The organism is Apibacter sp. B3919 (genome assembly GCF_026537405.1).
Taxonomy (GTDB): domain Bacteria; phylum Bacteroidota; class Bacteroidia; order Flavobacteriales; family Weeksellaceae; genus Apibacter.
This window is the reverse complement of the sequence record NZ_JAFNMG010000001.1, coordinates 284,075-341,745: the sequence shown is the minus strand read 5'-3', so window position 1 is coordinate 341,745 and position 57,671 is coordinate 284,075. Positions and strand designations below refer to the sequence as shown.

At 30.1% G+C, this 57,671-nt stretch carries 48 protein-coding genes (2 of these 48 running past the window's edge); 34 read left to right on the top strand and 14 right to left on the bottom strand.

The window, feature by feature from the left end; all coding sequences use genetic code 11:
• Positions 1-251, bottom strand: partial view of a tRNA (adenosine(37)-N6)-threonylcarbamoyltransferase complex transferase subunit TsaD gene (tsaD, locus tag J3U20_RS01630; protein ID WP_160542120.1) — the 5' portion only. Its footprint begins 766 nt before the window's first position; 251 of the gene's 1,017 nt are visible here — the first part of the coding sequence; it begins with the start codon at positions 249-251; the stop codon falls past the left edge of the window.
• 2 nt (positions 252-253) lie between these two features.
• Here tsaD and J3U20_RS01625 point away from each other — a divergent pair, with 2 nt between their 5' ends.
• Positions 254-4,729 (top strand): translocation/assembly module TamB domain-containing protein, encoded by a 4,476-nt coding sequence (locus J3U20_RS01625; protein WP_160542119.1) that lies wholly within the window; start codon positions 254-256, stop codon positions 4,727-4,729.
• Between the two features lie 46 nt (positions 4,730-4,775).
• Here J3U20_RS01625 and J3U20_RS01620 read toward each other — a convergent pair whose 3' ends face one another.
• A complete protein-coding gene (locus J3U20_RS01620; protein ID WP_185149849.1) occupies positions 4,776-5,093 on the bottom strand; it encodes a TM2 domain-containing protein in 318 nt (105 codons plus the stop codon).
• Between the two features lie 150 nt (positions 5,094-5,243).
• Between J3U20_RS01620 and lpdA the strand changes: the two genes are divergently transcribed.
• The 7 genes from lpdA (at position 5,244) to rimO (ending at position 14,664) form a co-directional block, all read left to right on the top strand.
• The gene (gene lpdA / locus J3U20_RS01615) at positions 5,244-6,632 is read left to right on the top strand and encodes a dihydrolipoyl dehydrogenase (protein ID WP_160542118.1); all 1,389 of its coding nucleotides are present in this window, start codon (positions 5,244-5,246) and stop codon (positions 6,630-6,632) included.
• 157 nt (positions 6,633-6,789) lie between these two features.
• A complete protein-coding gene (locus J3U20_RS01610) occupies positions 6,790-7,359 on the top strand; it encodes a Maf family nucleotide pyrophosphatase (RefSeq protein WP_160542117.1) in 570 nt (189 codons plus the stop codon).
• A gap of 128 nt (positions 7,360-7,487) precedes the next feature.
• Entirely contained in the window at positions 7,488-9,353 is a 1,866-nt protein-coding gene (locus tag J3U20_RS01605; protein WP_160542116.1) for a hypothetical protein, read from the top strand.
• A gap of 72 nt (positions 9,354-9,425) precedes the next feature.
• Positions 9,426-10,763: a peptidylprolyl isomerase gene (locus J3U20_RS01600; RefSeq protein ID WP_160542115.1), complete on the top strand. Its 1,338-nt coding sequence runs from the start codon at positions 9,426-9,428 to the stop codon at positions 10,761-10,763.
• Between the two features lie 288 nt (positions 10,764-11,051).
• Entirely contained in the window at positions 11,052-12,206 is a 1,155-nt protein-coding gene (locus J3U20_RS01595; protein ID WP_160542114.1) for a THUMP domain-containing class I SAM-dependent RNA methyltransferase, read from the top strand.
• Between the two features lie 109 nt (positions 12,207-12,315).
• Entirely contained in the window at positions 12,316-13,281 is a 966-nt protein-coding gene (locus tag J3U20_RS01590; RefSeq protein WP_160542113.1) for a hypothetical protein, read from the top strand.
• 81 nt (positions 13,282-13,362) lie between these two features.
• On the top strand, positions 13,363-14,664 hold the full coding sequence (gene rimO / locus J3U20_RS01585; RefSeq protein ID WP_160542112.1) for a 30S ribosomal protein S12 methylthiotransferase RimO: 1,302 nt from the start codon (positions 13,363-13,365) through the stop codon (positions 14,662-14,664).
• Positions 14,665-14,974: 310 nt separating this feature from the next.
• Here rimO and J3U20_RS01580 read toward each other — a convergent pair whose 3' ends face one another.
• A complete protein-coding gene (locus tag J3U20_RS01580) occupies positions 14,975-15,961 on the bottom strand; it encodes an aldo/keto reductase (protein WP_160542111.1) in 987 nt (328 codons plus the stop codon).
• A gap of 166 nt (positions 15,962-16,127) precedes the next feature.
• On the opposite strand from J3U20_RS01580, the gene J3U20_RS01575 reads away from it, so the two are divergent.
• Entirely contained in the window at positions 16,128-17,024 is an 897-nt protein-coding gene (locus tag J3U20_RS01575; RefSeq protein ID WP_160542110.1) for a helix-turn-helix domain-containing protein, read from the top strand.
• A gap of 235 nt (positions 17,025-17,259) precedes the next feature.
• On the opposite strand, the gene J3U20_RS01570 is transcribed toward J3U20_RS01575, so the two are convergent.
• Positions 17,260-17,736, bottom strand: a complete 477-nt coding sequence (locus J3U20_RS01570) for a septal ring lytic transglycosylase RlpA family protein (RefSeq protein ID WP_220264894.1) — start codon at positions 17,734-17,736, stop codon at positions 17,260-17,262.
• A gap of 281 nt (positions 17,737-18,017) precedes the next feature.
• On the opposite strand from J3U20_RS01570, the gene J3U20_RS01565 reads away from it, so the two are divergent.
• Both J3U20_RS01565 and alaS read left to right on the top strand, forming a co-directional pair.
• The gene (locus J3U20_RS01565; RefSeq protein WP_160542109.1) at positions 18,018-18,518 is read left to right on the top strand and encodes a hypothetical protein; all 501 of its coding nucleotides are present in this window, start codon (positions 18,018-18,020) and stop codon (positions 18,516-18,518) included.
• Between the two features lie 60 nt (positions 18,519-18,578).
• Positions 18,579-21,188 (top strand): alanine--tRNA ligase, encoded by a 2,610-nt coding sequence (gene alaS, locus J3U20_RS01560; RefSeq protein WP_160542108.1) that lies wholly within the window; start codon positions 18,579-18,581, stop codon positions 21,186-21,188.
• Between the two features lie 142 nt (positions 21,189-21,330).
• On the opposite strand, the gene J3U20_RS01555 is transcribed toward alaS, so the two are convergent.
• Positions 21,331-22,236 carry a TIGR01777 family oxidoreductase gene (locus J3U20_RS01555; RefSeq protein WP_160542107.1) on the bottom strand — a complete coding sequence of 302 codons (906 nt, stop codon included), beginning with the start codon at positions 22,234-22,236 and terminating at the stop codon, positions 21,331-21,333.
• 248 nt (positions 22,237-22,484) lie between these two features.
• Here J3U20_RS01555 and J3U20_RS01550 point away from each other — a divergent pair, with 248 nt between their 5' ends.
• Both J3U20_RS01550 and J3U20_RS01545 read left to right on the top strand, forming a co-directional pair.
• Positions 22,485-23,027, top strand: coding sequence for an RNA polymerase sigma factor (locus J3U20_RS01550; protein WP_160542106.1), 543 nt, complete (start codon positions 22,485-22,487; stop codon positions 23,025-23,027).
• A gap of 17 nt (positions 23,028-23,044) precedes the next feature.
• Entirely contained in the window at positions 23,045-23,668 is a 624-nt protein-coding gene (locus J3U20_RS01545) for a hypothetical protein (protein WP_160542105.1), read from the top strand.
• A gap of 29 nt (positions 23,669-23,697) precedes the next feature.
• Here J3U20_RS01545 and J3U20_RS01540 read toward each other — a convergent pair whose 3' ends face one another.
• Positions 23,698-24,396: an ABC transporter ATP-binding protein gene (locus J3U20_RS01540; protein WP_105297586.1), complete on the bottom strand. Its 699-nt coding sequence runs from the start codon at positions 24,394-24,396 to the stop codon at positions 23,698-23,700.
• A 93-nt stretch (positions 24,397-24,489) separates the two neighbouring features.
• Between J3U20_RS01540 and J3U20_RS01535 the strand changes: the two genes are divergently transcribed.
• The 9 genes from J3U20_RS01535 to J3U20_RS01495 all read left to right on the top strand — a co-directional run bounded on the left by J3U20_RS01535 (position 24,490) and on the right by J3U20_RS01495 (position 37,500).
• A complete protein-coding gene (locus J3U20_RS01535) occupies positions 24,490-25,317 on the top strand; it encodes a prephenate dehydratase (protein ID WP_160542104.1) in 828 nt (275 codons plus the stop codon).
• A 2-nt stretch (positions 25,318-25,319) separates the two neighbouring features.
• Positions 25,320-25,775: a CvpA family protein gene (locus J3U20_RS01530; RefSeq protein WP_160542103.1), complete on the top strand. Its 456-nt coding sequence runs from the start codon at positions 25,320-25,322 to the stop codon at positions 25,773-25,775.
• Positions 25,775-27,625 carry a DUF3413 domain-containing protein gene (locus tag J3U20_RS01525; RefSeq protein WP_160542102.1) on the top strand — a complete coding sequence of 617 codons (1,851 nt, stop codon included), beginning with the start codon at positions 25,775-25,777 and terminating at the stop codon, positions 27,623-27,625. The genes J3U20_RS01530 and J3U20_RS01525 overlap by 1 nt, the downstream gene beginning before the upstream one ends.
• Before the next feature lie 244 nt (positions 27,626-27,869).
• Complete coding sequence (gene prfA / locus J3U20_RS01520) at positions 27,870-28,949, top strand: peptide chain release factor 1 (protein WP_105297590.1); 1,080 nt, start codon at positions 27,870-27,872, stop codon at positions 28,947-28,949.
• A 330-nt stretch (positions 28,950-29,279) separates the two neighbouring features.
• On the top strand, positions 29,280-32,105 hold the full coding sequence (gene polA, locus J3U20_RS01515) for a DNA polymerase I (RefSeq protein ID WP_160542101.1): 2,826 nt from the start codon (positions 29,280-29,282) through the stop codon (positions 32,103-32,105).
• A gap of 57 nt (positions 32,106-32,162) precedes the next feature.
• Positions 32,163-32,951: a peptidoglycan editing factor PgeF gene (gene pgeF / locus J3U20_RS01510; RefSeq protein WP_160542100.1), complete on the top strand. Its 789-nt coding sequence runs from the start codon at positions 32,163-32,165 to the stop codon at positions 32,949-32,951.
• Between the two features lie 52 nt (positions 32,952-33,003).
• On the top strand, positions 33,004-33,708 hold the full coding sequence (locus J3U20_RS01505; RefSeq protein ID WP_160542099.1) for a hypothetical protein: 705 nt from the start codon (positions 33,004-33,006) through the stop codon (positions 33,706-33,708).
• A 299-nt stretch (positions 33,709-34,007) separates the two neighbouring features.
• Positions 34,008-35,609, top strand: a complete 1,602-nt coding sequence (locus tag J3U20_RS01500; RefSeq protein WP_160542098.1) for a BamA/TamA family outer membrane protein — start codon at positions 34,008-34,010, stop codon at positions 35,607-35,609.
• 49 nt (positions 35,610-35,658) lie between these two features.
• Positions 35,659-37,500 (top strand): ABC transporter ATP-binding protein, encoded by a 1,842-nt coding sequence (locus J3U20_RS01495; protein WP_160542097.1) that lies wholly within the window; start codon positions 35,659-35,661, stop codon positions 37,498-37,500.
• A 100-nt stretch (positions 37,501-37,600) separates the two neighbouring features.
• Here the strand turns inward: J3U20_RS01495 and J3U20_RS01490 are convergent, their stop codons facing one another.
• The gene (locus J3U20_RS01490) at positions 37,601-37,984 is read right to left on the bottom strand and encodes a Spy/CpxP family protein refolding chaperone (RefSeq protein ID WP_160542096.1); all 384 of its coding nucleotides are present in this window, start codon (positions 37,982-37,984) and stop codon (positions 37,601-37,603) included.
• A gap of 316 nt (positions 37,985-38,300) precedes the next feature.
• Here J3U20_RS01490 and J3U20_RS01485 point away from each other — a divergent pair, with 316 nt between their 5' ends.
• The 7 genes from J3U20_RS01485 (at position 38,301) to J3U20_RS01455 (ending at position 44,698) form a co-directional block, all read left to right on the top strand.
• On the top strand, positions 38,301-39,077 hold the full coding sequence (locus J3U20_RS01485; RefSeq protein WP_160542095.1) for a ParA family protein: 777 nt from the start codon (positions 38,301-38,303) through the stop codon (positions 39,075-39,077).
• A 3-nt stretch (positions 39,078-39,080) separates the two neighbouring features.
• Positions 39,081-39,965 (top strand): ParB/RepB/Spo0J family partition protein, encoded by an 885-nt coding sequence (locus tag J3U20_RS01480; RefSeq protein WP_105297598.1) that lies wholly within the window; start codon positions 39,081-39,083, stop codon positions 39,963-39,965.
• Positions 39,962-40,561, top strand: a complete 600-nt coding sequence (locus J3U20_RS01475; protein WP_105297599.1) for a DUF5683 domain-containing protein — start codon at positions 39,962-39,964, stop codon at positions 40,559-40,561. Before J3U20_RS01480 ends, J3U20_RS01475 begins: the two co-directional genes overlap by 4 nt.
• 36 nt (positions 40,562-40,597) lie before the next feature.
• Positions 40,598-41,299, top strand: a complete 702-nt coding sequence (dapB, locus tag J3U20_RS01470; RefSeq protein WP_160542094.1) for a 4-hydroxy-tetrahydrodipicolinate reductase — start codon at positions 40,598-40,600, stop codon at positions 41,297-41,299.
• A gap of 64 nt (positions 41,300-41,363) precedes the next feature.
• Positions 41,364-42,974, top strand: a complete 1,611-nt coding sequence (lepB, locus tag J3U20_RS01465) for a signal peptidase I (protein ID WP_160542093.1) — start codon at positions 41,364-41,366, stop codon at positions 42,972-42,974.
• A gap of 10 nt (positions 42,975-42,984) precedes the next feature.
• Positions 42,985-44,166, top strand: coding sequence for an aminopeptidase C (locus J3U20_RS01460; protein ID WP_160542092.1), 1,182 nt, complete (start codon positions 42,985-42,987; stop codon positions 44,164-44,166).
• Between the two features lie 4 nt (positions 44,167-44,170).
• On the top strand, positions 44,171-44,698 hold the full coding sequence (locus tag J3U20_RS01455) for a GNAT family N-acetyltransferase (protein WP_160542091.1): 528 nt from the start codon (positions 44,171-44,173) through the stop codon (positions 44,696-44,698).
• Positions 44,699-45,190: 492 nt separating this feature from the next.
• Here the strand turns inward: J3U20_RS01455 and J3U20_RS01450 are convergent, their stop codons facing one another.
• Entirely contained in the window at positions 45,191-45,850 is a 660-nt protein-coding gene (locus J3U20_RS01450) for a hypothetical protein (protein WP_160542090.1), read from the bottom strand.
• A gap of 373 nt (positions 45,851-46,223) precedes the next feature.
• Here J3U20_RS01450 and J3U20_RS01445 point away from each other — a divergent pair, with 373 nt between their 5' ends.
• Both J3U20_RS01445 and J3U20_RS01440 read left to right on the top strand, forming a co-directional pair.
• A complete protein-coding gene (locus tag J3U20_RS01445) occupies positions 46,224-47,270 on the top strand; it encodes an alpha/beta hydrolase (protein ID WP_160542089.1) in 1,047 nt (348 codons plus the stop codon).
• A gap of 146 nt (positions 47,271-47,416) precedes the next feature.
• Entirely contained in the window at positions 47,417-48,016 is a 600-nt protein-coding gene (locus J3U20_RS01440; protein WP_160542088.1) for a nitroreductase family protein, read from the top strand.
• 124 nt (positions 48,017-48,140) lie between these two features.
• On the opposite strand, the gene J3U20_RS01435 is transcribed toward J3U20_RS01440, so the two are convergent.
• Positions 48,141-48,653, bottom strand: coding sequence for a GNAT family N-acetyltransferase (locus tag J3U20_RS01435; protein ID WP_160542087.1), 513 nt, complete (start codon positions 48,651-48,653; stop codon positions 48,141-48,143).
• 177 nt (positions 48,654-48,830) lie between these two features.
• On the opposite strand from J3U20_RS01435, the gene J3U20_RS01430 reads away from it, so the two are divergent.
• Positions 48,831-49,169 carry a translation initiation factor gene (locus tag J3U20_RS01430; RefSeq protein ID WP_160542086.1) on the top strand — a complete coding sequence of 113 codons (339 nt, stop codon included), beginning with the start codon at positions 48,831-48,833 and terminating at the stop codon, positions 49,167-49,169.
• A 40-nt stretch (positions 49,170-49,209) separates the two neighbouring features.
• On the top strand, positions 49,210-50,097 hold the full coding sequence (locus tag J3U20_RS01425; RefSeq protein ID WP_160542085.1) for a nucleoside phosphorylase: 888 nt from the start codon (positions 49,210-49,212) through the stop codon (positions 50,095-50,097).
• 69 nt (positions 50,098-50,166) lie between these two features.
• Here J3U20_RS01425 and J3U20_RS01420 read toward each other — a convergent pair whose 3' ends face one another.
• On the bottom strand, positions 50,167-51,648 hold the full coding sequence (locus tag J3U20_RS01420; RefSeq protein WP_160542084.1) for an amino acid permease: 1,482 nt from the start codon (positions 51,646-51,648) through the stop codon (positions 50,167-50,169).
• 332 nt (positions 51,649-51,980) lie between these two features.
• Positions 51,981-52,427: a GNAT family N-acetyltransferase gene (locus J3U20_RS01415; protein ID WP_160542083.1), complete on the bottom strand. Its 447-nt coding sequence runs from the start codon at positions 52,425-52,427 to the stop codon at positions 51,981-51,983.
• A 280-nt stretch (positions 52,428-52,707) separates the two neighbouring features.
• Between J3U20_RS01415 and htpG the strand changes: the two genes are divergently transcribed.
• Positions 52,708-54,591: a molecular chaperone HtpG gene (htpG, locus tag J3U20_RS01410; RefSeq protein WP_160542082.1), complete on the top strand. Its 1,884-nt coding sequence runs from the start codon at positions 52,708-52,710 to the stop codon at positions 54,589-54,591.
• A 177-nt stretch (positions 54,592-54,768) separates the two neighbouring features.
• On the opposite strand, the gene J3U20_RS01405 is transcribed toward htpG, so the two are convergent.
• The 3 genes from J3U20_RS01405 to J3U20_RS01395 form a co-directional block, all read right to left on the bottom strand.
• Positions 54,769-55,473: a DUF4197 family protein gene (locus J3U20_RS01405; protein ID WP_160542081.1), complete on the bottom strand. Its 705-nt coding sequence runs from the start codon at positions 55,471-55,473 to the stop codon at positions 54,769-54,771.
• Between the two features lie 108 nt (positions 55,474-55,581).
• The gene (gene uvrC / locus J3U20_RS01400; RefSeq protein WP_160542080.1) at positions 55,582-57,369 is read right to left on the bottom strand and encodes an excinuclease ABC subunit UvrC; all 1,788 of its coding nucleotides are present in this window, start codon (positions 57,367-57,369) and stop codon (positions 55,582-55,584) included.
• Between the two features lie 204 nt (positions 57,370-57,573).
• Positions 57,574-57,671, bottom strand: partial view of a replication-associated recombination protein A gene (locus tag J3U20_RS01395; protein ID WP_185149850.1) — the end only. The gene runs 1,180 nt beyond the window's last position; 98 of the gene's 1,278 nt are visible here — the last part of the coding sequence; the start codon falls outside the window, past its right edge; its stop codon occupies positions 57,574-57,576.

The following is a 57,671-nucleotide window of genomic DNA, read 5'->3' as shown; positions in this document are numbered from 1 at the left end:
CCCGGACCACGGGTAAAAGATATCGCATCAATTGCTTTTTTATTTATATTTGCTAATTGAATTGCTTGATGTACAACGGGTATAATATTTTGTAAATGTGCACGAGAGGCTAATTCCGGAACTACACCGCCATAATTTTGGTGTATTTTTTGGGTAGATACTACATTAGATAGTATTTTTTTACCTTGTATTACAGCTGCTGATGTATCATCACATGACGATTCTATTCCTAAAATAATGGGTGTTTTCATTTATGACAAAGTTACTAATTAAAAAAATATTTTTTAAATCATCCAAGGCAATTCTCTATGCTTTTTGCATTTTATTTTTATTACTTCTATCTTTAATTATTGTTATAAATTTACCTTCTGTAAAAGATAAAATAGCAAAAGAGGCACTTTCTTATTTAAACAAAGAATTTAAAACTTCGATTTCTGCTCAAAGAATTGAAGTTGATTATTTTGGAAATCTTACTTTACATGATGTAATTATTAAAGATCATCATCAGAATAATTTACTAACCGTAAAAGAATTAAAAGGATATTTAAATACCTTATCTCTAATTGAAAATTTGGTAATTAAGCATGTTGATGATATCAAAATTGATCAATTGCGTTTACAAGATCCTGTCATCAAAGTAATTACTTATAAAAATGAAAATCATGATAATTTTTCTATTTTCATAGATAATTTTAACTCAGATAAACCTTCTCAAAAAAAAGATTTTAAATTAAACGGAAGGGTAGATATAATCAATGGTCGATTTTCAATTGTAAATCAAAATTTACCATTAGAAGATCAAGTCTGGTTAGATACTTCTGAATTAAATTTAAAAGCTTCCAGCGTTGATGTTTTTAATTCGGATGTAAGGGTTTTAGTTGAGCAATTTAATTTCAAAGCTAAAAGGCATAAGGAAAATTATACGGTTTACCAATTTTCATCCGATATTCATTATTCAGAAACAGAACTTTCTTTCAAAGACCTTCTTTTTGAATCAGATACCTCATTGTTATTAGGTTCTTTATTTTTTAATCACACCAAAGAAAATGGATTGAGCAACTTTTCTGATCAAGTAGCATGGAATATGGATGTTACCAAAGGAAGTAAAGTATCAGGTAAAGACATACGATATTTTGTAAAAAACTGGGATACTAATTCTATACTTAACATTTCTTCGAAAGTTAATGGTACACTTAATAATTTAACATTAACTAATCCAATCTTATCGGTTAACGGTACTTTTTATTCTTCCCCTAGCTTAGTGTTGAAAAATTTAGTTAGTAATGATCCTTCCCAATCTTTTAATATAGAAACCAAAGAAACGCATCTTCAATCTTCATATGCCTCTCTTAATTCATGGTTACCGAAATTTATTTCTAAGGAAATACCCAAAATTGTATCAGAATTTGGAACTATGAATTATATGGGTTCATTTTTAATTGATAAAAAAGACCTTAGTATAAATGGTAAAATGATTAGCTCTTTAGGTACAGTAATAGCGGATGCTCAATTAAAAGATTACGCTTCCCAAAAACCTAGATATAAAGGAAAATTAGAAACATACCAATTAAATTTAGCTTCTTTTATTAAAACAACAACACTAGGTCCCATATCCGCTAAAATTCAATTTGACGGCAGCGGATTTAATCTGGACCATATGGAAACTAAATTTGATGCAAAACTGAATAGCTTAGTTATTAATGGTAAAACGATTAATGATATTTCAGCTGTGGGTAACTTAAGAGATAAAATTTTTGAAGGTAAAATTATTTCCGATGATAAATACGCTAATTTTGACTTTAATGGTACAATAAATTTCGCTCAAAAATATATTAAAACCAACTTTGATGTAGATATCCAATCATTAAATTTAGGCTATTTTACTTCTCAAGCCGATAAAAATAAATCATTTAAAGGATTTGTTAAAGCAGATATTGAATTCAGCTCCATTGATGATTTAATTGGACAAATCAACATTAATTCAATTTCTCTAGAAGATAATGGTAAAACTACAAATTATAATGATATTCAAATTAAAACAAGTTTTGAAGAAGGAAATCGAAATTTAGATATTTTTTCTCCGAACATGATTACTGCCAATATTTATGGTAAATACAAATTAGAAGATATTCCTGATATGTTACAGAAAGGAATTGGGAACCTGGTAGCTAATTTTAAAACTAATAAACGATTTGACAATCAAGAGTTTTCATTTATTTTGGATATACAAAAGGATTTATTTGATTTATTAATGATGGATGTTAACTTATCCCCGGGAACGACTATTACAGGAAGGTATGTTGGCAATGGGAATAAGTTACAGGCACAAATGATTTCAGAATATATATATTATAAAAATATCAAACTAACCAATCCGAATATATTTTTAAATACAGAAGATACCTTACGACAATTTATGGGATCTTTATCTTCTCTAAATATAGACAATACGAATATTGAAAAAATCAATTTTTCCGGATATAATAAAAATGATTCCCTTTTTGTTTCCACGAATTTTTATCATGGAAAATATAAAGAAAAACAAACTAATTTTGATTTAAATTTATATCAAACTCAAAAAAATAATGATATTATTATTGGATTTAAACCTTCTAATATTAATTTGGCACAAGCAAAATGGAAACTGAATCCTAATTTTAAATCGGATGAAGCCATTGCGAAATATAATTTATTAACTAACAAATTAGTTTTACAAAAAATTGAATTAACATCTGAAAATTCTGAAATTTTATTGTCCGGAGAATATACCACCAAAAACGAATATACTTTTGATCTGAATTTAAAAGATGTTAAATTAGAAAAAATATTACCTCACAGCTTACTTAAAGATATGTCTTTTGAGGGTGTTGCCAATGGATCTGCCAAAGTACTTAAAAATTCAAGTGAACTTAAACCGCTTGTGGATCTTTATATTGATCAATTGAAATTTAATGGTCAAAATTTAGGGAATTTGGCCATGAGAGCAATTTACGATGCTAAAACCAACAGATATTTACTACAAAGTAAATTAGAAGACTCCGGACAAGATCGTTTTTTAGCTGACGGATATATAGCCAATCAAAATGGTAAGCCTTCTCAATTGAATATAGATTTACAAGCCAATCAAATGAACATTGCTCCTATAGGGACTTTTTTACAAAGTATATTCTCAAATTTCAGAGGAACTGCCACCGGAAATGTTCAAATTTCAGGAGATATAACTTCTCCTAAATATCAAGGATCCCTTACAATGTCTAAAGTTGGATTTAAAGTTAACTTTTTAGGGGTTGATTATCAACTTACTAAAGATCAAGATTTACAAATATCTGACGGTATATTTTTATTTGATAATATTGAGTTAATGGATACTCAAAGGAAAACTAAGGGAGTAGTTTTCGGACCTTTAATGACTAAAAATTTTTCCGAATGGGGAATGAACCTAGACTTTACTTCGGATAAACTTTTAGTGTTGAATACTACCATGAAAGAAAATGATCTTTTTTATGGAACTATTTATGCTTCAGGTAATTTTTCCATAACAGGAACTACGGATAAAGGTATTGATATTTCGGCAACTGCCATGGCTCTTGAGGGAAGCAGCCTCACAATAAACAGCAGTAGTACAACTAATGCTACCGACATTCAATTTATCAAATTCATTCCTGAACAACATAAAGAAGGTGATGAAAAAGAAACTAAACCACCTATGGGATTATCCATACGTGCAGATGTTACAGCAGACAATAAATCTGTAGTTAATCTAATTATTAGTCAAGAAACCGGAGATAAAATAGTGGTTCGGGGAGATGCAAAACATCTAAAATTTGATATGTCCAAAGCAGGAGTTATTTCTATGGACGGTACTTACACAATAACCGGTGATAGCAAATATTATTATAATATGTTTGTTAATAAGGATTTTACTATCGTTCCCGGAAGTACTATCCGATGGGAAAATCGTGGTCCTACCGAAGCCGATTTAAATATTCGCGCTTCCTATACCAGATTAGTAAGTAATATTGGCGATTATTTGGGTATATCTACAGTTCCCGCTTCTAATGTAACAGTTTCGGCATTATTAACCGGATATTTATCCAAACCAAGTTTAACTTTTGATATACAAGCAGATGCTTCTTCTTCGGTTCGTGATCAACTCAATACTAAACTAAATAATAATGAAGGGGAAAAATACAATCAAGTAGCCGGAATTGTTGTTTTTGGAAGCTTTTTATCCGATAAGATGGGAGGTAGCAGTTATGCTTCTTCTGCTTATGATGTAGTATTGAAACAATTAACTTCTGCAATAAATAATATAAGTGGAGTATTTTCTCTGGATGCTAATTTTAATGCCGGTTCAAGAGTCGACGATACAAGTGACCGGATCTCTTTAGACCCTACATTTAAAGTGAATCAAAGGTTATCCATAGTTGGATCAGTTAATATGCCTCTGGAACAAAAAAGTGCAGCCGACGTATGGACCTATGGGGCAAAAATTAATTATGACATATCAAAAAACAATGATAAATCGCTAATTATTAATGGTTTTTCAAAACCTTCCACTTTTGGATTGGAAACATCGGTATTATCCACTACAGGGGCAAATAATCAATCGTATGGCGGGGGAATAGTTTACAAAAAATCTTTTAATAAATTCAGTGATTTGTTTAGTAAAAAGAGAAAGAAAAAAGAAATTATAAAGGATAAAAAGGATTCCATTAGTACTCACTAATGGATTCCAAAATTAATTATAGCGTTATAAATTATTATAAATTTTATTAAAACCACCCTTTACGATTTAAAATATAAGTCTTATAAAATTCTTTATCAGATTTGGTAAGGTACAAAATTCCTTCAATTAATCCTATAATACCCATTACAATTGCGCCTCCACCACAAGTAAACCATGAAGTTAATAAAGTAATTAATAACATAATTAAGCCTTCTTTATTATACCCTAAGTAAAATTTATGAATACCAAAACTACCTAGTAGAATACCACAAATTCCGGATATTAATTTTTTACTATTAGCATCTTTAAGTTGATCTTGTGAAATTTCATATGAATTACTATAAGTTTGATTCGTTTCTTGCATATATTTTTATTTATATTAAATATTAATAAAACCGTAATCTTATAATATTTTTTAAATTATAAACAAATATTATGCATTTTTTGGGTTTATATATATAAATCTTCTTTTTGGAAAAAAAATAGTATTTTTGTCAACAAAATAATCTGTACCATGAATTATGATATTATAGTTATAGGTAGCGGGCCCGGTGGATATGTTGCTGCTATTAGAGCCGCTCAATTAGGTTTTAAAACAGCTGTAGTAGAGCGAGAAAATCTAGGAGGAATTTGTTTAAACTGGGGATGTATACCAACTAAAGCTCTTATTAAAAGTGCTCACGTATATGAAGAAATAAATCATGCTGAAGAATTTGGATTGAATAAAACCGAATCATCTTTTGATTTTTCTAATGTTATTAAACGCAGTAGGGGAGTAGCCGATAAAATGAATAAAGGGGTTGGCTTCCTTATGAAAAAAAATAAAATTGATGTAATTAACGGAAATGCCAAAGTTAAGCCCGGAAAAAAAATAGAGGTTACTGATAAAGATGGTAAAGTAACAGAATATTCAGCATCTCACATTATTATTGCTACCGGTGCAAGATCAAGAGTATTACCTAATTTACCTCAAGATGGTAAAAAAATAATCGGTTATAGAGAAGCCCTTACTCTTCCAACTATGCCTAAATCTATGATTGTAGTTGGTTCAGGAGCTATAGGTATTGAATTTGCATATTTCTATGCAACCATGGGAGCTAAAGTAACCGTAGTTGAATTTTTACCTAATATTGTCCCTGTCGAAGACGAAGAAGTTTCCAAACATGTTGAAAAATCTATTAAAAAACATGGTATAGAAGTTATGGTTAATTCTTCAGTTGAAAGAGTTGAAAATCAGGGAGACGGAGTTAAAGCTTTTGTTAAAACAGCGAACGGGGAAATAACTTTAGAAGCAGATATTATTTTATCTGCAGTAGGTATTACCGCAAATATTGAAAATATAGGATTAGAAGAGGTAGGAATATCTACAGATAAAGGAAGAATCCTTGTTGACAGTTTTTACAATACAAACATTCCGGGCTATTATGCCATTGGTGATGTTATTCCCGGCCCTGCTTTAGCCCACGTAGCTTCTGCAGAAGGAATTCTTTGTGTTGAAAAAATTAAAGGTATGAATGTTGAACCTATTGATTATGGAAACATTCCGGGATGTACTTATTGTTCTCCTGAAATCGCTTCTGTGGGAATGACAGAGAAAAAAGCCAAAGAAGCAGGTTATGATATTAAAGTGGGTAAATTTCCTTTTGTAGCATCCGGTAAAGCAACAGCTAACGGTGACACTGATGGTTTTATAAAAGTTATTTATGATGCAAAATACGGTGAGTTATTAGGTTGTCATATGGTTGGTAACGGAGTTACTGATATGATTGCGGAAGCTGTAGCTGTGAGAAGATTAGAAGCTACTTCACATGAAATTTTAACCACTGTGCATCCACATCCGACTATTTCAGAAGCATTTAAAGGTGCAACAGAGGCGGCATATGGAGAAGCAATCGATTTATAATATTGTTTAGTTATATAGTTCTGTTTAAATAGTGTGAATTCTTATTCTATTTAAATAAATATATAATGGATGCAAAATATAATTTTAAAATAAAAGACTATCTATTCATAAGATAGTCTTTTATTTTTTAACTTATTGATTATCGAATTACAACTATATGAATACATTTAAAATTATTTTAGCTTCTCAATCTCCACGAAGACAAGAACTTTTAAAAAGTTTAAATTATAAATTTGAGACCCTACATTTAAATATAGATGAAAGTTATTCTCCCTTATTAAAAGAAAATCAAATTACCGAATATTTAGCAGAGCAGAAATCTAAACACTATGGAGAAGTAGCTGATCAAACGGTTGTGATCACAGCGGATACCATTGTCTGGATGAAAGATCATGCATTGGAAAAACCTGAAAATTTCGAACAAGCAAAAAAAATGTTGTTTGAATTATCAGGAAATTCACATAAAGTGTTTACTTCTGTTGGATTTTCAACCAAAAATGATTTTAAGGTTTTTACGGATTGTACAGAAGTTCATTTTTTACCTATGAATGAAAAAGAAATTGAATTTTACCTATCTCATTTCAAACCCTATGATAAATCGGGTTCTTATGGTATTCAAGACTGGATAGGGTTGGCTAAAATCGATAAAATAAACGGTTCATTTTTTACTATTATGGGATTACCAACGCATATAGTCTATGAATATCTTGAAAATCTAACCTTTTAACCTATCTTATATATTGTATAAAAGCTGTAAAGTAATTACAATCAAAATATTCCATTATTTAAAGAGTTAAAAATATTTTCAGAGTACTAATTCTTTATATATTTTTGTATCATATAAAATAAGTAAAAGTGAAAAAATCCATAAGTGTTTGTTTATATTTTTTTACCTGTATTGTATTTTCACAATCGGTTTTAATGACCATAAATAATGAAAATATTTATACCAATAATTTTGAAAATAATTATCGAAAAAGTTTAGAACTGCTTGGAACGGACAAGACCATAGACAATTATATTGACTTTAACCTTCTTAAACAATATGCACTTGCAAACAACATAGAAAATTCAATAGGTTTTCAGACAGAATTAGCCAAAGGAGCTGAACAATTAAAAAACAGCTTATTTTATCCTTCTGAATTTCTTGAACCGTTACTGCGCGATTATTATAAAAAAATTCTGGTTGAAAAAAAATTTCAATTGTTGGTTTTTAAAAATGAATTTTTAACCAACAAAAATGAAACTGATAAAGGCAAATTTATAAATTCAATTATAGATAGCATCGGTAATGATCCCTTACGCTTTGAAAAAGCCGTATCAAAATATTCAATGCTTTCGGATTTTAAAAAACCTTCTTATTTAAATATATTCGCTTTAAATAAAAAAATGGTGGATGCTATATATAATGCACCGCTTAATCAGGTAACTACATTTATAGATGAAAATGATAATATATATCTTATTTTGGTTTCGAATGAAAGAAAATACTTAGGTGAAGTATCTTTAGGCCAAATATATATACCGGATACTTCTCGATTAGGTAAAATTGAGATCGATAAAGTTTATAAAGAACTTAAACAAGGAGAAAGCTTTTCTAAAATTAAAGATGAAATCTATAAAAATTATAATGTTTTAAATAAAAATAATATTCTTTCTAATGAGGAAGTATATACATATGTGGTTAATCAAATTAAATCCGAACCTAATAATACTTCGGATTATTCTCAACCCATTAAATTAGAAGATGGTTATGTAATTTGCGAATATTATTTTAATGATAATTATGATTCATATTCAATCGTTAGAAATAAAATATACAACAGCTTAAAAAAATCAGAAGAAATCAAACGGTTAAACGATTTATTAGTTTTGAAATTAAAAAAACAACCTTTTTATAAAGAAAATTTTATCCATCTAAGTAATTTTATTTCTTCTTTACCTCAAACTTATAATCAATTTACTGATTTTACTATTCCAAATAATGAGACAATTATTACTATTGGAGATTCCTATACACTTACCTTAAATGATATACTGGTAAATCTTAAAAAATATTTAAATTCTGAAAATTATTATGAAAGAAATCAATTAATTTTTGATAATTTAAATAAATGGGGGAAAGATAATATTTTGGAGTTTTACACGACACACTTTTTCGAATTCAACACAGCTAAAAAAAATTATGAGAATATTAAAGATCAACTTCTTATTAAATATGCACTTAATTTAATTGCTTACGAAGCTCAAAACGATAAAATCGGTCAAAAAAAATTTTTACATGATCAAGCTGCTCGATTGACCTGGAAGGAAAGAATTGAAGGTACTTTTTATTATTGTCTCAATTCTGATATAGAAACTAAAGTCCTTAATTGGTTAAAAAATAAAAAGTCAATAAACTTTATAAAAAAACAATTTGAAGATAAACGTGAAGAATTAATAATTGAGGAAGGTAAAAAGACTCGAGAATCTCTTAATTTGCCTGTAAATAGAAAATTAACTAAAGGATTATATGTCGTTGACAGTAAAAATAGAAGATTAATAATAAATATTAAAAAAATAATTAAAAATGATAAAATGAGTTTAGATGATCTTCAAAAATATTATTTAAATGAATTCATTGATTATAAAACGTCACAAACAATTAAATTATTGAAAGAGAAAGCTGTTGTCACAATGGATTCAAATCAAGTAAAAAGATTAAAAGATATTTATAAATGATAACGTTAAAAACTAATATAAACACTAATTACTCATAAAAGAATTTTAAATTTGCAGAATATAAAAATTAAAATGAATAGATTATTTATAGTTGTAACCTTTTTTATGGCTACCTTCATTTTTGCACAAGAAACAAAAATTGATGGAATTGTAGCTGTCGTGGGAAATGAAATTATTACAGAAACTGATGTTAAAGAAGGTGAAAATTACGCTCGATCTGAAGGACAAACCGTAACTGATAGATGCAGCTTTATAGAAAATATGATGAAAGAAAAAATTATTTTATATAAAGCAAAACAAGATACTCTTATAACTGTTAATAAAGATGAAGTAGCTAGAGAGGCTGAATCACGTATCGAAGGATATAGAAATTATTTTGGTTCAGATGTTAATATTCTAACCAATTTCAAATTTAAAACAATGGGTGAGCTAAGAAGTTTACTCGAAACAATGATTAAAAATCAAATGTATACTCAAAGGAAAATGGCTGACATAACAAAAAATGTAGACGTTTCTCCAGAATATTTAAAAGATTTTTACAAAGCTCATGAATCAGAATTTCCTACTTTAAATGAAGAAATCGAATATGGGCAAATCTATATGTACCCTAAATTAACTGAAAGTCATAAACAAGAATTGATTGATCAATTAAAATCTATAAAAAAACAAATTGAAGAAGGAGCCAGTTTTGCTGACATGGCTAAAAAATATTCACAAGATCCGGGTTCAGCTGCTAATGGTGGACAAATTTTAAATGTTAGAAGAGAACAAATGGTAAAAGAGTTCGATGCGGTTGCTTTTGGATTGGAAGAAGGACAAATATCCGAACCATTTGAAACTGAATATGGATTCCATATTGTTTATCTTGAAAAAAAGAAAGGACAAGTGATAGATTTAAGACATATATTATTAATGTCTGTTCCTAATCAAGAAGAAATTAAAACAGCTATAAAAAAACTGGAAGATATCAGGGAAGATATTAAATCAGAAAAAATAACGTTCAATCAAGCTGCTTTAAAATATTCTGACGATAAATATACTAAATACAATGGCGGTTTATTATCAAATTCTCAAACCGGTGATAACAGATTTGAAAAAATAAAACTACCTACCAAAGTGCTTTATAACCTTTCAGGACTTGGAAAAGGAGATTTATCCGAAGTATTTGAAGATAAAGAAAATAACCGAACGGTAGTGAAACTATTGAAGATAACCGATGTTATTCCGGCTCACAAAATGAATTTAGAAATTGACTATAACAGAATCAAAGGCTTTGCTCAGAAAACTAAAGAAAATGAAGTAATTGAAAAATGGGTAGAAGCACAAATTCCTTCAACCTTTATAACAGTTCAAGATGAATATAAAAAATGTAACTTTTCTATCGATTGGTTACAAAATAAAAATAGATAATTAGTAAACTATTAGTTAAAAAGCCCTGTAATACAGGGCTTTATTTTTTTCAATAAACTTCATTAGTATATGCGAATGTTTTTTATAATTTATCTGTAATCAATAACTATTGATTGAATAATTATTTCGGTTTAACTAATAATTGTACTCAATTATCAATTTCTAGAAAAAGTAATCCTATATTTGAAAAATATTTTAAGAATCTATAAAATCTTAAAAAAATATTTTAAATAAAATTTAATATATTCCTATTAACACATTTAACTTCATTTTAATTGAAATATTATAATGTTTGCTAATAACGATTCCTTTACGATGCAAGCCAAAACCTTTTATGGTTTAGAAGATGTGCTTGTACAAGAACTAAAACAATTAGGTGCTTCTCAAATTGTTAAAAAAAACAGAGCGGTTGAATTCCTTGGAGATTTGGGATTTTTATATAAAGCGAATTATTCGCTAAGAACAGCCCTGAAAATTTTGGTGCCCATACACCATTTTAAAGCTAAAAATGAAACTATTTTTGAAAAGGAAATAAATAAAATTCCTTGGGAAAATTATTTTTTCAATTCGCAATCTTTTGCAATTGATGCAACGGTATATTCCGATTATTTTAAACATTCCCAATACATTATGTTAAAAATGAAAGATGGAATCGTTGATCGTTTCAGAAAAAAATTTGGCAAAAGACCCGATATTGAAAGATTCCATCCGGATATAAAATTCCATCTACATATCAGTAACCAAGAAGTTACTATATCTTTAGACAGCAGTGGAGATCCTCTCTTTAAAAGAGGTTACAGAAAATCTCATTTTGAAGCTCCTATAAATGAAGTATTAGCTGCCGGATTATTGAATTTAGCAGGATGGGACGGAAAAGGAAATTTTCTTGACCCAATGTGCGGTTCGGGCACTTTGTTAGTTGAAGCCGCCATGATCGCTTTAAATATGCCTCCGCAATTGCATCGAAAACAATTTGGATTTATGAATTGGAAAAATTTCGATTTGGAGTTATTTAACAAAATAAAAGATACTCGAATTAACAGGATTAAAGATTTTTCAGGTAAAATAGTCGGATATGATATTTCTGATAAAGCCTTAGTTTCTGCAAAGAATAATATTGAAGCAGCAGATTTGTCAGAATTTATAGAATTAAAAAATCAGGATTTTTTTACTTCACAAAAAGAACTATTTCCCTTATTAGTTGTTTTTAATCCTCCTTACGATGAAAGACTATCCATTACTACAGATCATTTTTATAAAAATATCGGCGATACATTAAAAAATAATTATAAGAACACATTAGCTTGGTTCATTACTTCAGATTTGGAAGCCTATAAAAAAATCGGCTTACGTCCTTCAAGAAAAATTAAAATTTATAACGGTAAATTGGAATGTCGTTTTTTTCAATACGATATTTATGAAGGAAGTAAAAAAATAAGATAATAAGTTAAAAATTAGTGAAAATTGATGATTATAATATAATAATTTAGTACATACAGTTAAATTTGCTATATTTTAATAACTAACAACGGTTATATAATAACAGTAAATTATGAAAATCGCTTTAATATCTTTAGATTATTATAGATATGATAAATATATTATCTCTGCAATGAAAGAACTAGATATGGAAGCAATTCATATTGATATTTATGCAAACAGATATAGATATCCCAATCTATGGGTTCGATTTAAAAATTTAATTAATAAATCATTTTTTAATACTAATATCAAAAGAACCCATCTGGAAAAATTAATTAAAAATACCTTATCTAATAATAACGATAAATTTGATAAGATCGTTATTATTCATGCAGAATGGTTATCTCCTGAAACTTTAAAATTTTGTAAACATACAAGTAATGAAATGATTGCCTACCATTACGATGGTATTCAGCGTATGCCTTCTATTACAGATACTTTTAAATATTTTGATAAAATTTACAGTTATGATAGAAATGATGCTGAAAAATATAATTTAAAATTTATACCCAATTATATTTATGAGCAAATGGAAGATAGAAATCTTCATGAGCAAAAAATAGCTTTCAATATTTCATCATTAGATAATAGAACTCCCATATTAGAAAAAATTGCAAAAATTTTAGAAAATAAAAATTATCCCTATGAATTTCTGGTTGTAAATCGTAACCATTTTAATTTTTACACTCAAAAATTCAAAACCAAGATTAAATATTTAAATAAAATGGTTTCCAGAGATGAAGTTCTTGAAAAAATTAAAAGATCTAATCTTATGGTTGACATACAAAGGCCTGAACAAATAGGCTTGACATTTCGTGTATTTGAAGCTTTAGGACATCATAAAAAATTGATAACTACCAATAAAGACATTATCAATTACGATTTTTATAATCCTGCGAACATTTTAATTATAGACCCTGAAAATATTGAAATACCGGATGAATTTTTATATTCAAAATACGAGATAGTTCCGGATCATATACTTAATAAATACCATGTTAAAACATGGGTTAAACAAATTTTAGAATTAAATTGATCAAAATACTATTTGATTGTAATCAATCCTGTACATTTCATAAAAATATAAATAAATTTGCCTTATTAAAAATAACAGCGAATGCGAACAAAATCTGTTGGGAAAAAAAAAATTAACGTTATAACTTTAGGCTGTTCTAAAAATATTTACGATTCTGAAGTTCTCATCAATCAATTAAAAGCCAATAACAAAGAGGTTGTTCATGAACAAAACGGTGACATTGTAGTAATTAATACATGCGGATTTATAGATAATGCCAAAGAAGAAAGTATTAATACAATCTTAGAATGTGTCAAACAAAAAGAAGAAGGAACTATTGAAAAAATTTTTGTTACCGGATGCCTTTCGGAAAGATATAAACCCGATTTAGAAAAAGAAATTCCTAATGTCGATCAATATTTCGGTACTCGTGAATTGCCATTATTGTTGAAAGCTTTAGGTGCTGATTACAAACATGAATTAGTAGGAGAAAAATTAATTACCACTCCTAGACATTATGCCTATTTAAAAATTTCGGAAGGTTGCGATCGACCGTGTAGTTTTTGTGCAATTCCTTTAATCCGTGGAAAGCATATTTCAACTCCCATTGAAGAACTGGTAAAAGAAGCTCAATCGTTGGCTCGAGGTGGAACCAAAGAATTAATTTTAATTGCTCAAGATTTAACTTATTACGGTTTAGACTTATACAAAAAAAGAGCTCTCGCAGATTTATTAAAAGAGCTTATTAAAGTGGAAGGTATTGAGTGGATTCGTCTGCATTATGCTTTCCCTACAGGATTTCCTATGGACGTTCTGGAACTTATGAAAAACGAACCTAAAATTTGCAATTATATTGATATTCCTCTCCAACATATTTCAAGCGATATATTAAAATCCATGAAAAGAGGAACTACCAAAGAAAAAACTAACCGATTGTTGAATGATTTCCGTTCCAAAGTTCCCGACATGGCAATTAGGACAACCTTAATAGTAGGCTATCCGGGAGAAACTCAAGAACATTTTGAAGAATTAAAAAATTGGGTTATTGAACAACGATTTGATCGTTTAGGTTGTTTCTCTTATTCCCATGAGGAAAACACGTCCGCTTATTCATTAGAAGATTCTCTTTCTGAAGAAGAAAAAATGAATCGAGTAAACGAAATCATGGAAATTCAATCTCAAATTTCGTGGGAATTAAATCAAGAAAAGATCGGTAAAACCTATAAGTGTATTATAGATAGAAAAGAAGGAGATTATTATATTGCCCGTACAGAATACGATTCACCGGATGTGGACAATGAAGTTTTAATTTCAGCCCATGATGTATATTTATCCGTAGGAAGTTTTGTATCTGTTAAAATTAATCGTGCAGAAGATTTTGACCTTTATGGCGAATTAGTTTAGTAATCCTAATTTATTTAAAATTTTGCCGGCTATCAATAATCATTTTTATCCAGCGATACTTTTGATTAAAAAGTTCTTATTTACGCATTTGCTTTTACATATTGGTAAAAAATATAAAAATGGGACTGATATATAATTTATATCAGTCCCTTATATAAAGTTACAATTACTTAAATTATATGACAATCAACGGTTGTCACAAATAAGCAAAAAAAAATAATATAATTGATTGATTTTCGGCGTTTATTAACTCATATAAAATTGCTTAGCAATCTTAACTCATTAAAAACCCTATCCAACTATAATTCTTTTAATTCTTATCAATCATTTTATTAAGATTTTCCGGATATCGATCTCCAACAATATTAATTTTAGACAATCCTTCAGTGATTCGATTTAAAACTTCAGGACTTAATTTTAAAGAAGTAGCTTCTATGTTTTCTTTCAAACGATTTAATTTAGTAGTACCCGGTATGGGAACAATCCACGGCTTTTGAGCTAATAACCAAGAGATAGCAACTTGGGCAGGTGTTGCATTAAGTTCTGTACCGATAGATTTTATAAAATCAATTAATACAAAGTTTTTTTTCCTGTTTTCAGCCGACAAACGAGGAACTATATTCCTAAAATCATTTTTGTCAAACCGGGTATTTTCATTAATGGTTCCGGTTAAGAAACCTTTGCCAAGTGGACTAAATGTAACAAATCCTATCCCTAACTCTTCCAGTGTAGGAATAATCTCTTTTTCAGGATCTCTGTAAAATAAGGAATATTCACTTTGCAGAGCAGTAACCGGTTGAACGGCATGGGCTTTTCTTATCGTTTGAGGACCTGCTTCCGATAATCCCCAATGTTTAATTTTGCCTTCTTTCATTAAATCTTTTATTGTTCCTGCCACCTCTTCAATCGGTACATTTTTATCAACTCGGTGTTGATAATACAAATCAATATAATCGGTTTTTAATCTTTTAAGTGAGCCTTCCAGAGCTTTTCTGATACTTTCGGGTCTACTGTCGGGAGAATTGGCAGAATTTCCATCTTTAAATCCAAATTTGGAGGCTATTTTTATTTTACTTCTAAATTCTTTTACCGCTTCTCCTAAGAGTTCTTCATTCGTAAAGGGGCCATACACTTCAGCTGTATCAAAAAAAGTTATTCCGGAATCGTAAGCAGTTTGTATTACTTTTATTGCTTCTTTTTTTTCAGTGGACGGACCTAAACCAAAACTTAATCCCATACAACCCAAACCTAATTCGGAAACCTCAAGTCCATTTTTTCCTAATATTCTTGTTTTCATTTAAAAATATTTAATAGTAAATTTATATCAACAAAGATACTTTTATAAGATAGCTTTAATTTTATATAATTTACTGAAATTGTTATCAATTTTACTGATTATTAATTTCTTATACGAGTAAAAACATGATTTACGTAAATTTGAATGAATCTAATGATCATCTAAAATGGAAAAAATTATTTCTATAGATAGTGTTAAAACCTATAATACCATGCGAGGAGTTGAAACTACTCATCCATTAGTTAACGTACTTAATTTATCAAAAACTAAACCGATAACAGCTCAAACATTCAATTACGGTTTATATGCCATATTTTTAAAAGAATTAAAATGCGGTGAATTAAAATATGGAAGAAATACGTATGATTTCCAAGAAGGCTCTCTCGTTTTTATTTCACCCGGACAAATTATGAAAGTGGAGCCCAATGTAACCACCTATGCACCTAAAGGATGGGGATTATTGTTCCATCCCGACCTATTACTTGGAACTCAATTAGGTAAAGACATAAAAAAATATTCATTTTTTTCTTATGACAGTAACGAAGCATTACATCTATCCGACAAAGAAAAACAAATGATTTTAGAATGTTTTAAGAATATTCAATATGAAATTGAACAACCTATTGATAAACATAGCAATACACTGATCACTACCAATATTGAACTACTATTAAATTATAGTTCTCGTTTTTTTGATCGTCAATTTGATACACGAAAAGATATTAATAAAGGAATCTTAGAAAAATTTGAAAAACTACTTTATGAATATTTTTCTTCTGATAATTCAAAAAATTTGGGTTTACCTTCGGTAGCCTTTTGCGCCTCACAATTGAATTTATCATCCAACTATTTTGGAGATTTAGTAAAAAAAGAAACCGGAAAATCAGCTCAAGAATATATCCAAGAAAAAGTTATTTATTTAGCTAAAGAAAAAATTTTAGATCTGAATAAAAATATTTCTGAAATCGCTTATGAACTTGGATTTAAATATCCTCAACATTTTACCCGATTTTTTAAAAATCAATTGGGTATTACTCCTAATGAATATAGGAATATCAATTAAAAATTTTTTATAAGTATTGGATATTCAAATTTAAACAATTAACTACCTAATAACTTGTACGTAAATAAAGAAAATCAATTGATATCTTATCAAATAAAATATCTTTTAAAATACAATTTATTTACTCCATTTCATTTTAAAATAATTAAAATGAACAATTCCAAATTTATAATCATAAAAAAACTCCGGTTACAATAACCGGAGTTTATAATTAAAATTTTTTTAAGCAATGAAATTACAATATTTCATAATTAACTTTTATGACTCCTGCATTTAAACTTGTTAATTCTGCAAAAGCAGCTTTACTTAAATCAAATTCTCTTTTAGGTACAAATGGTCCACGATCAGTAATTCGTACAATAACTTCTTTACCATTTTTTGGATTTATAATTTTAACTTTCGTCCCAAATGGTAATGTTTTATGTGCAGCAGTAAAATCATTCATGTTATATCTTTCTCCGCTTGAAGTCAATCGACCGTGAAACTTTCCTCCATACCAAGAAACACGCCCGGAAAGAGTGGATTTTTCATTACTATCTACCTCTTCTTTGGAAACGTTACTTGTCAAACTGTCATTTTGGTAATTTACTTTAATAGTGTCACCGGATACATGAGAAAGGGAAGGAGCTTTTACCAATTCTTCACTGTGAAAAAATGTAAATGATAAAGACACTAATAAAATAATCATCAATGCTAAAGTTACTTTCTTCATATTTTAGTTTTACTCTTTTGTGCTGCAAAATTACAATCTCATTATCTAAAATATTCTTAAATACATTTCACATATGGTAAGCATACATATGAAAACTTCTATATTTATTTTAAATAAAGGGTTTCAATGAGATAGTTAAAAAAATGTTAAATTATATTGATTTTGTTAATTTTTTTTACTTTTAATTATAAATGAAATTCACTTTATTAAAAACAAATGTTTTATTGATAAATAAATATAAATTAATAGTATTATTTTTGACAACTAAACGTAATTATATAATGAAAAAAATTGTTTCTTATTTTCTTTTATGCCTCGTCTTACTATCGTGTACTTCAATTGAGAAAAAGAAAAATATAAAAAATGTAGAAGAATTTTATAAAATATATGCTCAAAGAAAAGACGTTAAACAACTTATGGGCTTTTATACGGACAACAATCCTAAATGGGTAGATGCCGTTTCGCAATCTTTATTGGAAGGCAAAAATATAATTTTGGATATGTATGAGAACAGTTGGAATGACAAAAATTTCAAAAAACATCAAGATTATCCCGAAAGCGTAACAATTAAAGAAATAGTTTCGAATGATAGCATCGTAGCAGTTAGTGGGCAATATAATCCCTATTATTATAAGGATAAATTAATACATTCCATGAAATTCACTTCATGGTTCTATTTTGATAAAGAGGGAAAGATAAAAAAACAAATCGAGTGGATGCAATACACCATGAATGATTTAAAGGATATCATAAATTTTAAACAAAACGCAGAAATAAATTAATTTTTTTAAACGAAATTTTAAAATTCTTATTTTTGTAGCTCCAAAAACCAAGTAGTAAAAATGACTTCTAAAGAAATACGAAAAACTTTTCTGGATTTTTTTAAATCTAAACAACATAGTATAGTTCCGTCTGCTCCGATTGTTTTAAAAGATGATCCTACACTCATGTTTTCCAATTCCGGAATGACACAGTTTAAGGATTATTTTTTAGGCTATAAAGAACCTAAAAATAAGCGTACGGCCGACACTCAAAAATGTTTACGGGTTTCAGGAAAACATAATGATTTGGATGATGTAGGTAAAGATACCTATCATCACACCATGTTTGAAATGCTTGGAAACTGGAGTTTTGGAGACTATTTTAAAAAAGAAGCTATTGAATGGGCTTGGGAATTGTTAACTGATGTATTTCAAATTTCAAAAGACAGGCTCTATGTTACCATATTTGAAGGAGATGCAGAAGAAGGCTTAGAAAAAGATAGGGAAGCCTACAACTTTTGGAAAGAACATATTTCAGAAGATCGAATACTTCTCGGTAACAAAAAAGACAACTTTTGGGAAATGGGCGAAACAGGACCTTGTGGACCTTGTTCGGAAATACACGTTGATATCCGTTCGGATGAAGAAAGAAAAAAAATTGATGGTAAAAATTTAGTTAATCATGACCATCCGCAAGTCATTGAAGTTTGGAACCTGGTTTTTATGGAATTTCTCCGTAAAGCAGACGGCAGTTTAGAAAAACTACCTAAAAAAAATGTAGATACAGGAATGGGATTTGAAAGACTTTGTATGGTATTACAAGGCAAAATTTCTAATTACGATACGGATGTATTTACTCCCTTAATAAAAAAAATAGAAGAAATATCCGAACTAAAATACGGTGAAAACACTAACGTAGATATAGCCATGCGAGTTTTGGCAGATCACGTAAGAGCCATCACATTCTCTATAGCCGACGGACAGTTACCTTCTAATTCCGGAGCAGGATATGTAATACGAAGAATTTTGAGACGGGCCATTGGTTATGCATACCGTGTATTGTATATCAAAGAACCTATTTTATATAAGCTGGTTCCGATTTTAAATACTCAAATGGGAGAGTTTTTCCCCGAAATTTCTAAACAAGAAAGTCTTATATCAGAAATTATAAAAGAAGAAGAAATTGGATTTTTAAGAACTTTAGATCAGGGATTGGTACGATTGGCTAATTTTATGGAAAACAATCCGAAATTAGAAATCATACCCGGAGATGTTGTTTTTGAATTATACGATACCTATGGTTTTCCTTCAGATTTATCTCGAATAATTGCAGAGGATCATGGAAAAACCATTGATGAAAATGGCTTTAATGAAGAAATGAGCAAACAAAAAGCTCGTTCCAAATCTGCTTCCACTTTTAAAAATTATGATTGGGTTATCTTACAAGAAGATGATGTAGAAGAATTTGTAGGTTATGATTTTTTAGAAACTCATGTTAAAATAACAAGATATCGTAAGGTAGAAAATAAAGAAGGAGAATTTTATCAATTAGTATTTCAAATTACCCCGTTTTATGCCGAAAGTGGAGGACAAGTAGGGGATATAGGGTATATTGAAAATTTAAATGAAAAAATTGAAATTTTAAATACTAAAAAGGAAAATAATTTAATTATTCATACGGTAAAAGAACTTCCGAAATACCCTGAATTTCCATTTAATGCAAAGGTAGACAGCAAAAGAAGAGAGGCTATAACCAAAAACCACTCGGCGACCCATCTTTTACATGAAGCATTGCGTGAAGTACTTGGTAAACATGTTGAACAAAAAGGTTCTTATGTAGGACCGGACTATTTACGTTTTGACTTTTCCCATTTCAGCAAAATGAGTCCGGAAGAAATACAAAAAGTTGAAATGTTGGTCAACACCAAAATTTATGAAAGAATCGAATTAGACGAAAATAGGGCAGTCCCATTTAAAAAAGCTATTGATATGGGAGCTATGGCTCTTTTTGGCGAAAAATATGGCGATTTAGTACGGGTAATTAAATTTGGAAATTCGGTTGAATTATGTGGAGGAACCCATGTAAAAAATACGCATGAAATCATATTTTTTAAAATTATGAGTGAATCTTCCAGTTCCGCAGGAGTACGAAGAATTGAAGCGATTACCGGCGAAACGGGAATAGCATTTCTAAAAGATCAATTCAGTCAATATGATCGTTTAAAAAGCTTTTTGAAGCAGCCGGATGATCCTATTAAGTCCATTGAGAAATTATATTCGGAAAATGATCAACTAAAAAAACAAGTTGAGCAACTCAACAAAGAAAAAGCAAATCATGAAAAAATACTTTGGAAAAATTCAATTACTCAAGTGAATGGAGTAAATTACCTTGGATTACAGACCGACTTAAGTAATGCTTCGGTAAAAGATTTAATTTTTCAACTAAAAAATGAATTTTCCAATTTGTTTATTATTATAGGTACTCATACAGATCAAAAACCTACACTTTCCATAGGAATTTCTGAAGATTTAATCAAAGCTAAAAATTTACATGCAGGAACGATCATAAAAGCTTTATCTAAAGAAATAAAAGGCGGCGGTGGAGGACAACCCTCTTTTGCCACAGCGGGAGGAAGCGATTTATCAGGATTGGAAATTGCTATTAAAAAGTCTTTAGACTATTTACAATAAATAAATAAATAAATAATAATAATTTGTGTTGTGCTCAATTATAAAAATTTATAATTGAGCACAAACTTTTTGTATGAAAAGATTGCGACTTCGTCTAAACTTTTTTACTACCACAAACATTATTCTTTAAGCTATAATAAAACTATAATAAAGAATCTAAAGCACTATCTAAATCGGGATACTTAAAAGTAAATCCGGCTGTGCGAATTTTCTCCGATGAAATTCTGCTTCCTTCCAATAAAAGTGTAGACACTTCACCAAATAACCAACGCAATATAAAACCGGGCACATTAGGTAAAAAAAGAGGTTTATTTAACTTTCGGGCAATAGCAACGGTTAAATCTTTGTTAGTTGTGTAGGAAGGAGCCACCGCATTGTAAGTACCCTGTAAACCTTCATTTACCAACATATATTTATATATAGAACATAAATCATCAATATGTATCCATGGAATATACTGTTTTCCAGAACCGAGACAGGCGCCTACATAATAATTTACCATTTTTTTAATTTTATATAAAACGCCTTTTTTATTTTTAGATAAGGATATACCTGTCCTTATTTTTACAACTCTGTCGGCTACGCCTTCCGATAAAAATTCATCAGCTGCTGATTCCCATTGAAAACATACCTCACTTAAAAAATCATTACCCTTAGAATCTGTTTCTTTATATATCTTGTCTGAAGTGGTATTGCCATAATAGCCGGAAGCCGAACCACTGATAAAGGTGAGTATTTTTTGATTCCTATTCTTTAGAGTTTTTAAAATAAGTTTGGCCGAATCTACACGGCTGGAAAGTATAACTTTTTTTCTTTCATCCGACCATCTTTCATCGGCAATACCTGCACCGGCTAGATGAATAATATGTTTAACTCCCTCCAAAGCGTTGGTATCCAAATATTGCTTTTCAATATCCCATTCATATTCATTCGGTTTGGTTTTTTTTCTGGTAAGATAACGGAGTGAGTAACTTTTTAAGAGTGTCGATAATTGGTTGGCAACCGCTCCGTGGGCGCCGGTTATTAGTATAATTTCTTTTTCTTCCATTTTTTAGTATTTAACGGTAATCGTTGTAATTACGATAACAAAATTATATGCTGCTAGTTATCAAACTATTATATCAAATAACAGGCCGTTGGTTTAATCCCATAGTTTATTTTATATATTTAAAAATAAAATCTTATTTTTTGAAATAACATTCCTTTAATAAAGAATATTTTTATTATAATGCATGAAATTATTAATTGAAATTAAACTTTTCTAATTTCTTATTGTCTTAATAATAAGGAATAAAAATGGACGAAACAGAACTTTTACTTCTTTTAGAAAAAGATGTTAACAGCGGATTCAGGCTGCTGGTAAAAAGGTATAGTCAACCCATATATTGGCATATACGTAAAATTGTCTATACTCATGCAGATGCAGACGATATAACTCAAAATGTATTTATTAAAGTTTTTCAAAATCTACCCGGATTTAAAAGAAATTCAAGTCTTAAAACCTGGATATACAAAATAGCAACTAATGAATCGCTGAATTTTATTAATAGTGCTGCTCAGAAAAAAAATATAAGAAGCGATGAATTAGTCATTCAGTTGTCTTCTCAACTCAAAGATGATAATTTTTTTGATGGAGATGAAATTCAATTCAAATTGCAACAAGCCATAGCCGAATTACCCGAAAAACAACGAATTGTATTTAATATGAAGTATTTTGACGATATAAAATATGAAGATATGTCGGAAATTCTGGAAACATCTGTAGGGGCTTTGAAGTCTTCCTATCATCATGCTTCTAAAAAAGTTGAACAATTTCTTTTAGCTAATATTGAAAAATAGTTTATTTAAAACCTTATATGAATAACGTCAATAAATATAAATCTACTCCTTTCCAAACTCCTGAAAATTATTTTGCTCAGTTGGAGAATCGTATTGTTTCCAAATCGTTAATTAATAAAACTTCAAAATCACCCTACAAAATTCCAAATAACTATTTTGAAAATTTAGACAAGAAAATTGTATCAAATACGATTGAAAAAATAAATCCTGATAAGCCAAAAATTTTTACTTTATTTTCTAAAAAAATATATTGGATTCCGGCAGCAGCCTGTTTATTTATCACTGTAATGCTGGGAATATATAGTACTAAAATTCAATACACTACTGATTCTTCGATAACAAGTGCTAACTTAGAAAATCAAAACCATTTAGCTCTAACAGATAATCTATATGCACCTAAACCGTCGGATTCGTTTGTATCAACTTCCGGTTTAACGACCAATATCCATAAAACCACTAATAATATTCCTAAAAGTTCACCTAAAAGAACTCCAAAAAAAATGGTAACTAATAAAGATAAAATGATTGAACAAGAGATGATTTCTTCTTCAAATGTTATCTATGATTTGTATTTTACCAATGAAGAAACTACCAATTTATACGATGAAGAAACATCACAGGATAGTTTTGCTTTATTTTAAAAAAAGTAAAGTTGTTATTTTTTCAATAATTAATGATGGGTATATTCGAAAAAAGCTTCTTCCAAACTTAAATATTTACCTTTAAAATCCTCAATGCTTCTATCTTGAATAATAGATCCTTTATTTAAAAGTATGACTCTTGAACATAAGGCTTCAACCTCTTGCATAATGTGAGTAGACAAAATAACGGTTTTCTTTTTACCTAATTCCTGAATTAATTGCCTGATTTCAATAATTTGATTTGGATCCAAGCCATTAGTCGGCTCATCTAAAATTAAAATTTCAGGATCAAAGAGAATTGCTTGTGCCAGTCCCACTCGTTGTTTATATCCTTTAGATAATTGACTGATTTTCTTATTTTGTTCCTTTTGTAGGCCCACCTTTTCAATAATGTCGGAGATCTCGCTTTTGGGAGTATGATGAATATCCGAAACAAAGCTTAAATACTCCTTAACATACATATCTAAATATAATGGATTATTTTCCGGAAGATAACCAATTAACGATTTGGTTTTATATGGAAACTCTTGATTATCCATACCATTGATCCAAATTTTTCCCCGGTCAAAAGATAACGATCCTGTAATTGACCGCATCATGGTTGTCTTACCTGCTCCATTTGGACCTAATAAGCCGACAATCTCACCTTTTTTTATTTCCAGAGAAATAGCATGTAAAGCAATTTGTCCTTTATAATGTTTAGATAGATTTTGTATTTTTACAGACATTTTATTTCTAGCTTGAACAAAGCTGTTCCATTAAATTTATGTAAATATAATTAATAAAAATAAAAAAAATTGGGTGTTTAGTACCATTAATTTATGAAGTCAATATCAATACAAGGGATTAAAGGATCGTTTCATCATGAAGCCGTAAACCGTTTTTTTCAAAATGAAAAAGTGGAAATAATTGATAGTCCTACATTTAAAACCGTAGTAAGGGATGTAATTAATGGGAAAGCAAACTATGGAATGATGGCCATAGAAAATTCAATAGCGGGAGCTATTTTACCCAATTATAGTTTAATTACCAAACACGGGTTACACATAGTCGGTGAAGTGGTCTTACCGATTAAACATCATTTATTAGCATTACCGGGAGAAACATTAGATTCAATTTCTGAAGTTAGAACCCATCCTATGGCTTTATTACAATGTGAAAATTTTCTTGAAAAATATCCTGATTGGAAATTATTATCTAAAGACGATACCGCAACTTGTGCATACAATATTCACAGTAAAAAAATGAAAGGTATAGCGACTATTGGCTCAAAATTGGCAGCAGAAATGTATCAATTGCAAGTATTGGCTGAAAATATTCATGATGTTTCTGACAATTACACCCGTTTTTATTTATTATCTCCTCAAACGGAAAAAGTTGAAAATTTTACGAAAGCATCCTTATACTTCACTACAGATCATACAATGGGTAGTTTAGCAAAAGTTTTAAATATTCTTGCTAACCATCAAATGAACATCACTAAAATACAATCTGTGCCTTTATCAGGATCGGTTTTCCAATATTCTTTTCATGCGGATATTATTACTCCCGGAGGAAATGATGACAATTACCGCAGGGCGTTGGAAGAGATAAAAAATAATACCAATTTTTTACATATCTTAGGGGAGTATAAGGAAGATAAAATTTAAAAATGAACTATGAATATATTTTATTGGGAGGCACTCTAATCGGTGCAATTATAGGATATATTAAAGGTTTTCTAAAACAAATTTCTTCAATCGCAGGACTCACGGTCGGATATTTATTTTCTTCTCTGTTTTTATCTCAAATGCATCACATTTTATTACAAAATAAAATAATTTCAGAAGAAACATCGACATGGGTCAGCTATGTCTGCGTTTTCATCATTTTATTTATAAGTATTCTATTTTTATCCCGAATTATTGAAAAAATTTTAAAAAAATTAGGTTTAGGTTTCACTAACCAACTAGCAGGAATGGCATTGGGTGCTTTAAAATATTTCTTACTAATAATGATGATTTATTGTTTTTTATACTATTTAAATATATTAACTGAAGAAAATTGTTCTATTAATTTATTAAATTTTGTATCTTTATTCAAAACTGTTGTTTTTAAATATATATAATGAAAATTAATTTGTTTAGTAAACAATTATGTTTAGCCAATTTTTTTAATTTTTTACTGGTAATTTTTTTAGGGATTAAATATTTAAAATATATCGAAAATTTAAGCGGATTCATTACATATTTTTATATGTTTTCTTCACTTATTACACATTTTTTTATTCTTAATTGTGTTCCACTGTTACTGAGTCTTTTATTCTTATTTTTTACCAAATCAAAATTACTATCTAAACTTATTTTTAGCTTACTTTCTATTCTTATTATATTATATCTGCAAATAGATATACTGGTATTTAGCCAATTTAGGTATCATTTATCTCCTATAGTATTTAAATTAGTCTTTGGAAAAAGAGCTACAGATATTTTTCATTTTTCAACTATAAATACTACCATTGCAATACTTTACCTAATTGGACTTATTTTACTTGAGATACTAATACTGTATTTTTCTTCCAAACTATCCAAAAAATTACCTAATTTGAAAATTAAGCTAATCTTAGAGATTATAGGATTTTTATTAGTTGGTACAAACTTTATATATGCTTGGGCTGATGCGAGTCGATACAGGCCTATTGCTCAAATGAAAAATATATATCCTGTCTTCTATCCGTTAACCTCTGAATCACTTTTTCGCAAACTTAATTTAATTAATAAACAAGAAATTGAAAAAAATACTTTACTTAGTCGCTCGTACTCAAAATCATTGATCAATTATCCTTTAAAGCCCATTCTATCTGAAAATAGCCAAAAAAAGAATATAATTTTTATCGTTATAGACTCTTGGAGATTCAATTGCATGACCGAAAATATAACTCCGCATATTTTTGAGTTGTCCAAAAAATCACAAGTATTTCAAAACCATAAAAGCGGATCAAATATGACCACAGGAGGTATATTTTCGTTATTTTATGCCATACCTGCTACTTATTATGATAATTTTACAGGATTACAAGTATCTCCGGTTTTTTTCAATGAAATACTCAAGCAAGGCTATACATTATCAATTTTGTCAAGCTCAACGCTTGAAAATCCCCCTTTTAATAAAAATGTATTTTCAGGAATTCAAAATTTGAGACTGGAATCGAATGGAAATTCACCTTCAGAAAGAGATAAAGACATTTATAATGAATGGATAAAATTTATTAACGGCTATGATTCAAAAGAAAATATTCCCTTTTTTAGCTTCTTATTTTTTGATTCTGCTCATGGCTTTGATTACCCTTCAGATTTTCCTGTTAAGTTTAAACCGACGTTAGATGAAGTAAATTATATAGCTTTAAATGATGATTACAATCCAATCACTTTTTATAACAGATATAAAAATTCATTAAATTATATTGATAGTCTCATCGGAAACATATTGAAAAAATTAGAAGAGAAAAAGCTCTTAGACTCTTCAATTGTAGTCATTACAGGAGATCATGGACAAGAATTTAATGACAATAAAAAAGGATATTGGCAACATGGAGGAAATTTTTCAGATTATCAAATTGGCACACCTCTAATTGTATTTGATGCTTCTAGACCGGCAAAAACTTATACTCATTTAACTTTACATTATGATATTATTCCAACGCTTATGAATACCGTTTTGGGGGTTACAAATCACTATTACGATTATAGCGTAGGCCAAAATTTATATGATTGCAAGAATAGAAAATGGTTTATCTGCGGGTATAATCAAAAATATGCTATCATTGAAAAAAATATGATAATTAATGTTTATTCCTCGGGAATGTATGATGTAGTCGATAAAAAATTAAATCCGGTAAATGAAAATACCGTTGATTTTAGTGTAATTAAAGATGCGGTAATTGAAAATTCACGTTTTTACCATACATCCAAAAAATAGTAGTTTTCAGTTGCTAAATAAAGGAAATCTATACTTCAAATAACAGAAAATTAAACAAAAAAATATATTCAGAATAATTAATAATACGACTGAACTTCCAATCTAATCGACTTTTAAAGTATTAATGATTTTAATTACTTACTTATTACTTTCAAAAATAATTTTAAAAAAATATATATAAAAGCAAGAAGCTGAAAATATTCTATCAAAGTTGTACATTTGCAAACTTAAACCATCAGTATATATGTCAGATTTAGTATCAAAATTAGAGGCTATAAAACAAAGATTTGATGAAGTATCAGATTTAATCATTCAACCGGATGTTATTTCAGACCAAAAAAGATATGCTCAACTAAACAAAGAATATAAAGACTTAAACAAAATAGTAGAAATCTATCATCAATACAAATCCTTACTTAATACAGTTTCAGATGCCGATGAAATTATTAAAGAAGGCATTGATCCTGATATGGTTGAATTGGCAAAAGAAGAAAAAAATGATGCCTTAGCCAAAATTCCTGAAATGGAAGAAAACATAAAATATATGTTAATTCCAAAAGATCCTGAAGACGACAAAAATATCACCGTTGAATTAAGAGCCGGAACGGGGGGTGATGAATCGGCTATTTTTGTGGAAGACATTTTCCGAATGTATACCATGTATTGGAGACAAAAGGGTTGGAACTTTGAAGTAGTAGACGCTACGGAAGGTAGCGTTAAAGGATATAAAGAAATGATTATTAATGTTAGTGGAGAAGGAGCTTACGGAACCATGAAATTTGAATCGGGAGTACACCGAGTTCAAAGGGTTCCCGAAACCGAATCACAAGGGAGAGTACATACTTCAGCCATAACCGTAGCCGTTTTACCCGAAGCTGAAGAAGTAGATGTTGAAATTAATCCGGCAGATTTAGAATATCAAACCGCTCGATCCAGTGGAGCAGGAGGACAGAACGTTAATAAAGTAGAAACCAAAGTTCAACTTACACATAAGCCCACCGGAATAATGATTCAATGTCAGGTAGCACGTTCACAACATGCCAATAGAGAGATGGCGTTACAAATGCTTCGTAACAAATTATACGATATGAAGTTGCAAGAGCATCTTGATAAAATTTCGGCACACAGAAAAACGATGGTATCCACCGGAGACCGTTCGGCTAAAATTCGTACCTATAATTACCCGCAAGGTCGTGTAACGGATCATCGTATTAATAAATCCATCTATAATTTAGATAACTTTATGAATGGAGATATTGATGAAATGATTGAAGCGGTAAAAATTGCCGAAAATGCAGAAAAACTAAAAGGTCAAGAGGACTAAATTCTTACACAATAAGCTTTATATAATTCGCTATTAACTACCATTTTATCTTAACGAATTATATAAAGTTTATTATTTATAAATCATTCTTAAAAGATACTATACTACTTTATAAAGTTCTATTTATCTGTTAAATAAATCCTTTACGTGTTAAAATTACTATCGGTATAAATCATTGATGTTTAAGAATTCTTCAGGATTTACTACTTTAAAATCAATATAAACATTTTTTCAATTAATAATTTTAAGGTTTTTCTTTTTACATTTTGCAACAAGTGTTAACTTCAAATATCTTATATTTGAAAATAAAAACACAGATAACCCTAAAGAATGACCAGTCAAGATTGCGATAAAAAACTATTTCTGATTGATGCCTATGCTCTTATATTCAGAGCTTATTATGCCTTTATAAAAAACCCAAGAATCAATTCTAAAGGGTTAAATACTTCCGCTATTTTCGGATTTACCAATACACTTTTCGATTTAATGAAAAAAGAAAAGCCATCACATTTGGCAGTAGTTTTTGATGTGGGAGAAACGTTCCGTCATCAGGTATATAAAGAATACAAAGCCAATCGGCAAGAAACACCGGAGGCTATACGCATAGCTGTTCCTTATATCCATAAACTGATGGAAGCATTACATATTCCTTGTCTTTGGAAAGAAGGATACGAGGCCGATGATGTGATAGGAACTTTAGCAAAAAAAGCGGAAAAGGAGGGATATACAACCTATATGATGACATCGGATAAAGACTATGCGCAATTAGTTTCCGAAAATATCTTTGTTTTTAAACCGGCATCCAGAGGAAACGATATTGAAATTTGGGATGTAGAATCTGTCAAAGAAAAATTCGAAGTTAAAAATCCGTCTCAAGTTATTGACCTTTTGGGCATGATGGGAGACAGTGTAGACAATATACCCGGAATACCCGGTGTAGGCGAAAAAACGGCTAAACAATTTATTAAAGAATACGGAAGCATAGAAAACTTATTTGCTCATTCTTCTGAATTAAAAGGAAAAATGAGAGAAAAAGTGGAAGCAAATGAGGAATTAGGCCTTTTATCAAAAAAATTGGCAACCATTGATACTCATGTTCCTATCGAATTTAATTATCAAAGTTTAACGGTGGATCAGCCGAATGTTGATGAAGTCATTAAAATTTTTGAAGAATTAGAGTTTAGAAATATGATTACAAATTTTCAGAAAACGTATCATATTATCTCTGAAAGCGAATCTAATTTAGAAAAAAATTCTTCCGGTAAAGCTCCGGTAAATGGACAAAGATCGTTGTTTAATACAACCGATCAGGACATTGAAATGAAAGAAAGCGCCAACTGGAAAACTATTGAAAATACAGATCATCTCTATCAACTGACAGAAACGCCTGTGGCAGTAAAATTGTTGGTAGATAAGCTTTTAAAGCAAAAAATTGTATGCTTTGATACGGAAACTACTTCAACTGATTCCATGATCGCGGAATTAGTCGGTATTTCATTTTCATATGAAAAGGCAAAAGGGTACTATGTACCTTTTAGTACTAAGGACAAAGAAAAAACACAAGAATTTATAGAACTGCTCCGACCGGTTTTCGAAGATGAGAATATAGTTAAAGTAGGCCAAAACTTGAAGTATGATTGTAAAGTTTTAAGAAAATATAAGGTTGAAGTTAAAGGGGTACTTTTTGATACCATGATTGCACATTACTTAATCAATCCCGATGCAAGGCATAATATGGACTTATTGGCTGAAACAGAGCTTAATTACAAGCCTGTTCCCATAGAATCTTTAATCGGAAAAAAAGGTAAAAATCAAAAATTGTTTTCTTCCGTTCCTATTGAATTGCAAAAAGAATATGCGGTTGAAGATTCTGATATTACCTTACAGCTTAAAGACAAATTTGAACCTCAACTCAAACATGATAATCTTAAAAAGCTTTTTGATGACATAGAAATGCCCTTAATGAAGGTGTTGGAAGATATGGAATGGGAAGGTATAAATCTAGATATCAAAGCATTAGGCGAAATGTCTAAAGAATTAGTTGAAGACCTGTCAAAGTTAGAAAAAGAAATATATTCTCTAGCCGGAGAGGAATTTAATATCAGTTCACCCAAACAATTAGGAGATATTATTTTTGATAAATTAAAATTAGGTACTAAGCCCAGAAAAACCAAAACAGGTCAATATGCTACCGGCGAAGATGTTTTATTAAAACTGGCGCATAAACATAAAATTATAGATTTATTATTAGAATACAGACAGCTGCAAAAATTAAAATCAACCTATGTTGATGCCCTGCCCAATGAAGTAAATCCACTAACAGGAAGAGTACACACAACCTTTGCACAAACTGTAGCTGCTACCGGTCGTTTAGCTTCTAATAATCCCAATCTTCAAAATATTCCTATTAGAACCGAAAGAGGGCAAGAAGTACGTAAAGCCTTTATAGCAAAGGATTCTAAACATAAAATAATTTCTGCTGATTATTCGCAAATTGAATTGAGAATCATTGCAGCCATGAGTAAGGATCCCACCATGATCACTTCCTTTAAAAATGGTGAGGACTTCCATAGGGCTACTGCATCAAAAGTATTTCATGTACCTATGGATCAAGTGACTAAAGAGCAGCGCTCTCAAGCGAAAACGGTTAACTTTGGTATCATTTACGGAGTATCTGCATTCGGATTAAGTGAACAAACCGGATTATCTAGATCCGAATCTAAAAGTTTGATTGATGCTTATTATCAGGCTTATCCCATTTTAAAAGAATACATTTCGGAACAAGTACAGATAGCACGAAAAAACGGATATGTAGAAACCTTATTGGGAAGAAGAAGATATTTGCCGGACATCCATTCCGGAAATAGCGTAGTGCGTTCTCATGCAGAAAGGAATGCAGTAAATGCGCCTATTCAGGGAACAGCAGCAGACGTAATTAAAATAGCCATGATACACATTCATGAACTGTTGCAGGAAAGAAAATTTCAAACCAAACTTTTGTTACAAGTGCACGATGAATTGGTTTTCGATGCTCCTGATGAAGAAATTAAGGAAGTATCGACACTCATAAAAAATACAATGGAAAACTCCGTACGTATGGAGGTTCCTTTAATAGTAGATGTTGGAGTGGGTCCCAATTGGCTGGAAGCCCATTAAGAATTTATATAGAACACTCTAGAATTGATGAGTTTATAAATATTCTCTTTTAACTATATGAATTTCCTGACATTTGATAATTTATCAGCATACAAAGAATTAACCCATTTTACAACTACAATCGAAGGAGGAGTAAGTATCGGGAAGTATGCATCATTCAATTTAGGAACTACTTCCGGGGATGATCCTAAAAATGTGAGTGTAAACAGAAAAAGACTCTGTAATGAATTTGGTATTTCAACCCATAATTTATATATACCTGTTCAAACTCACAGCAATCATTTGTTACTTATTGATCGTAATTTTTTAGATCTAACAAGTGATAAACAATCGGAAATTCTTCAAAATAAAGATGCTTTACTGACTCAAGAAAAGGGAATTTGTATAGGAATAACTACAGCCGATTGTGTACCTATAGTACTTTATGATCCTTTAACCCAAACTTTAGCAGCCATCCATGCAGGATGGAGAGGAACCGTTAGCAAAATTGCTTTAAAAACTCTGTCGGAAATGGTTCGTCATTTTAATTGCAAACCTGAAAATATGAGAGTAGGAATTGGTCCGTGCATTTGCGCGAACTGTTTTGAAGTAGGAGATCATGTCATTGAAGATTTTATTAAGGAAGGTTTTGATAGTAATCTAATTAGTTTTAAAAATAAAGAAACCCGAAAATATCATATTGATCTTAGAAAAGCAAATCAGTTGCTACTGGAACAAGCAGGTTGTATCGCTCATCATATTGAAATAAAAAATTTATGTACGGTTACTCAACCTAATTTATTTTTTTCGGCAAGAAAGCAAACCATAAATTCCGGTAGAATGGTAACCGGTGGTATTTTACGTTAATTTTTTATGAATTTATTAAAATATTATATAATTTTGTTAATAAATTTATAAAATGGATAAAAATATATCAGATAAACAAAATATAGGAAATACTATTGATAATATCGATAAAAAAGATAATGATCAAAAGAAGAAAAAAAATTCAGGATCCTTAAAGTATTTTTTAGTTACCCTATTAGTGTTAGTCTTAGTAGGTTTAGGATTTTATTATCATATCATCCAAGAGATATTTTACAGTTTTCTTTCTATAATTTTTATTGTAATTGTTTTGGCTTTAGGCTTGGGATGGGAATATTGGGTATTCACTCATTTCACAACCGATGAATTTACGTTTATCAATAAAGAACAAAACAATACTTCTGATTCTTGGAAAAACTTGGAGGAAGAATTTAAATTATGGATAGCAAGTTCTGAACAAAAAATAAAGCAAGTAAGACAATTATCATTGCTTAACTATATGACAGCTATTGGATTGTTTATAATTTCCGTCCTTGTTTTATTAGTTAATTGGATCTATGATGAAAATCCATCATCTTCTGCCTATCAACAATTTAATCCCGCGCTTGCATTGGCTATTATTTTACTTATTTTTTCAATACTATTTATGCTTCTTCATTGTATCAATCAAAAAGATAGTATAAAAAAACAAGAAAAGCTGGATCATACCATCCAATGGATTCTGTCACTTAAAGCAGCCCATACTATAGGTAAAGAGCATATGTTAGAAATTATTAACTCAAATATCCTTAAATCTTAAAATTCTGATATATAACTACTTACATTTTATTTCAAATTTTAGTTAATAAAAAAATTTACAAACTATTTTACAATCTATTTAAAGGAAATGCGTACATAACTATAATTAATTAGAAAGTATATAAGTATCTATATAGTTCATTATAAGACGATTATACTAAAATATCTGTTATTTTCCCATTAATAGCATCATTTACATTGATTCCTACAAAAAACTAAAGAATTTTATTAAATAAAAATATAAAATAATTTAGTTTTAAATTTGTACCTTACCATTGAGCTTTTTTGTTAGTACAACTTATGAAATTTAAGCTGCTCTATATTTATATAATTATTTTTCCCATTTTGCTTCATGGCCAAGTAGAAAAAAATTTCATTAAGATATATAATAATCAAAAACTTTGGTTTTCAAAAACCTATTCAGAAAATAAAGTAGGTTCGATTTTAGATTCTTTAGTAGATCTAGGTTTTTATACCCTAAAACTGGATTCTTTAAAAAAAGATAAAAAAGAAACCTTAGTTTATATTAACAGAGGAAAATTTTACAAAAAAGTATGGGTACAATTAGACTCTCTTTCACAAGCGGCAATTACTAACAAAAATTATTTTCAAACAGATAATATTGATTCTTTAGCAGGAGTAATCCATTATTATTATATAAAAAAAGGATATGCATTTAACCAAGTCCACACACAATTATTCCTTGCAAATGAACCATTAGAAGCATCCATACATGTTGAACTTCATCAAAAAAGGCTCATCAATTCATTTGTTTTAAACGGATATACCAAAATCCCTCGAGGAATAATAAAAGAATTAGAATATGGATTTCTTGGTAAAACCTTTACAGACGAGCGACTTAAAGAAATTTCAGCAATGTTACAAGGAACAGCATTTATAGCTGAAGAAAAAAATCCGCAAGTATTATTCACCCCCGATTCTACCAAGATTTATTTATATTTGAAAAAAAGAAAAGCCAGTTCATTGGATGGCATGGTAGGCTTTGGAAATGACGAAAAAGGTAAATTCAAAGTCAACGGTCAACTGCAACTTTCTTTAGGCAATGTATTGAATTCATTTGAAACCATTAACTTAAATTGGCTATCCACACCGGATAAATCTCAAAACTTTGAAGTTCAAGTCAACGTACCCTATCTTTTTAAATCTAAATTCGGATCGGAATCATCGTTAACTATATTTAAACAAGACAGCACCTATGCAACCATTCGCCTAAATGAACATATATATTATCAATACACCGTAAATCAACGGTTAGGTATAGAAGGATTATATGAAAACTCACGATATGTATCGGAATTAGATAATAATAACAACTTTTCCAAAACAGGATTAGGCATAAGTTATCAATACAAAGAAAGAAATGAAAACGAAATTTTAGGTCCTAAAAATTTATACTCCATAAAAGGAATTGCATATAGGAATATACCGGAAGATCGAAAAAATTTAACTGAATATAATGTAAGTGCATCCATCGAAAAATTAATAAAATTATCTGCCTCTCATTATTTAAAACCGAAAATAAATGCTTCAACCTTACTATCGGATACGTTGACAGTAAATGAATTATTTAAAATCGGTGGTTTGAAAACTATCCGCGGATTCAACGAACAATCCATTTATGCCAATGCGTATATCATCGGAAGTTTAGAATACAGATACGTTCCGTTTGAAGAACTGTATTTAAGTTTATTTACAGATGTTGCATGGATTGAGAATAAAAATCAAAATACAAGACCCTTTTTATTGGGAACCGGAGTAGGAATTAGCTTTTTAACGCGTTTCGGGATTTTTTCATTGAACTATGCCGTTGGCAAATACGATTCTGAACCTGTAAATTTTTCAGATTCTAAAATTCATATTGGAATACAAGCTACTTTTTGACAAAAAAGAATCGAATTTTTGTTTACCTTTGTATTAATCTCAAGGTAGCATGAAATCATTAAAAAAAATACTAAAAAAATTTGCCTCTCCCTACAGAAAAGAATTTATATTAGGAATTCTATTTAACGTTCTATATTCTTTATTTTCAATAGTTTCCGTTTTTTCCATTATGCCCATTTTGGAAATGCTTTTAGGAGGAAAAAATCAAATTTTAATTGAACAAACGAAAAAAGAAATGCAAGCCTCAACGGGTATGATGGCTGAGCTGAAATATAAATTTTATGTATTTTTAGACCATTCCCTTGAAGGAACCAATCCTAAAACGATTTTAGCTTATCTTTGTGTTACTGTTATAGTTTTATTTTTATTTAGAAATATTTTCAGATATTTAGCTCAATATTTTATTGTACTGTTACGAAGCGGAGTTTCCAAAGATTTGCGGGTTGCTATGTATGATAAAATCCTTACGCTTCCGGTTTCTTATTTCACTGATCGAAAAAAAGGGGATATTATGATACGACTTTCCGGAGACGTAGGAGAGGTGGAAGGCAATATTTTAACTTCTATTTTAGAGCTTTGGAGAACGCCTTTTTCCATTCTTTTTACTCTTATTGCTTTGATCACCATCAGCCCTTCGTTAACTTTAATAGCATTTATTGTTCTGCCTTTTATGGCGTGGATTATTTCCGCAATTGGAAAAAGTTTGAAAAAAGATGCTAAAAAGGGATTAGCCGAATCGGGTAATGTGCTTTCAGTAATTGATGAAACCCTAAACGGAACTAAAATAATCAAAATTTTCAATGCCGAAGAATCCATGAAAAACAGATTTATGAATAGCGTTCTTAATCTCAGAAGGCTATCCATAAATATGATGAAAAAATATGAACTTGCTTCGCCTTCTTCAGAATTTTTAGGCTCTGTTGCCATGATTTTTATTACCTGGTACGGCGGAGTTCTTATTTTAGACGGTGAAGGTTTAAATCTTCCTTCCTTTTTAGTCTATATAGCCCTATTTTTTCAATTATTGGAACCGGCCAAAACCTTATCAACTTCCATCACGAATTTACATAAAGGTACGGCCTCTACAGATCGCTTGGTGGAAACATTAGAAACCAGCATACAGATTTACGAACCGGAACATGCCATAGAATTATCCGAAATAAAAGAAGGAATTCAACTGAAAAATATTAATTTCCAATATGTTGACGGACATCCCATTCTTCAAGATGTAAATTTATTTATACCTAAAGGCAAAACAATAGCAGTAGTGGGACAGAGCGGTAGCGGTAAAACTACTTTAGCCAATTTAATTGCACGGTTTTATGACGTAGACAGCGGCGTGATCTATGTGGATGGTCATGATTTAAGAGATTTAAATTTAAAAGTTTACCGTAAATTACTGGGCATGGTTACCCAAGAATCCATATTATTCAATGATACCATTGCCAATAATATTAAATTAAGCAATCCAAATGCATCGATGCATGAAGTTATAGAAGCTGCTAAAGTTGCCAATGCACTGGAATTCATTGAGCAAATGCCGGAAGGTTTCGAAACAACCATTGGTGAAGGAGGCGGAAAATTATCGGGTGGACAAAAACAAAGAATTGCTATTGCCAGAGCTATATTGAAAAATCCACCTATCATGATTTTAGATGAAGCAACCTCTGCTTTAGATACTCAAAGTGAACGATTGGTACAAGATGCTTTAGATAATCTTATGTCTAACAGAACATCCCTGGTTATAGCTCATAGATTATCAACCATTGTCAATGCAGATATGATTGTGGTGATGGATAAAGGAAAAATAATGGAACAAGGAACTCATGCTGAATTATTGGAGAAAAATGGTATTTATAAAAAATTAATTGACATGCAAAATTTTTCTTAACTTTTTGATAATAATATATATACTATAAAATTAAAAAGAGCTTCTATTAGATAGAAGCTCTTTTTAATTGAAATAAGAATTGTATTATATACTATTTTCTCTAGGAATGAAATTTTTTACCCTGTTTATGTAAATGCTTTTTATTATGCATGTCCTCTTTAATTTTCTTAAGCTTTTGTCTTTGTTCTTCAGTAAAAACTTTATTTATTTCAGATTTTTTATCTTCCTTTAATTGATGAATTTGTTGACGCAATTCTTCTGATTTTTTCCTTAACTCATTCTCACGGCTTTTATATTTATCCTCAATTAAATTAATCTTTTTAATTTGATCTTCCGTTAAATTAAGTTCTTTAGCCATCCTATCCCTCATCTCTTTCACTTTTTCTTCTTTTTTATCATGATCCTTAAGATCCTCACATTTAGATTGTGTAAAAGCAAAAGTAGAGGAAAATACTAATGCTCCTACAAAAATTATTTTTTTCATATAACTTTAGATTTACAACTATATTGACAAGGAATATTTTAAAAGGTTTAATTTAAAGTTATACATTTTAAACTATTTTTTAATATATAACAAAAAGCAACTTTTTTAACTTGTATTACATTTGCTATGAATGTTTAAAACCAAATAAAATTAAAATAAAGTTCAAAGTAAAATAATTAAGTTAGAGAGAAAAAACAGCATAATAATACCAAAAAAATAGTCGATAACCTGCTATAAATCCCTCTAATGTTGATAATTTTTTCTGAATATACCGTTTAAAAATTGTATTTTTACAGCTTGAAATTTTATTATACTGATGGGAAAAATTATTGCTATAGCTAATCAAAAAGGAGGAGTTGGAAAGACCACTACAGCCGTTAATTTGGCTGCGGCCATAGGGGTGCTTGAAAAAAAAGTTTTACTCATCGATGCAGACCCTCAGGCAAATGCCAGTTCCGGATTAGGTATTAATATCGAAGAAGTAGAATATGGTACATATGAAGTGTTGGAACACAGTGCTTCTGCCAAAGATGCCATACAACCTTCTACTTCCCCAAATGTGGAATTAATACCGGCTCATATAGATCTTGTTGCTGCCGAAATTGAATTGGTTGACAAGGTTAATAGAGAATACATGTTAAAAGAAGCTTTAAAAGATATAAAAGATGAATATGACTTCATAATCATTGATTGTGCCCCGTCATTAGGATTAATTACTTTAAATGCTTTAACTGCTGCCGATTCTGTAATAATTCCCATCCAATGTGAATATTTCGCCTTAGAAGGTTTAGGAAAACTCCTTAATACGATAAACAGCGTGCAAAAACTGCACAATCCGGATCTAACTATTGAAGGGTTATTATTAACTATGTATGATGCCCGTTTACGTTTATCGAACCAAGTGGTAGAAGAAGTCAAAACTCATTTTCCGGATATGGTGTTTGACAGTCTCATTCAAAGAAATGTGCGATTAAGTGAAGCTCCGAGTTTTGGCGAATCCATACTAAAATATGACGCAGAAAGCAAAGGTGCTATAAACTATATCTTACTTGCTGAAGAAGTATTAAATAAAAACAAGGCTGAAGTTAAATAAATTATGGCTATAGACAAAAAAAGAGCTATGGGTAGAGGTCTATCCGCTATCTTAAGTGAGAATTCTAAAAAAGTTAATTCTGCCGAAGAAAAAGGAGCAGAAGAATTAGTAGGTAACATTTTGGAAATTTCACTTGATGATATTATAACCAATCCCAATCAACCCAGAACTAATTTTGATCAAAAAGCATTAGATGAATTATCTATTTCTATTAAACAGTTAGGATTAATACAACCAATAACCGTTCGTAAAAATGGAGACAAATTCGATTTAATTTCGGGAGAAAGGAGATATCGCGCTTCCAAACAGGCCGGTTTAAAAAAATTACCTGCTTTTGTTCGATTAGCTAACGATCAGGAACTTTTAGAAATGGCTTTAGTTGAAAATATTCAACGAAAAGATCTGGATCCTATCGAAATTGCCTTAAGCTTTGAAAAATTAATTGAAGAAATCAATATTACTCAAGAAAACTTGAGTAACAGAGTAGGGAAGGACAGAAGCACCATAACCAATTATTTAAGACTTTTAAAACTTTCTCCGATTATCCAAACGGGAATCCGAGACGGGATAATTTCCATGGGGCATGGAAGAGCGCTCATATCCTTGGAAGAGCAAGAGAAACAATTATTTGTATATGAAAAAATTGTTCGAGAACAATTATCCGTAAGACAAACCGAAAGTTTCATTCGAACCTTTAAAAATCCTAAAAGCAAAAAAGTTTCCAAAGAAAAAGAATTACCCAATCATTTAAAAAAGGGTTTGAAAAATTTTGAGGATTATTTCGAAACAACTATTGAAATAAAGGCTACAGAAAAAGGAAAAGGAAAAATTATCATTAATTTTGATTCCACGGAAGAATTTGAAAGAATTCAGAAATTATTAGAATGATACAAAAGAAAATATTGGTTATACTTTCATTATTTCTTACTTGTTTTATTTTAGCGCAAAATCAAGAAACAAACCATGCCACCATTAGTGATGATGGCGTTATAATACGCAATATTAATCATACAGATTCACTTACTCAAACCATGTTGAGAAGCCCTCTGAAAGCTTCTTTATACTCTGCCATACTTCCCGGTTTAGGACAATTGTACAATAAAAAATATATTAAAGCTCCTATTGTGCTAGGGGTTATTGGTGCGGGGATCGGTTTTATAAAATATTACGACAATCGATATAATAAATATCACAAAGCTTATTTAGCGGAACTTAGCGGACAAAAGCATCAATTTTCAGATGTAGCAGGAATCAGTCCTAAAGTTTTAGCTAACGCTCAAGATTCGGAAAGGAGAAACAGAGATTATGCGATTGTGCTGACTTCTCTGGCTTATCTTTTAAATATTGTTGATGCCACTGTTGATGCTCATCTATCAATATTCGATAAAGATAAAGATCTTGCCGTACGACCTGTTATTATGGAAGACGCCGATACCTGGTTTACTAATCAAAAAGTAGGACTTTCATTTTGCTTGTCTTTTTAAAATGGTTAATGTTTATAAAAAATAATATATATTCTTATGAAAATAGCTTTAGTAGGTTATGGTAAAATGGGTAAAGCCATTGAAGAAATAGCTAAAAATCATAATCACGAAATTGTAGCCCGATTAGAAGAAAAACCAACTCAAAAAAATTTAAATGGTGCGGATGTAGCTATTGAATTTTCAACTCCTTCTACTGCTTATGAAAATGTAATTGCTTGTTTAGAATTGGGAATACCTGTTGTTTGTGGAACAACTGCCTGGTTAGATAAGCTTCCTAAAGTAAAAGAATATTGCGCAAAGCATAACGGGGGATTTATATATTCTTCCAATTACAGTTTAGGCGTTAATTTATTTTTCGAAATAAATAAAAGAGCAGCTGAAATAATGCAGAAGTACCAAGAATATACGGTTCATATTGAAGAAATTCACCATACAGAAAAAAAAGATGCACCCAGTGGTACCGCCATAACACTTGCCGATGAAATCATACCGATTTATGGTTTTGACGGATGGAATTTATCCTATAAAACCAATAATAATTTATTGGGAATTGAAGCTAAGAGAGTTCATGATGTTCCCGGAACACATACTGTGATTTATAATTCGCCTATAGACGATATCGAACTGAAACATGTAGCCCATTCTAGAAAAGGATTTGCTATGGGAGCATTAATTGCAGCCCAATGGCTTATCGGAAAAAAAGGGGTATTCACCATGAAAGATGTATTAGGCTTTTAGATAAAAACTATTTTATTTTAGGCTACTAAATAACTAAATATTAAAAAGATTTAAAGATTATCTCATGCATTATTTAACTTATTATTTACTATTCGCTTTACTTTCAAATATATTTTATTTCCTGACTGCTTGGAAATTATTTCAAAAAGCAGGTAGAAAAGCATGGGAATCCTTAGTTCCTTTTTATAATATTTTAGTTACTTTAAAAATTATTCATCGACCTTGGTGGTGGTTTATTATAGTATTTATCCCGATTGTCGGTCCAATTATGGGAGCTATTATATTAGTAGATTTTATAAGACATTACAATCGTCGTTCGTATTTAGATGCCGTTTTAGTTTTATTCTTCTCATTTATTTTTTTAGCATATATAAACTATTCACCTGAAACACAATACAGTGGTAAACAAGAACGAAAAGAAACATTTATATCTGCCGTATTGTTTGCCGTTATATTTGCCACAGTCATCCATGCTTTCGTCATTCAACCGTTTACCATTCCAACAGCTTCTATGGAAAGAACCTTGCTGGTAGGAGATTTCCTTTTTGTCAGTAAGTTGAATTATGGAATAAGAATTCCAATGACTCCGGTAGCGTTGCCTTTTTTACAAAATAAAATTCCGTTGGGAAACAATCAACAACCTCAAAATCAAATAAATTCTTATGTTGATAAAATTCGTTTGCCGTATATGAGACTTCCCGGTTGGACTAAGGTTAACAGATATGATATTGTTGTTTTTAATTATCCTACAGATTCTTTGCATACTGCCATCGATAGGAAAGATCCTTATGTTAAGCGCTGCGTGGGTTTACCGGGAGATAAAATTCAATTGATTGATGGAAATTTATTTATCAATGGAAAACCCGAAGAAATAAAAAAAGATGAAGAACAACAAAGAGACTATTTAGTATATACAACCCAAGCCGGAATCAGTCAAAGAAAAATTGAAGATCTATTGGGATATGCCACATATCAAGAAGGAATGAACGAACAGGGTAATACTATTTATTATTTCAAAGGGCTTACCCAAGAAAATGCAAACAAAATAAAAAATTTTGATACGGTAGACTCTATTCAGATTTTATATGCAAATAAAGGAGAGGAGGGCATCCATTATAGAGATATAGCAAAAACAAAAATTGATACAACTAATTCCATTTTTCCCCTTCATAGTGGTTGGAACGGCTCTCAATATGGACCTCTCATGATACCTAAAAAAGGGGATATTATTACGTTGACCCGTCAAAATATAGATCAATATAGAAGAATCATTAAAAATTATGAATATAATGATTTGAAGGAAAAGGAAGGCAAATTTTACATAAACGGTAAGGAAACTAACACCTATACCATCCAACAAAATTATTATTGGATGATGGGGGACAACCGAGATAATTCTTTAGACAGCCGTTATTTCGGATATGTACCGGAAGATCACATTATAGGAACTCCTATTTTTACCTGGTTAAGCATTCAAGGTTTATTCGAAAATGATCCTTTCGGGCATCCTGCCAAATTTAAAATAAGATGGGATAGAATGTTTCGTACCGTTAACACAAATGTTCCGCTTAAAGATAAAACTAATTATATACCTGTATTTATCTTATTGTTAGGAGGATATTTTGCATACGATTACTTTAACAAAAAGAAAAAGAAAGCAAACGATAAAAAATAATTATCAAATTATGAAGAAAACCATCTTTTTTGTAATGGCATTATGGATCTTACCTTCAATAAGTTATGCTCAAGATGATTTAATCAATAAAATTAAAGATAATAAGTCAACCCATACCGATTTTCAGTTTACCATCATAAAACAGCTGGATAATACTTCCGTAAAAAATCAAGGATCTTCAGGGACTTGCTGGAGTTATGCAGGAAATTCTTTTTTAGAATCTGAAATATATAAAAAACATCATCGAGTATTAGATATAGCAGAAATTTACACTGCCAGAAAAACTTACGAGGATAAAGCCAAAAATTATATTTTAATGGACGGTTACGTTAATTATGGTGATGGCGGTTCTTTACACGATGTTATTAATATGTACAAAAAATATGGAATGGTTCCTCAGGAAGCGTATACCGGACTAATTAATGGTGCTATAAAGAATAATTTCAGTAAAATGCAGCAAGAACTTAAAGAGTATCTAGATACGGTAAAATCTCAAAAAGCACCTATTAATACCCAATGGACGCAAAATTTTTCATCTATTTTAGATAAATACATTGGAAAAGTTCCTGAAACATTTATTTATAAGGGTAAAGAATATACACCTAAAACATTTGCAGAGGAAATCGTTGATTTAGATCCAAATAATTATATAGAAATTTCATCTTTTAAAGATTACGACTATTATACACCATTTTATCCGCCATTACCTGATAATTGGAGTGGAGACAAAATGTACAATGTTCCCATGAAGGAATTGACTGAAATTATAGATCATGCTTTATCAACGGGATATACGGTTGGGTGGGCCAGCGATGTTAGCGAACCGTATTTCAGCTGGAAAAATGGTATTGCTTATGTTCCCGATACGAATATTTATTCCATTTCTTCCGAAGAAAAAGCAAATTTGTTCAGTTATCCCAAGCCGGAAAAGGTAATAACTGAAGAATTGCGTCAGGAAGCCTTTAACAATAAAACTACAACAGATGATCATGCCATGCATATAGTGGGCTTGGCAAAAGACCAAAACGGAAAGGAATATTATTTAGTTAAAAATTCTTGGGGAATTAGCAATGATTATCAAGGATATTTATACGTCACAAAAAATTACGTACAATTTAAAACCACCGCAATTTTAGTAAACAAAAAAGCCATTCCTAAAAAAATTTATAAAAAACTAAACCTTAAGAATTAATACAATGAATTTTTCAATTCAACCCAATTTAGAAAATGATTATGTACAAATATTACCCTTAGAAATCAACGATTTTGAGAGTTTGTATCAAGTAGCAAAAGATAAAAAAATCTGGGAACAACATCCTTGTCATAATCGTTGGAAAGAAGACGTATTCAAAGTATTTTTTAAAGAAGCAGTTGAAAGTAAAGGAGCTTTTAAAATTATTGATAAAACAACCGGAGGATTAATCGGAAGTACTCGATATTATGATTATTCGGAAAATGATAAAAGCATTGTAATCGGATATACTTTTATAGCAGTGAACTATTGGGGTACAGGTATCAATTCTTCAATTAAAAAATTGATGATTGATTATATTTTCCAATATGTTGACAAAATTTATTTTCATATAGGTTCTACAAACTTTAGATCACAAAAAGCTATAGCTAAAATAAATGCAATCAAAACATCTAGAGAAATCACAGTTACTGATGGAAAGAGTTCCTATATTAATTATGTGTATGAACTTAAAAAAGAAAATTGGAGATAGAATCGATAAACTTAAATAGCAGCATTAAATATTCTATTTAACATAATATAAATTATAGGAAAATTAAATATTTTTAAATTAAAGATGTTTTCATACATTTTCTATAATGTTATTTTATGTCTCTGTTAAAGCTTCGAACTGTGGCTTTAATATTACATTGTAAATTATTTAAACAAATCTAACACCCGCAGATTTTGCTATTTAGTTTTTTGTCTAACATCTTAAAATTAGTTCTGAATTCTGTACTTCGGTTGATGTTAGAAATTTGAATATTGTAAGTTATGATAAAATAATAAATAATCGAGACTCTTCCATATTAAATTCTACCTTGGTATCAATTAGAGAATATTTAAAAAATTCTTAATCCCTCTCTTTAAAAATTTAACAGCTCAAAGCTACATAAATGTATCTAATACAAGAATATTATAGAATACAAAATTAAAAGCCCGATAGTATTAAATTATCAGGCTTTTAACATTAGGTAATATAAGTTTAATTTTCTAATTGTGTACCATCGGCAAAAACAATTTTTTCTATAGTAATTTTAAATTTTAAATTTCGAAAATTGGACTCATTAATATCTTTTTCTTTTTCACTACGTCCTTTAGCAATCTCAGTTTCAGCTTGGATAGATTCTTTGGGAGGTATTCTTTTGTCGGTCAAACTAACCGTATTAGATAAATCAATCATTTCACCTAAAGTATTATAGATTGTGTAAGTAAATTTAACTCCAACAATTTCTTTATCTGTTTTATTTTGAACAGCATATTTAAAAACATGATAAGAGGTAAATAAATGATCAACATCTGTAGGTTTAAAATAATAATCATAAAACGAAATAGTTATAGCATTATTAATCTTTTCTTCCTTTTCTGCTTTTTCTCTTGCAGATTTTTCTGCTAATTCTTTTCTTTCTTTTTCTTTTTCTTTAGCTTCCTTTAAAATTTGCTTATATGTTTTGCCTATTGAAGATCGATTTCCAAATAATGCCATTGCTGCAAGTAATTCTTCATCTTCTTTATCTAGTTTTTTACTTTTTAAAATAGCTTCATAATCTGTATCAAATGTTTTGGGATCAAATTTTTTATTTAAAGGATTTGAACACGATACCAGAAAAATTGATACCAGGCAAGCAATAATGATCTTTTTCATGATTAAATGTTTTTTTTATTTACAAATGTAATAAATTTTTTATATTTTATCCAATATAAGCATAATTTGTACAGTTAGATATAATATGATTTTTATTATTATTTAACTTTTGTTTCGTTACTTTACAAATTTAAGTTCAAGCTGAACGTATTTCTAAACACGTGCATATTGATGATTTCAAAGGAATTTTTTAATTCAAGGCAAATTAAAAAGAATTGAGCCTTACAGAATATTAAAATGAACCGTACAACAAAATAAAAAAAGAAATCCCATTATATTTTTACTTGAAAAAATAAATATCATTCAAACCATACAATTATATCATTAATAAGGTTGAAATAATGATTTTATTAACACCATCAATCCTCAACGAATGAAAAAAATAATCCTATTACTGGCAATGAACCTAGTTATTTGGGCAGCCGGTCAGCAAAATAAACATCAAGTAGAAATGAATCAGACGAAACAAACCGAACATTACACATTTACGTTAAGCGATAAGGTAACAAGACAGAAATTTACATTCAAAAATCGCTACGGAATTACTCTTACCGGAGACTTATATATCCCTAAAAAACACACTAATAAACCCTTACCCGCCCTTGCTGTGTGTGGACCATTTGGAGCAGTTAAAGAGCAGGTTTCGGGATTATATGCCAATCAAATGGCAGAACGAGGTTTTATTGCTTTGGCTTTTGATCCTTCTTATACAGGAGAAAGCGGCGGGGAACCTCGCAATGTAGCATCTCCTGATATTAATACTGAAGATTTTAGTGCAGCCGTTGATTTTCTGGGAATTCAAAAAAATGTAGATAAAAATAGAATTGGAATTATTGGTATTTGCGGATGGGCAGGATTTGCCCTGAACGCTGTGGCAGTAGACAAAAGAGTAAAAGCTGTTGCCACAATGAGTATGTATGATATGTCCCGGGTGATGTCCAAAGGATATTTTGATAAAATGACTTTAGAAGAACGAACCAACATTTTAAAGCAATTAAGTGAGCAACGATGGAAAGATGCAGAAGATGGCATTTTTCATGCAGGCCCCTTATTAAATCCTGTAAAATTGAATGGCGATGAACCGCAATTTGTAAAAGATTATTACGATTACTACCGAACACCCAGAGGATTTCATGAACGTTCTTTGAATTCAACGGGAGCTTGGAATGCTACCAATCCCCTCTCCTTTATGAATATGCCTATCTTAACCTATATTAAAGAAATCTTACCCCGACCAATATTATTAATTGCCGGAGAAAATGCACATTCACGATATTTCAGTGAAGATGCCTATCAATCGGCTTCAGAACCTAAAGAATTACTACTAATTCCAAATGCTGTTCATGTGGATTTATATGATAAAATAAAAATCATTCCTTTTGATACATTGGAACGATTTTTTAAAAAGCATTTAAATTAATGCTAAATAAAATTTTTTGTTATTGTAAGATTTTAAATAAATAGTAAAAAATATCTCAGTATTAACCCTATAATTTTATTAATTCGTTATATCTTCATAACTTAGTATCAGAATTAATAATTATTTAAATTTTAAAAATAGAAAATATGGATTTTTTGGAATTAGCAAAAACCAGGTATACTACTAAATTATACGATCCCACTAAAAAAGTATCTGAAGAGAATATTCAAAAATTAAAAGAAATCTTGAGGCTTAGTCCCTCTTCCATCGACAGCCAACCTTGGAAATTTTATTTTATATCAGATCCGTCACTTAAAGATCAATTAGCGGAAGCTTCTGAATTTAATTCACAAAAAATAAAAGATTGCAGCCATATTATAGTTTTTAGTGCCCTGGATAATGTCAAAAAATTTGAAGAGGAAATGCCAAACTATTTACCTGAAGGAAGCATGGTTTATTATAATCAAGTACTAAAACCGCAATCAGAATTTGAAATAAAATCTTGGTTTCAAAAACAAGTATATCTATCCTTAGGATTCTTTTTAAGTGCCTGTGCCGCCTTAGGTATTGACAGTACTCCTATGGAAGGAATTGAACCTAAAAAATATAATGAAATATTGAAACTCAACGATTATATAACCCTTTTTGCTGTAGCCATTGGATATAGAAATCCGGATGACAATAATCAACCTTCTAAAACTCCAAAATCCAGATTGGAAATGGACAAGATTATAAAATCAATATAATAATAGATTAAAAAGTTAAAAAAAATACTATTTAATGTTTAAATAGTATTTTTTTGTTTATATGCTTCAACGTATTTAATTCAAGATATTTTTTAAATAAATGATACTTGATCAAATACGTATATTAAAATTCCAATTTCATCATAAGATCCGTTTGCTTATCTTCTCCTAATACAAAAAAATGCGTATTAAAAACCTTGAGTCCATTTTTCTGATAAAATTTTATGGCTTTAGTGTTTTTCTCCCAAACTCCTAACCAAACATAGGTGCAATTTCTTTCTTTAGCTATGGCAATGGCTTGATTAAATAATTTTTGTCCAATAAATTGTTTTTGAAAATCCCTAAGAACATATATCCGTTCAATTTCCATTCCCTCATTTTCTTTAATTTCCGTTTGAGCTTTTCCAAAATTAATTTTAAAATAACCTACAGGATTCTGATCGATTTCGGCAAAATAAAATTCAGAATTGGAATCAGCTAACTCGGATTTCAATTGATCTGAATTTACATGTTCATCCAAATAACGATCCATATTTTCTTGAGTATTTGAACTTCCAAAAGTTTCAACAAACGTTTTATAACTTATATAAACCAGTGATTCTATATCTCTTTCACTTATTTTTCGTATCTCTAGCATTTTACCTGAATTCTTTTAAATTCAAAATTAAACTAAAATTACTATTCATACACGATCATATAGATTTTTTATCAATTGAAACAATTCCTTATAATAATTTCAAACTATGTGTAAGTAAAACCTATTCCTTACAATAAAAAATTACTAATTTCGTAATTGTATATATAAAGCAACACCATGGATTTGCAAGATCAGCTTAAGAAACTATTTCCGAATCATCAGTTTGAAGAACCTGAAGAATCATCTTCCACCCCTGAAAAAGAATTATTTATGCAGGATGAACCTATTATTTGTAAATATGAAAAAAAAGGGAGAAATGGAAAGCCCGTTACTATCTTGGAAAATTATAACGGAGCAGATGAAGATTTAAAACAACTTGCCAAAGAACTAAAATCCCAATTAGGTGTTGGTGGATCTGCCAAAGACGGAATTATTGTTATTCAGGGAAATTATCGAGATAAAATAATGGATATTTTAAAAGAAAAAGGATTTTCCGTAAAACGAGTGGGCGGATAAAATATAGATATCAAATTAAAAAAAATTAGCTTTACAAACTATGGCTTCTAAATTATCAAATTCAGAATTAGTATTAAATCCCGACGGGAGTATTTATCATTGCAATATCAAACCCGAAGAGCTGGCAGATACCATTATACTGGTTGGAGATCCGGGACGTGTACCTAAAGTGTCTCAATATTTCGATTCCGTTGAAGTTACGTCTCAAAAACGAGAAATTGTTACTCACACGGGAACAATTAACGGAAAAAGGCTTACTGTAATATCCACAGGTATGGGTACCGATAATATTGATATCGTTTTGAATGAGTTGGATGCTCTTGCCAATATTGACTTAGTTAATAAGAAAATTAAATCTACCCCTACCCGACTTACTTTTGTTCGATTAGGAACCTCAGGCTCTTTACAGTCCGATATTCCGGTAGATACGATGGTTGCCTCATCTAAAGGATTAGGATTTGACGGTTTAATGAGCTTTTACGCAAATACTGAAAATTTTTACACCAATGAAATTGCAGAAGCGTTTACATCGCAAACCAACTGGAATAAAAAAAGAGCAGCTCCTTATGTTGTAGACGGCTCTCAAGAATTACTGGACCTTATGTGTGAAAATTCAGCCGTCAGAGCCGGTATCACTGCAACCGCTATTGGTTTTTACGGTCCTCAGGGAAGAATTTTACGTTTGGACTTAGATGATGAAAAGATGAACGAAAAACTTAATCGATTTGAATATAAAAATCACAGAATTACCAATTTTGAAATGGAAACTTCAGCCATTTACGGTTTATCTCAATTGATGGGTCATCGTGCTTTATCATTAAATACTATTGTAGCTAACCGTTATACAGGTACTTTTAGTATAGATCCGTATTCCTCTATAGATAAAATGATACAATATGCTTTAGAAAAGCTTACAAGTTCTAATTAATTTTTTTAAATTAATTAGAACCCAAATCTATTTTCTTAATCATTGTATGGTTGAAAATATAATAACCCACTAAATTATGCTGTAAATTCTCCAGAGAAAATAGGCTAAAAATATAATTAATAAAATCCATTTATATTTAGGAAATCTATAACAGAAATACAGAACAAACAACCATACAGGAATCAGCTCAATAGATAATTCCATACCGGTAAACCACATAATGGGTAAAATTCCAACTAAGAATATCAAACAAATAATATTTCCCAGCGGAAACCATAAAGAAGGAAATTTAGTTTTAAACACTCCATCTTTATTTTTACTTCTTTTAAAATAAAAATGGGTTAAACTGATGATTATCCAATTGATGATTAGAGAAGAAACTACTAACGACATTAAATAATTGAGAGCTTCTTTCGGCATTACTTTATTTACAATAACACAAACAGCAGCAAATAAGGCGGAAACCAATATGGCCATTACCGGTACATGATTGGCATTCAGTTTCGATAAAAATTTAGGAGCATTTCCTTGTACGGACAAACCATATAACATCCTGCTGTTACTGTACACGCTGCTATTATAAACAGATAGGGCTGCAGTTAAAACCACCACATTCAGAACATTTGCAATGATGCTTGTAAAATAAAAAGTATGACCTAATAATGTAAAACTAAAACCGTTAAGGGTATCAAAAACGGTTACAAACGGACTGCTTCCTGTTGTTATTTCTCTCCACGGAGAAAGTGAAAATAAGATCAGTAAAGCTCCGGTATAAAAAATAAGGATTCTGTATATTACCTGATTCGTTGCTTTAGGGATAGTTACTTCAGGATTTTCTGCTTCAGAAGCAGTGATCCCGATCAGCTCCAACCCTCCGAAAGAAAACATAATGAAAGCCATTGCGGCAAGTAACCCTTGATAACCTCCTGTTCCATCTGAATTAAATAAGCCCTTAGGAAAAAAACCACCGTCATTCCATAAATTAGTTATGGATGCTTTAGGGCCTCCCGAACCGCTTATCAAAAGATAGCTTCCAAAAACAATCATAGCTATGATTGCAATAACTTTTATGATTGAAAACCAAAATTCTGCTTCTCCGTAAATCTTTACATTAGCCAGGTTAATTAAATTAATAACCACAAAAAAGAATAAACTCGATACCCATAATGGAATTTCCGGCCACCAAAAATGTACATACGTTCCTATGGCGGTTAATTCCGTCATGCTTACTAACGTGTATAACAACCAATAGTTCCAACCGGAAGCAAAACCTGCAAAAGGTCCCCAGTATTTGTTGGCAAAATGACTAAAACTTCCCGATACCGGTTCTTCAACCACCATTTCTCCCAATTGCCTCATAATCATAAATGCTATAAATCCGGCAATGGTATAACCTAAAATAACGGATGGTCCTGCCATGACAGCAGCCGGTCCGATTCCTAAAAATAATCCGGTACCAATGGAGCCGCCTAAAGCGATAAGTTGTATATGTCGATTAGATAATCCTCTTTTTAATTCTTTCTTTGTTCTATCAGACTTTAAATTCTTCAAAATTAATTCTTTACAGTTAGTAATTTAGTATTAGTATAACAAATTGTAATTATTTTTGCTCTATTTTCAAATAATACATAATTTCAGATAAAATTTATCTTATTTTATACGGAATTTAATAAATTTTACAAATATAATGAAATTCGAAAAATAACTGTTTTTTTAATGATATATATCTGTTAAAATCTTACATTTTCGATAAATCTATTCCTAAATTAACAATGATTTTTTACCAAATCACAACTAAAACTAAAGATTCAACACAAAAAAATGTTAATTATATACTTTGCTGTATAAAATAAACCAATTGATAAATTTTTTAACGCTTGAAACTATAAATTGATACTGCAATTGATCCATTCTGCATCAAATTTTGCATTATACTTTTTATAAAATTCTATCGCCGTTTCGTTCCATTCCAATACCTGCCATACCATCCCGTTTAATTGTTGATCTTTAGTTTCCTTAATTACAGCCTCAAAAAGTTGACTTCCTATTCCTTTTCCTCTCCAATCGGGGCATACATACAGATCTTCAAGATACAGGCGTTGTCCCTTCCATGTCGAATATCGCACATAGTATAAAGCAAAACCTATAATGGTTTTAGATTTCTCATCTTCAGCGACCAACGCCCACCAAACGGGATGATCTCCAAATCCGCTTTCTTCAAAATGGGATAGATTTACGGTAACTTCATTCGGTGCTTTTTCAAAATCGGCTAATTCTTGTACTAATTCCATTAATCTTTTACAATCTCCTTTAACTGCTTTTCTTATCATTGTGTTTATACTTAAAATTAAGTTTATAATAATTTTTAATTTAAACTATTAAAGATAAAAAATTAAGATGAATTTATCTTATTTCAGAAAAATAAAAATTGGATAGTATATAGTAAATTCAATTGTAAATGCTTTTATAATAATGGAAATAAAAATCATCTAATGCTAATAAGCCTTTTACCTTTGTTTCCCGTCATTTTGTCATAAGATTTTCATTGGTACTTTTTTTGACTTTTGAAAATTAATTTTCATTAATTAATCGTAAAAAACAAAAAAATATATGGCAAAAGGAAATATTAATGTATCGGTTGAAAATATTTTTCCACTGATTAAAAAGTTTTTATATAACGATCACGAAATATTTTTACGTGAGCTGGTATCTAATGCTACCGATGCTACATTAAAACTTAAACATTTATCGAATATTGGAGAAGCTAATGTTGAATACGGCAGTCCAATTATTGAAATTAAAATAAACAAAGAAGATAAAACCCTTCATATTATCGATCAAGGGATCGGTATGACAGAAGAAGAAGTACAAAAATATATTAATGAAGTAGCTTTTTCCGGAGCTGAAGACTTTATTTCTAAACACAAAGATGCTGAAAAAGAAGGTATTATAGGTCATTTCGGTTTAGGCTTCTATTCTGCTTTTATGGTTGCCGATAAAGTGGAAATCATAACTAAATCTTATACAGATGCTCCGGCCGTGCAATGGGTTTGCGACGGAAGTCCTCAATTCGATTTAGGTCCTGCGGATAAAAAAGATCGCGGTACTGAAATTATTTTACACATTGCCGAAGATTCTTCTGAATTTTTAGAAGAATACAAAATTCGCGAGCTGCTGTTAAAATACAATCGATTCATGCCTATTCCGATTAAATTCGGAACTAAGGAAGAAATGTTACCGCTACCTGAGGGTGCTGATAAAGATGCCAAACCAGAAAAAGTAATCGTTGATGATATCATCAATAATCCTAATCCGGCATGGACAAAGTCTCCTTCTGAATTGAAAGATGAGGATTACAAAGCATTTTACCATGAGCTGTATCCAATGCAATTTGATGAACCTTTATTTTACATTCATTTGAATGTAGATTATCCGTTTCATTTAACCGGAATTTTATTTTTTCCTAAATTAGCCAATAACCTGAATTTAGATAAAGACAAAATCCAATTATATCAAAATCAAGTTTTTGTTACCGATGAGGTTAAAGGCATCGTTCCCGATTTCTTAATGTTATTGAGAGGGGTTATTGATTCTCCCGATATTCCGTTAAACGTTTCTCGTTCTTATTTACAAGCTGACGGCGCTGTTAAGAAAATTTCTTCTTACATCACTAAAAAAGTGGCTGATAAGATGGTTTCTTTAATTAATGAAAACCGCGAGGATTTTGAAAAGAAATGGAATGATATTAAAATAGTTATAGAATACGGAATGATTTCCGAAGAAAAATTCTATGAAAAATCAGATAAATTCGCGCTTTATCCTACGGTAGATCATGTATATTATACGTTCGACGAGTTAAAAGATAAGATTAAAGATCATCAAACCGACAAAGATGGTAAATTAGTGATCTTATATGCTACCAATTTAGATGAGCAAGATCAATACATTCAAACGGCTAAACAAAAAGGCTATGAAGTTTTATTATTGGATTCTCCAATAGTTCCTCATTTAATTCAAAAATTGGAAACGTCTAAAGAAAATATTTCTTTTGTACGAGTAGATGCAGATCATATTAACAATCTTATCAAGAAAGACGAAAACACCGTATCTGTTTTAACCGATGAAGAAAAAGAAACTCTTAAAAAAGAAATTGAGGAAAATGTAGATTCTAAAACGTATACTATTTCGTTAGAAAATTTAAGTAAGGATGACGCTCCTTTTATTTTGACTCAGCCGGAATTTATGAGAAGAATGAAAGATATGCAACAAGTGGGCGGTGGAATGTACGGCATGATGGGTAATTTCCCTGAATCTTATAATCTTGTCGTTAATACCAATAATCCTATTGCTTCCGAGATCTTAAAGAAGGAAAATAAAGACGAAAAAGCTTCTATTATTAAACAAGCTTTAGATTTAGCTAAACTTTCTCAAAATATACTAAAAGGTAAAGATCTTACTGATTTTATTAAGAGAAGTTACGAAATGATAAAGTAAAAAATAATCTTTGATATATTAAAAGCCATTCTAATCAGAATGGCTTTTTTTAATTTTATTTTAATAAAACTTGTTTTAGTTATCTAATCCTCTATTTTAACCGTTTCTTTATTTTTTCCGGATGACTAAAATTAAGTGATAGATACTGTTTAATTCAAAAATAACTTTCTTTTTAGCTTATTTAACTAACGATTTAATAAGATCTGTAGAAAGATTGGAATTTTTTACTTCATATTCTTCTGCTACTTGAAAAAATCCATTAACAATTTGACTAGTTGCGTACTTTGCAATCGAATTAGCTCCGTTTTCAGTTGTTGAAGCAGGGTTTCCCGTAATCATGGCTAAGGCATTTTGAATTGTTTTGTTGTTTAACGCAGAATTAACCAATGCGGTTACTCCACTGCTGTTTAATTCATTTTCAACCTCGGGTTGTATTGCTTCAAAAAGTTTCGCTTCCGTTTTCTTTTTCAAAAATTGAGTGGCTGCTCCCTTTCCTCCTGCAATAATTTTAGCAGCTTCTAAAGGCGTGATGTCTTTAATTGCAGTATTAATGATAGGCTTAAATAAATTAACCGAAGATTGAGCTGCTTTTCCTATGTTTTGCTTTTCACTTTCAACGATACTGGATAAGCCTAAGGTTTCGAGTTTCGTATTAATATCCTTAAGTTCATCGGGTAAGGCTTCTTCCATTTTTGTATTGATCAGAAATGATCCTGTATCTTTTAGTACGGAAAAACTTTCATTGGTACTTGCAGTTAAAATTTTTTTTACGGCATGTAAGGCGGCTAAATGATTGGTTGATCTTTTTTGACAGGTACATAGTTGAAAACTCAATATAAAAATAAAAAGCAATCCAATTTTAGAATAAAATGTATAATTCATAAATTTTTATAATTAAAAATAACAAGCAAAAATACTATTATCTTTTAATTATAGTAACGATTTTATCCGATTAACTTTTTTATCGAGTTTTTACAAGTTTAGAAAATCTTATTTATCTGTTTTAAAATAATTTACAATTATTGAAGTTCTTTTATCACCAATAAGCTTTTGAATTTCATCTTCGCTAGCCTGTCTTATGGCTGATACGGATTTAAAGTGATTTAAGAGTATCTCAATGGTTTTTTTTCCAATTCCGGGTATTGTTTCCAGTTCAGTCGTGAATGTTTTTTTACTTCTTTTATTTCTGTGTCTGGTTATTCCGTATCTGTGCGCTTCATCCCGAACTTTTTGCAGCACTTTTAGAGTTTCTGAAGTTTTATCCAAATATAAGGGGATGGAATCATGGGGAAAATAGAGTTCTTCCAACCGTTTGGCGATTCCGATAATAGGTATTTTTCCCGCCAATCCCAGTAATTCCAATGATTTATAGGCAGAGCTTAACTGACCTTTTCCTCCGTCAATTAGTATAAGTTGAGGTAATTCGTTATTTTCTTCTAATTGCCTTTTGTATCTGCGATATATTACCTCCTCCATAGTAGCAAAGTCATTAGGTCCTTCTACTGTTTTAACATTAAAAATACGATACTCTTTTTTACTCGGTCTGCCGTTGCGGAAGACAACACAGGCAGAAACCGGATTGGTTCCTTGTATATTGGAATTATCAAAACCTTCAATTAATCGTGGTTCTTCCGGTAAATGTAAAAGCGTTTTCATTTCAGCCATAATTCGGTTAGAATGTCGTTCGGGATCTACAATTTTAACCTGTTTTAGCATTTCTAACCTATACTCTTTGGCATTTCTTTCAGATAAATCTAATATTTTCTTTTTATCCCCTATTTTAGGAATATATAATTTTACATCCGGTATTTTTATATCTACAGGAAAAGGAATATAAATGATTTTAGATACTGAATTGAATTTTTCTCGTATTTCAATTATACTTTTTTGTAATATTTCTTCATCGGATTCATCCAACTGTTTTTTTATTTCAGTTGTATAGGATTGAATGATTCTACCTTTTACAATTTTAAAATAATTAACATAAGCAGCCGATTCATCGGAAGTAATACCGAATACATCCACATTGGATATAGTGGGTGAAATAACAGTTGATTTCGCTTGATATTTTTCTAAAATATCTAATTTTTCTTTTATTTGCTGTGCTTTTTCGTATTCCATTTTATCAGAATACTGCATCATTTTTTTTCGTAAGGATGCTAAAGGCTCGGATATATTACCTTTGATAATATCCCGTATTTCTTTGATATTTTCTAAATAATCTTCAAGCGTTTGATATTCCTCACAGGGACCTAAACAATTATGGATATGATATTCCAGACAAACAGAAAATTTATGCGATTCTATTTTTTCTTGAGTTAAATCTAAATTACAACTTCGTAAGGGATAGATACTTTTTATTAACTCTAACAGTGCTTTGGCAACTACTACGGAACTATAGGGTCCATAGTATTCAGAACCGTCTTTTATTAGTTTTCTGGTTAAAAAAACTCTTGGAAAGGGTTCATTTTTAATGCATATGCAAGGATAGGTTTTATCATCCTTTAAACGAATATTATATCGCGGCTGAAATTCTTTAATCAGATTATTTTCCAACAATAAGGCATCGTATTCAGTATCAACAATCGTAATTTTTAAATTTTTAATTTTTGAAACTAAAACTTTAGTTTTACCTACATGTTCTTTGTTGAAATAGGATGAAACCCTTTTTTTTAAGTTTTTAGCTTTTCCAACATATAAAATTTTCTGGTTTTCATCAAAAAACTGATAAATTCCCGGTTTTTTAGGTAATGTTTTTAACTGAAGTTCTAATGACATATCTGTTACTGAAATTTCCTATACAAAAATACGTATAACTAAATTAATTAAAGATTCAAAAATAGAGACAAACTAAGATTCTTATCTTAGTTGCAGCTATTGAATGGCAAGGTTGGAAAATTTAAAATAGGTCTAAAAGGAAGATTTATTCTATTTTTACTACATCTTTTATATCACTGAATTTTAGTCAATTCTGTGATCATATTAAAAATTGTATTTATCCATCCACAAATTTTTAAGATAATCTCTGAGTTTGTTTTCTCTCGGATTATTACCGGGTTGATAAAAACTTTGATGAGAAG

Bases quoted from the DNA above. Each gene is read 5' to 3' on its own strand.
- J3U20_RS01505 (WP_160542099.1), top strand. From the start codon at position 33,004: ATGGATAAAAATATATCAGATAAACAAAATATAGGAAATACTATTGAT.
- J3U20_RS01570 (WP_220264894.1), bottom strand. From the start codon at position 17,736: ATGAAGAAAGTAACTTTAGCATTGATGATTATTTTATTAGTGTCTTTA.
- J3U20_RS01435 (WP_160542087.1), bottom strand. From the start codon at position 48,653: ATGCTAGAGATACGAAAAATAAGTGAAAGAGATATAGAATCACTGGTT.
- J3U20_RS01455 (WP_160542091.1), top strand. From the start codon at position 44,171: ATGAATTTTTCAATTCAACCCAATTTAGAAAATGATTATGTACAAATA.
- prfA (WP_105297590.1), top strand. From the start codon at position 27,870: ATGTCAGATTTAGTATCAAAATTAGAGGCTATAAAACAAAGATTTGAT.
- J3U20_RS01525 (WP_160542102.1), top strand. From the start codon at position 25,775: ATGAAAATTAATTTGTTTAGTAAACAATTATGTTTAGCCAATTTTTTT.
- J3U20_RS01450 (WP_160542090.1), bottom strand. From the start codon at position 45,850: ATGAAAAAGATCATTATTGCTTGCCTGGTATCAATTTTTCTGGTATCG.
- J3U20_RS01495 (WP_160542097.1), top strand. From the start codon at position 35,659: ATGAAATCATTAAAAAAAATACTAAAAAAATTTGCCTCTCCCTACAGA.
- J3U20_RS01550 (WP_160542106.1), top strand. From the start codon at position 22,485: ATGGACGAAACAGAACTTTTACTTCTTTTAGAAAAAGATGTTAACAGC.
- J3U20_RS01610 (WP_160542117.1), top strand. From the start codon at position 6,790: ATGAATACATTTAAAATTATTTTAGCTTCTCAATCTCCACGAAGACAA.
- uvrC (WP_160542080.1), bottom strand. From the start codon at position 57,369: ATGTCATTAGAACTTCAGTTAAAAACATTACCTAAAAAACCGGGAATT.
- J3U20_RS01595 (WP_160542114.1), top strand. From the start codon at position 11,052: ATGTTTGCTAATAACGATTCCTTTACGATGCAAGCCAAAACCTTTTAT.
- J3U20_RS01440 (WP_160542088.1), top strand. From the start codon at position 47,417: ATGGATTTTTTGGAATTAGCAAAAACCAGGTATACTACTAAATTATAC.
- J3U20_RS01500 (WP_160542098.1), top strand. From the start codon at position 34,008: ATGAAATTTAAGCTGCTCTATATTTATATAATTATTTTTCCCATTTTG.
- polA (WP_160542101.1), top strand. From the start codon at position 29,280: ATGACCAGTCAAGATTGCGATAAAAAACTATTTCTGATTGATGCCTAT.
- J3U20_RS01480 (WP_105297598.1), top strand. From the start codon at position 39,081: ATGGCTATAGACAAAAAAAGAGCTATGGGTAGAGGTCTATCCGCTATC.
- J3U20_RS01590 (WP_160542113.1), top strand. From the start codon at position 12,316: ATGAAAATCGCTTTAATATCTTTAGATTATTATAGATATGATAAATAT.
- J3U20_RS01625 (WP_160542119.1), top strand. From the start codon at position 254: ATGACAAAGTTACTAATTAAAAAAATATTTTTTAAATCATCCAAGGCA.
- J3U20_RS01600 (WP_160542115.1), top strand. From the start codon at position 9,426: ATGAATAGATTATTTATAGTTGTAACCTTTTTTATGGCTACCTTCATT.
- J3U20_RS01530 (WP_160542103.1), top strand. From the start codon at position 25,320: ATGAACTATGAATATATTTTATTGGGAGGCACTCTAATCGGTGCAATT.
- J3U20_RS01555 (WP_160542107.1), bottom strand. From the start codon at position 22,236: ATGGAAGAAAAAGAAATTATACTAATAACCGGCGCCCACGGAGCGGTT.
- lepB (WP_160542093.1), top strand. From the start codon at position 41,364: ATGCATTATTTAACTTATTATTTACTATTCGCTTTACTTTCAAATATA.
- J3U20_RS01575 (WP_160542110.1), top strand. From the start codon at position 16,128: ATGGAAAAAATTATTTCTATAGATAGTGTTAAAACCTATAATACCATG.
- J3U20_RS01565 (WP_160542109.1), top strand. From the start codon at position 18,018: ATGAAAAAAATTGTTTCTTATTTTCTTTTATGCCTCGTCTTACTATCG.
- J3U20_RS01485 (WP_160542095.1), top strand. From the start codon at position 38,301: ATGGGAAAAATTATTGCTATAGCTAATCAAAAAGGAGGAGTTGGAAAG.
- htpG (WP_160542082.1), top strand. From the start codon at position 52,708: ATGGCAAAAGGAAATATTAATGTATCGGTTGAAAATATTTTTCCACTG.
- pgeF (WP_160542100.1), top strand. From the start codon at position 32,163: ATGAATTTCCTGACATTTGATAATTTATCAGCATACAAAGAATTAACC.
- J3U20_RS01540 (WP_105297586.1), bottom strand. From the start codon at position 24,396: ATGTCTGTAAAAATACAAAATCTATCTAAACATTATAAAGGACAAATT.
- J3U20_RS01405 (WP_160542081.1), bottom strand. From the start codon at position 55,473: ATGAATTATACATTTTATTCTAAAATTGGATTGCTTTTTATTTTTATA.
- J3U20_RS01580 (WP_160542111.1), bottom strand. From the start codon at position 15,961: ATGAAAACAAGAATATTAGGAAAAAATGGACTTGAGGTTTCCGAATTA.
- J3U20_RS01475 (WP_105297599.1), top strand. From the start codon at position 39,962: ATGATACAAAAGAAAATATTGGTTATACTTTCATTATTTCTTACTTGT.
- rimO (WP_160542112.1), top strand. From the start codon at position 13,363: ATGCGAACAAAATCTGTTGGGAAAAAAAAAATTAACGTTATAACTTTA.
- lpdA (WP_160542118.1), top strand. From the start codon at position 5,244: ATGAATTATGATATTATAGTTATAGGTAGCGGGCCCGGTGGATATGTT.
- J3U20_RS01460 (WP_160542092.1), top strand. From the start codon at position 42,985: ATGAAGAAAACCATCTTTTTTGTAATGGCATTATGGATCTTACCTTCA.
- J3U20_RS01425 (WP_160542085.1), top strand. From the start codon at position 49,210: ATGGCTTCTAAATTATCAAATTCAGAATTAGTATTAAATCCCGACGGG.
- J3U20_RS01445 (WP_160542089.1), top strand. From the start codon at position 46,224: ATGAAAAAAATAATCCTATTACTGGCAATGAACCTAGTTATTTGGGCA.
- J3U20_RS01545 (WP_160542105.1), top strand. From the start codon at position 23,045: ATGAATAACGTCAATAAATATAAATCTACTCCTTTCCAAACTCCTGAA.
- dapB (WP_160542094.1), top strand. From the start codon at position 40,598: ATGAAAATAGCTTTAGTAGGTTATGGTAAAATGGGTAAAGCCATTGAA.
- alaS (WP_160542108.1), top strand. From the start codon at position 18,579: ATGACTTCTAAAGAAATACGAAAAACTTTTCTGGATTTTTTTAAATCT.
- J3U20_RS01535 (WP_160542104.1), top strand. From the start codon at position 24,490: ATGAAGTCAATATCAATACAAGGGATTAAAGGATCGTTTCATCATGAA.
- J3U20_RS01620 (WP_185149849.1), bottom strand. From the start codon at position 5,093: ATGCAAGAAACGAATCAAACTTATAGTAATTCATATGAAATTTCACAA.
- J3U20_RS01415 (WP_160542083.1), bottom strand. From the start codon at position 52,427: ATGATAAGAAAAGCAGTTAAAGGAGATTGTAAAAGATTAATGGAATTA.
- J3U20_RS01430 (WP_160542086.1), top strand. From the start codon at position 48,831: ATGGATTTGCAAGATCAGCTTAAGAAACTATTTCCGAATCATCAGTTT.
- J3U20_RS01490 (WP_160542096.1), bottom strand. From the start codon at position 37,984: ATGAAAAAAATAATTTTTGTAGGAGCATTAGTATTTTCCTCTACTTTT.